Origin of the sequence: uncultured Porphyromonas sp. (assembly GCF_938023125.1) — a bacterium.
GTDB lineage: Bacteria > Bacteroidota > Bacteroidia > Bacteroidales > Porphyromonadaceae > Porphyromonas.
Genome location: NZ_CALHDW010000017.1, coordinates 229,456 through 287,126, shown reverse-complemented (window position 1 = coordinate 287,126; position 57,671 = coordinate 229,456). Strand labels below are relative to the sequence as shown.

Sequence of the window (57,671 nt, the reverse complement as noted above, 5' to 3'; positions counted from 1 at the left end):
GCAAAACCCGCTACTATATCCCCTATGCCTCTTTTATGTGGGAGGTAGATCTCTTTCACGAGGAGCTCGAAGGGCTTGTTATGGCCGAGGTGGAGCTCCCGAGTAGAGAGGCTCAGCCCTTGCTCCCCTCTTGGGTGGGAGAAGAGGTGACCGGAGATGTTCGTTATTACAATAGTGCGCTGGCGCGAGTGGGGCAGTACCCTTTCCCTGCGGCCGACCAGAGCAAACAACCGTCCAATACTTAAGTAGCATAAACTTATGAACAAACGATTTTTTCTTTCCCTTTTGTTGGCTGTTGCCTGCACTACACTCGCCCACGCCGATGGGGGAATGTGGCTGATGCAGCAAATCAACGGGCAGGTAGCGCGGATGAAATCCCTCGGGATGCAACTCGAAGCTGCCGATATTTATAATCCCAACGGCACCTCGCTCTCCGATGCGGTAGTGTTGTTTGATGGTGGATGTACGGGTGTGTTGGTTTCGGATCAAGGCTTGCTCCTTACCAATCACCACTGCGGCTACGATCAGATACAGCAGCATAGTAGTGTACAGCACAATTACCTCAAGGATGGTTTCTGGAGCTATTCTTTTGCTGAAGAGCTTGTAAACCCCGGACTCGAAGTGGAGATCGTAGACGAGATAACAGATGTAACCGCAGCGGTAAAGAAGGCTCTCGAACGTATCAAGAACCCCACAGGGCTGGAGTTCCTCTCTCCAAGATACCTCTCCTCTCTTGCCCCCGAGATTGTGGGTAAGAAGGCTGCTTCGCGCCCTGGGTATCGCTACGAAATCAAGGCTTTCTATGGCGGCAATCGCTACTATATGTTTACCAAAAAGGTATTCCGCGATGTCCGTTTGGTAGGAGCTCCTCCCAGCTCTATTGGTAAGTTCGGTAGCGACACAGACAACTGGGCTTGGCCTCGCCATTCGGGGGACTTCTCTATCTTCCGTATTTATGCTGATAAGGATGGCAATCCTGTGGACTACTCAAAAGATAACGTCCCCTACCGCCCGAAGCGTTGGGTGAAGGTGAATGCTCAAGGCGTAAATGAGGGGGATTTTGCCCTCATCATGGGCTATCCCGGTACTACTTATAAGTTCTTTACGGCTGACGAAGTGACCGAGTGGAGCGAGATTGATAATAATATTCGCATAGAAATGCGAGGCATCCTCCAAGATGTGATGCTACGTGAGATGCTTGCCGATCCCAAGATTAATATCATGTATGCGGCTAAATATGCCTCTAGTCAGAATGGCTACAAGAGGGCACAAGGGGCTAACTGGGCTATCCGTCGCCGCTCTCTTCGTGAGATCAAGTTGGCTCAGCAACAAGAGGTGCTGGCTTGGGCAAAGCAAAAGGGTATTGCCACAACCGAAGAGGCCGTTCGGGCTATCAGCAAAGCGATAGCAGGGCGTCAGGATCTTCGGATGCGTCAGCGTTATCTCCTAGAGGGGGTTATAATGGGTATTGAGATGAGTAATGCGCCTATCGCCGATGTTGATATCGCACAGCATTGGAACGACCCTGCAAGGCGAGAAGCCAGCTTGCAATCGATTCGCAAGCAGTTCGAAGCCTTCTTTAATAAGGACTATAGCCCCGAAGTGGATAAGGCTTTGGCCATTGCTCTTCTAACTCGCTATGCCGAGCGCATTCCTGCTGAGAAGCAACCCCTTGCTGTCCGAGAAGGTATTGCTGAGTGCAGATCTGCCAAAGCCTATGTAGAGATGATTTTTGATAAATCTATCTATGCCTCTCGTGAGCGTTTCGAAGAGTTTATGAAGAACCCCGATCGAGATCGTCTCTTGCGCGATCCGATGAGTTGTTTTGCTGCATCTGTATCTTATGAGTATAAGAAACTGGCTAACGAAGTGGCTGCCTTTGATGCTCCGCTCGCTGCTGCGCAACGCGCCTATGTGGCCTCCGTGCTTGATATGAAGGGGCAACCCAATTTGGCTCCTGATGCCAACCTAACCCTCCGCTTTACTTATGGTGTAGTCAAGGGTTATCAACCACGTGATGTGGTGACCTATGGCGCCAAGAGTACACTAGAGGGGGTAATGGAAAAGGAGGATCCCAATAACTGGGAATACGTGGTAGATCCTAAGCTAAAGGCTCTCTACGAAGCTAAGGATTATGGCCGTTATGCCAATGCCGATGGCTCGATGCCGGTGAACTTCTGTGCCACAACTCACACAACGGGCGGTAACTCAGGTAGCCCCGTGATGAATGCTCGTGGAGAACTTATCGGGCTCAACTTCGACCGCAACTGGGAGGGCGTAGGTGGTGATATAGAATATCTCCCCAACTACCAAAGGAGTATCATCTTGGACATCCGTTACCTGCTCTTTGTTATAGATAAGTTTGCAGGTTGCCAGCGTCTGATTGATGAGATCCAACCGCAGTTCTAACCCAATATTGTTTTAAGTCAAAATAGAAGAGATGGTATTCCCTTTGCTGTAGAGCGTGGGCTGCCATCTCTTTTTCGTAAGTTATGGAGAATGAATTTCTGAAATTAGAGGAAGACATTGTGCGTATGCTTCGCACAGTCTACGACCCCGAGATACCCGTAAATGTTTACGACTTGGGGCTTATATATAATGTGGATATAAAGGAGGATGGGCTAGTAACCATAACGATGACCCTCACGGCTCCCAATTGCCCTGCGGCCGATTTCATTTTGGAAGATGTGCGCCTAAAGGCTGAGAGCGTGAAGGGAGTCTCTCGCTGCGACATCGAATTGACTTTCGAGCCGGAGTGGAATCGGGATATGATGAGCGAAGAGGCAAAATTGGAACTCGGCTTCCTCTAGGATAATTCTTACCTAAAAGTTGTCTCCTTTTCTGCCCAAAAATTTTTCCCTTTCTGCCTGATTTTTCTTGGAGTCTTGCCCTAGATTTTTTTACTTTCCACCCTGTATCGCTAGAAATTCTAGCCTTCTCGTAAAAATAGAATCGATACTCTGTGATTTACTTTACAAGCGATGCGCACTTAGGTTCGCACTATCACCCTGATGCTTCGGCTGTGGAGCGTAGGTTAGTGGCTTGGTTGGATGCAATAGCATCTGATGCCGAGGCCATCTACTTTTTGGGAGATATGTTCGATTATTGGTTTGAGTACCGTTATGTGGTACCCAAGGGCTATGTGCGTTTCCTGGGTAAGGTGGCCGAGTTGGCAGACAAAGGGGTAGAGATTTATTTCTTCCAAGGAAATCATGATGTGTGGATGCGCGATTACTTCGAAAAGGAGTTGGGCGCACACGTTGTAGATCATGCCATGGAGGTGCAGTTGGGCGGAGCTACTTTTCGTCTTTCACATGGGGATGAGGAGTATCGAAGGGAGCGTTGGATTAATGATACGATGTACAGGCTTTTCCGTGCAAAGTGGGCACAACGGCTTTACGCTGCCGTGCATCCGCGTTGGACGGTAGGGCTGGCTCTCGGGCTTAGCGAGCGGAGTAGGCGAAAGGGGCTGCAGAAGCAGTCTGCCACTTATGGGGGCGATAATCCCTATTTTCACCTTGAGGATGAATGGTTGGTGCGTTGGGTTAAGGCACGTCGTGAGCAGTTCGCCCACGTGCAATACTTCCTCTTTGGGCATCGTCACCTGCTGGTGGATCTAATGCTGGGAGAGGGGCAGCGGCTCCTTATCTTGGGGGATTGGCTTCGCTATAATAGCTATGCGGTATGGGATGGTCGGGAGCTTTCTCTCGAAACATTTGAGCCATCCGACCTCCCATTGAATAGCTGATTCTTTAGGGGACTCCCGGCTGCTGTTTTGGTCGGAATCGGTTGCTATATAGTGATAAATTACTATATTTGTCCCCGGTATATAGCGCAGGGTGTAGTGTGTTTCTCGTGGAGAATGCAAGTGAATTATGCCAATGTGCCGATAATGAAATGGTTAGCACTGAGTGTCGCCTTCTGCGAGGAGAGCCTCTCATCTCCCGCCCCGGGTGATCGTTGGTGCCCCTGAAAAGGGATCCATACTATGTGAGGATTACACCTTAGCCGCAAAAAAAGTGAGATAAAACAGCTGCTAGGAGAGGAAAGTAAAGGGAAAAGAAGAAATAGAATGCGCTAGAGAGCGGCAAGAATGATCAGACAATCGCCCCACTTTGTGTAGCGGTTGCCTTTTTTCGCTCCGAAGATACTCGCATTCACTCTGTGGCCTAGGGTGTAGACCCATCCACATCTGCTCTTCCCCTTTTTTTGATTTTAGAGAAATATAAAAGAAACAGATAATCAAATTAGTAACAAGGAAAAAGAAATGTCTATGAAAAGATTGGCACTATTCTTCCTTACCCTGATGATGGGGTTGGGTTGGGCTGTAGCCCAGAATAGAACAGTGACAGGTACCGTTACTTCGGCAGAAGACAACGAGCCTATCCCTGGCGCAAACATTGTAGTCGTAGGGCATACCAACATCGGTACTACGACCAACCTAGAAGGGAAGTTCCAGATTTCCGTTCCCAGCAATGCAAAGCAACTTCAGATCTCATTCGTGGGGATGAAGACGCAAGTTTTGGATGTAAAGAACGTGATGAATGTGGTACTCGCTTCGGACACAGAAGTGATGGAAACCGTTGTGGTTGTAGGTTATGGTTCCGGCCAGAAGCTTAGCACCGTATCGGGTTCTGTAGCTCGTGTATCTAGCGAAAAACTAGAGAACAAACCCGTTGCTAACGTAATGGACGGTCTCCAAGGTCAGGTTGCAGGTATGCAAGTACAGACCACCAGTGGGGATCCTAACGCTGCTGCTTCGGTGCAAATCCACGGTAATGCTTCTCTTGGAGCAGGGGGTTCACCTCTTTATATTATAGATGGTGTACAAACATCTGCTAGCGTGGTTATGGCCATGAACCCCAGCGACTTTGAGTCTATTACCGTACTTAAGGACGCTTCTTCTACCTCAATCTATGGTGCTCGTGCTGCCAATGGGGTTATCGTAATTACTACCAAGCGTGGTAAGCTCAACGAAGATGGTCGCATCTCTCTCAACGCTATGTATGGTATCTCTACCCTCATTAGCGATCGTCCTATGCGTCAGATGATGACCGGTCAAGAACTTATCGACTACGAACTCCGTCACTATGAGACTAAGGCGGATCGTAAGAAGTTCTTGGATGGTTTCCAAGGTACAGCATTCGACGGTACTATAGAACAAGATGCAAACGGTGACTACGTTGCAACTGTAGCTCGTGACTACGACTGGCTCTCTTTCTTCCTCGGAAAGAAGGCTCCTACGTTCCAAGCCGACATGTCTATCTCTGGTGGTACTGACAACGTTTCGTACTACATCTCCGGGGGGTACTTCTCTCAAGAAGGTATCTCTAACTCAATCTCTAGATATAACAAGATTAACCTCCGTAGCAACATCGATGCTCGTGTAAAATCTTGGCTCCGCGTTGGGGTTAATATTTCTGGAGGTCTTATCCAACAAGTATCTGCAGATGCTTTCAATAGTGCTTATGTTGATGGTGGTACGTTTGGTGCACTCACCATTCCTCGCTACTATAGCCCTTACACTCGTGATGCTGATGGTAACCTCACTACAACAAAAGCAGACTACCTTACTTTCCACCGTCTCTATCCTGCGATCACAGACGCTATCCTCTACAACCCCGAATACAAGGCTAAGTTTGTAAAGGAAGGTTCTAATAGCTACCGTTTTGGTACTTCTGCATACGCACAGCTTCGCCCCGTTGATGGTCTTATCCTCAAGAGCCAAGCCGGTATAGATATGGTCTTCAGCCGTGACGAATTGCTCATGTATCCTAAGCACCCCGAAGCGAGTGGTTATGGTATCAATAGACAGTCTTATGATGGTTCTTATGCTATTACCTGGACCAACACGGGTGAGTACAAGTGGAAGATGGATGATAACAACAACTTCACATTCCTCCTCGGTCAAGAATTTGTAGATAGCAAGAGCGAAGGTTTCTCTGCACGTGCTAGAGGTCTAACGAATGAGAAGTTTATGATGTTGAGCCACGGTATGAAGGGTAACTACCTAAGTCTCCCCAGCCAGTACCGCACAGCTTACGCTTACTTCTCTCTCTTCGGTCGTGTAAACTACCTCTTCAAGGATTATTTGGCGTTCGACGTTACACTCCGTAACGACCGCTCCTCTCGCTTCGGTTCTAAGCACCAAGCTGCTACCTTCTTCTCTGTTGGTGGTATGTATGACTTCCTCCGTTCAGGTCTAGTTTCTGATAAGGGTATTGTAAGCTCTCTCCGCCTCAAGGCCAACTATGGTACACAAGGTAACTCTTCAATCCCCCTCTATGCATCATATGCTCGCACTGGTACAATCAACTATACAGACGAACTCGCATTCGGTGTCACCTCTATTGGTAACGACAACCTCGCTTGGGAACGTCAGGGTATGTTGAGCGTGGGTGTTGACTATGGTATGTGGAATGACGCTCTTACTGTAGACCTCTCTTTCTATAACAGAAAGACTACCGACATGTTGATGAATGTACCTCTTCCTTACTCTACAGGTTATTCATCTCGTTGGGAAAACGTGGGCGCAATGACCAACCGTGGGGTTGACCTTACACTTAACTACAACTTCCTCCAAACTAAGGATTGGGACGCTTTCGTTTCTGCAACCCTCAACTACAACCAAGAACGTATCGATAAGCTCTTTAGCGAAAAGACCAACAAAGACGGTTACCACGTAGGTGAAATTCACTACGCAGTAGGCAAGCCTATGGTATTCTACCAAGCTTCATTTGCTGGTTTTGACTCTGCTACCGGTAAGCAATTGTGGTACAAACTTGATGGCAACGGCAACGTAACCAAAGAAACTACAGATGAGTATAGCGATGCCTTGAAGCACCGTATCGAAAAGGCTGTGCTTAGCGCTCCCTTCTCTGGTGGTCTTCAGATGGGTGTAACTTGGAAGAAGCAACTCTCTCTTACTATGGACTGGACCTTCCTCACCGGTGTTTATTCTATGAACAACGACCGTTACTTCCTCGAAAACAACGTGAGTGGTGGTTTCACGATGCTTAACCGTTCTAAGAAGCTTCTTAACGAGTGGACTAGCGATCTAACACCCGAAGAAAAGGCTAAGGTTACAGCTTCTAAGTTCGACGAACAAATGGTAATCGATGATCGTTTGTTGGAAAACGCTTCTTTCCTCCGACTCAAAAACATCCAATTGGCTTATACATTCCCCAAGAGCGTATTTGGCTCTCAAAAGATTATCACCGGAGCTAAGGTTTATGTTTCGGCTCGTAACCTCTTGACCATTACGTCTAAGGAATACAACGGTTTCGACCCTGAAACAAGTGCCGGTGGCCTTACGCTGAATAGATTCCCTAATACGCGCCAATTCGTTGGTGGTATCCAACTAATGTTCTAATAAAAGACCTATAATTCGTAATTAGACAGATGAAAAAAATAGCATTTTTCCTCAGCGCTATCCTCGCGTTCGCTACGATCTTTACATCGTGCAACGTAACGCGCTTGCCCGAAGGAACTCCTTTGCAGGAGCCTTTCCAGGACATCAAGATGGCAAAGCAGAACCGAGATGCCGTCTATGCGTTGCTTATTGGGGTGGAATCTCCCGACAATCTGAACACTGCAGATGTACAGACGGACCTTTACCACCTTACGTATCTTGATAACAACTCTCTCAAGGGTCTTTATACCTGGCAGGAGCAGTCTGTACTCGATCATGGTGATATTAATTCTTACTATGCAGCTTACTACCAAACCCTGATGCAGGCTAACTACTTCATCATGCGTGCGGAAGAACTTATTGCTAGCGCTGAGTATCAAACTACAGACGAAGAGAAGACTCTCCTCAAGCAGTACATCGGAGAAATCAAGATCATGCGTGCTCTTGCACACTGGCGTTTGATCCAACGTTTCTCTAAGCCTTGGGATGGTACTACTGATAACGATGAGCAATCAGGTATTATCTTGATGACTCAGTATGACCCCCTCAAGGGTGCTAAGTCTAAGAAGGCTACCCGTGCCGAAGTTTATCAATCCATGATTGAAGACCTCGACTACGCTATTGCAAACATCCCCGCTGATGCTAATATGGATGTAAAGCCTGCTATCTATCTCACTCGCGACTTCGCTTATGCTGTAAAGGCTCGTGTATGCCTTACAAAGCATGACTGGCAGGGGGCTGTAGATGCTTGTGATGCATTCATCAATAAGTATGCTATCAATGTTGATGGTGATGCTCCTTCTAAGACGAAGTCTCTCACCTCTATCTGGCAGACCGAAGATAGCCCCGAAATCCTTGTTCGTCTCCGTGCTACGGCTCAAGATGGCTTTGTTACAAGTTCTCTTCTTTCTGCTAGTCACAGAGAAGGTTACAAGAATAATAAAGACTATAAGGATAAGACCAGAGCTTGGTTTATCTACTACATGCCTTCTCTCGTATTGGAAAAGTGGGTCGTTGACCTCTATTCTGCAAACGATATCCGTAAGAAAGTATATGTTGATACAAAGGGATTCTATCGTGATGATCTTGGCGCAGAGTTCAATACTCTTACGAAGTACATCGGTAATCCTTCTCTTAATACTGATGCGAAAGTTCTTCAGTTCAAGTTTGGTGTTCACCTCTTCAACGTAGCCGAAGCATACCTTATCAAGGCTGAAGCTCTTGCTGAACTTGGTAGAACTGCAGACGCTGCCGAAACTATCGTTAAGCTCGAAAAGTCTCGTCTCACCTCCGGATATCCCGATCCTCTAGACTTTGGTACAAAGGATGAAGTGATCAAAGAAATCCGCAATGAGCGTGTACGCGAGCTTGTAGGTGAAGGATTCCGTACCAACGACCTTGTACGTTGGGGAATGGGCTTCAAGCGTGGCGAACCTCAAGTTGGTGGTCTTACCGCTGCCGGACAGATCTTCGGTACATCAAGCGCTGTACAAGAAGTGGGTCGCAACCTCGAAAAGCAAGCTGGTGATAAGATGTTCATTTGGGAATTCCCTCTCCGCGACCGCGAGAACAATGAGAATCTCCAGAACTTCCGTAACTGGCGTTAAGATACTCTCTCAGAGGAGTTGAAAAAGCCTCCGACACCCTGCTAGGGAACGGATTTTAGCTCCTCTCCGAGGTCCTGTAAAAGGCTCTCCCTCTCTTTCGTAGAGAGGGGGAGTTTTTGCTTTATAGAGCTAAGGTGTTGGAGCCTCTAGAGAGAATCTTTATCGTAATAGAGGAAAAATGGGAGAGAATTGGGAGAGTGTGGGGAGTGTAAATACAGAAGGGAAAGGATGTTTTTTTGTTGTATCTTTGCCTAAGTTATGCAGAAGAGATACTTCGTTCACCCTATACTTGTGGGCCTACTCGCCGTTGTTTGGATGGCGCTCCCTCATTCGTCGCTTCGGGCGCAGTCTTTGGAGGAGCTGGTCGCAGCTTTGCCCGAGGGTACAATCCCCTTTTTGGATCTCGAGGCTCGCGATTCTCTACTAAAGGCCAAGCCCAGGCAGGAGGTGGAGGCACAGGGTTTGGGATCCCTTTTCGTGCTCAAGGTGGAGGAGCGCACCAAGCGTTTTCTCTCTTTCGGTACGGGAGCACTCTCTTTTGAGATGGTTGCCTTGCCTCATAGAGGTGGAGATATTCTATGTTACATTACGACTATAAAGGAGCCATTTACCTACTCAAGCATTTCCTTTTTTAATAAGCGAGGCGAAGTACTTTCGCCCGAGAGTCTGCTGTCGGATTGCCCCATAACCAATTTGCTCCTGCCCGAAGCTAGTGACCAAGATCGGGCGAATGTTTTTTCGCTAGCACGCTATATTACCTACTCTTCTAGGGAAGAGGTTTTGACCGTGTCGCTCGTGCCGGAGAGTGCCTCTACGGAAGAAGAAAAAGCACATTGGCGAGCCTTGCTGCGTCCGGATCCCCTTCGCCTAAAGTGGAAGCGTAAGTCTTTTCAACTTCAATAACTCGGATTTCGTTGGGATAGATAGCCCATTAGTTTTATATGCAAGCCCTCACGTCTAAGCAAAAGAAACTCCTTATTGTAGCAGCTTTTGTCGCTGTTGTTTTTCTCTTGGGGTTGTTATTCTTCTCGCTTCTCTCTAGGGAACGTCACCATTTGGAACAAGAGAAAAAAGAACTTGTGGCGATGGAGCGTTCCAAAATGCAGGAGGAGCTCTCAGCTCTTCAGGAGGAATTTGGGATTCAAGCGCAGAAGATTCGAGGTGCTTCCGGCTACGGGGAGAATCGTTTGCACATAGCTTCCGACTCTATTCTCGATCAATTGAGTGAGGCTCAAGCCAAGGTCGATAGGCTTACGGCAGAGCTGCGTGCGGTAAAAGACAACGATGCCAAGCGCATCAATGAGCTGTCGCAGGAGATTACGTCGCTTCGCAAGGTTTTACGTTCCTATGTGGCGCAGATCGATTCTCTTCAGCGAATCAATACGGAGCTACGGGCAGAAAATCAGAAAATGAGCGACCATATAGAGGCTACTGAGGCAGAGACGCGCAAATTGGCAGGGGAGAAAAGTTCTCTCACGGCCCAAGTGGCTCGTGCCGCTCGGCTCGATGCTCAAGGGCTTCGGACTGCCTCTCTTGATAAGCGGGGACGTGCCACCCAACGTATTGATAAGATCCGAACGATAAAGGTTGAGGGGACTATTGCTCGCAATGTTACGGCACAGCCGGGTCGCAGAGTCCTCTATTTGCGCATCCTGAATCCTAACGATCAACCTCTTGCGGGGGATGGGGTGGCTTTCTCTTACGAGGGGAGCACGTTGCACTCTACGGCCTCCAAAGAGATAGAATACGGAGGGGAAGACCTGCCCTTTGTACTCTACTGGAATGTGGCGGAGACCCTGCTTGTAGGCACTTATCGTGTGGAGTTGTTTGCCGATGGATCGCTAATCGGACGCACCTCTTTCTCCCTTCGCGATTAGTCTTAGGCTCCAGGGCGAGAATGCCTGTCACCGAGGGCTCCCTTCGGAGTAATCCATACATCTTGATTTATCCTATACCCTCTCAGCAAAAAAAAAGGTACTTTTGTACGCTAAGACAGCAGTGTATGCCAACGCAGTATGAGTACAGAGCACTTTGTGTGGAGTAATAGGATAACTGCCTTTTTGCTACTCTTCTTCCTAATCTTGGGGGGAGGGTGTACGATGCGTCGTCCTTCCGTTTTTACTACGCCGGTTGTCTTACCCTCTGATACTCTGAGAGAAACGCCTGCTTCTCTACCCGATACAACCCTCACTTCTGAGCCTCCCTTGTCGGATCTGGCAAGTCTGAAAAGCGAAGCTCCGGCACTCGGATTAGACTCATTTCCCCCGGATTCTCTCGGGCGCCCCACGGCATTAGCCGATTCCCTCCCCACTACGACCCGCCCAGATAGTTTGGCTGCAGAAACGGACGAGCCGGATTCTCTTTTTTCCTCTCCCGAGGGGCAAGAAAAACCCATCGTACTAGAGAGTGTGATCGAATTCGCTGCAGAAGACTCCATTGTGATGCTAGGGCAAAACCGGGTTTACTTCTTTGGTAAGGGCAAGGTGGACTATCAGTCGATGAACATACAGTCCAACTTCATGCATATCAATACGGATAGCTCGGAGGTGTATGCGCAGTATGTTTTAGACCACGAGGGGCATCCTACGGCTTATCCCACCTTTACGGATGGGAAGCAAACGTTTGAGAGCGAGACCATGCGCTACAACTTCCGCACGGAGAAGGGCTACATCACGGGTATCCTCACCCAGCAGGGAGAGGGATTTTTGATGAGTGATGAGGCAAAGCGTATGCCCGACAATACCATGTATATACAAGGCGGGCGTTACACTACGTGCGACAATCACCTCAACCCTCACTTCTATCTCCAACTCACCAGAGCCAAGGTCGTACCCGACAAAAACATAGTAGCGGGCCCTGCTTATATGGTGATGGGGGGCGTTCCTCTCTATCTTATTGGGTTGCCTTTTGGCTTTTTCCCTTTCAATGAGCAGCGCACCTCGGGGCTTATCATGCCCTCCTATGGAGAGGAAGCCGATCGAGGGTTCTACTTGCGTGGCTTGGGATTGTACTACGCTATCAACGACTATGTGGATCTGACGGCACGTGCCGATCTCTATACCAAAGGCTCTTGGGGGCTCTCGCTTGAGTCTAACTACCGGAGGCGTTATAAGTATTCGGGGCATGTTACTGCAGGCTATGTCTCCACGTCTCGGGGGGATAAGCAGATCCCGGGCGACTATTCCAAAACCAAGGATTTTACGTTCAATTGGTCGCATACGCAGGATCCAAAGGTAGACCCCTTGCGCACCTTCTCGGCGAGTGTCAACTTCTCTACGAGTAGCTACAACCACAATTCGTTAGAGACAATGTACGACCCCGATCGTAGGGCCGAGAATACAAAAGGATCTAGTGTGAGCTATTCTCGCCGCTTTACGAGCATCCCTCTCTCTCTAACGGCCGCACTCAATATCGACCAGCGGTCGCGAGACTCCACCCTGTCGGTGTCGCTGCCTAACCTTTCGATTTCGCTCAGTACTATTTACCCATTTAAGAGGAAAAAGCGAGTGGGGAAGGAGCTGTGGTATGAGAAAATCTCGATGAGCTATTCGGGTTCCTTCCGCAATAGCATCACTACCAAAGAGAATCTTATCTTACAGAGTAGCCTAGTGCGTGATTGGCGCAATGGGATGCAGCATAGTATCCCTATCTCTGCCTCCTTCACCCTATTCGACTATATTCGCATCACCCCCTCGCTAAACTACAATGCCAGGTGGTACACGAGCCGTACTACGATGCGCTATGATAGCACTAAAGAACGCCTCGTGGATGCCGATACAACCTATGGGTTCTATCATGTCAATGACTTCAGTCTCTCGCTCTCTGCCTCCACTACGCTATACGGATTCTATAAGCCGTGGAAGATCTTTGGAGACAAAGTGCAGATGATTCGCCACCGCATTACCCCCTCTGTGTCGTTGGGGTATAGTCCCGATTTTGGTGATCCATTTTGGGGTTACTACCGCACTGTGCAGTATACAACCCCCGATGGGCAGTTGCACGAAGAGCCTTATAGCCTCTATCGCAATGGTATCTTTGGGGCACCTAGCCGTGGTAAGTCCGGGGCCATTTCGTTTAGTTTCTCCAACAACTTGGAGATGAAGATCCGTGCGCCTCAGAGCGATACTACGGACAACGAAGAGGCCTTCAAGAAGATTAGTTTGATCGACCAACTCGATTGGAGAGCAAGCTACAACATGATGGCAGACTCCATGCGTTGGAGCAATATCTCCGCTTCTATTTCCTTCCGTTTCTCGTCTCGTTTTTCGCTGCGTCTGAGCGGGGATTTTGATACGTACCTCTACGATTATCAGCTCGATGCCAACGGCAACCCCAGACCCTATCGGGTGAATAAACTTCGTGTGCTCAATGGAAAGGGCCTTGGCCGATTGATTGGCACCGGTACCGGCTTCAGCTATCAGTTCAATAACCAGAGCTGGGGTAAATTGGTCGACTGGTACCGAAAAACCTTTAAGAAAAAGGCGAGTGAGGTCACAGAAGATCAGATGGCGGACAATACTTCTGCTCCGCAAGATGATGATATCCCCTCGCAGGGCGATCCTATGAGCCTTGATGGGGCGGCGGGTGTTGTGTCGCGCCAGCGATCGTCTCAAGATATCCTGGGAGCGCATGATGCCGATGGCTATGTGTCGTGGAATTTCCCTTGGAACTTCTCCTTTAACTATAGCATGAACTTGGGGTATGATTATGCAAAGTTTGATACGGAGAGCCGGGAATATCGCTATAAACTGACCCACAACCTCAGTTTCCGTGGCGATTTTAAGCCCACAAAGAACTGGTCGTTTATGTTCGATGCCAACTACAACTTCGACCTCAAACGCATTACCAATATGACTCTTTCTATCGCACGAGATCTCCATTGTTGGCAGCTCTCGGCGAGCATCATCCCCATTGGCCCCTACAAGAGCTATACGGTTACTATTGGCGTCAAGTCACAACTTCTCAAAGATATCAAGTATCAGCAAGCCAATCTCACCACGGGCAACAGTGTCTCTTGGTACTGATCTCCCGTCTATTTTATCCGCTACACTATGAACGTTTACGAATACCTCAAGCAGAGAGTCCCACCGGTTACCCTCAATCTTATCCTGATCAATTTGCTGATTTGGTTGGCGCAGATCGTTTTTCTTCGCCTTGGGTTTGACCTCTCTCAGGTGCTGGGGCTCAAGTACTATGCGGCGAGCTCCTTCTATCCCTTCCAGCTTTTTACTTATGCCTTTTTGCACGATACGAGTAGTTTTTCTCACATCTTCTTCAATATGTTCTCGCTCTTCATGTTTGGAGGAGCCGTAGAGCAGCGGATGGGGGCGTGGCGATACCTATTCTTCTATGTCACTTGTGCGCTTGTGGCCGGGCTTTCTCAAGAGATCTTCTGGTTTACGGAGTTGCACGAGGTAGCCTCCTCAGGGGCAGAGATGATTAACCTTAACGGCGTACAGACGCTTCCCCTACAGAGTTTCCTAAACCTCTTTGTAACCGTTGGGGCCTCGGGAGCAGTCTTTGGCTTGCTCCTTGCTTTTGGGATGCTTTTCCCAAATGTTCCCATGTATATTTTCTTTATTCCTATTCCCATCAAGGCAAAGTATGTGGTGATTGGTTACGGCCTTGTGGAGCTTTTCTTGGGTATCTCCAGCTATGGCGATGGCGTTGCGCATTATGCCCACTTGGGCGGCATGCTAGGCGGTCTCGTGCTCTTGCTCATTTGGAGAAAGAAAGGAGTGGTACGATGAGTCGCCCGGGGCATGTCACCTCTTTGCGTGCATTTTGGCAGCAATCCTCGCCGGTCCTTCGTCTTATTAGCATAACGGTAGGTTGGACGCTGCTCCTTTGGCTTCTCAAAGTGGTGCTCCAGCTCTCGTCCGTCCCCTCTTCGTGGATCGATGTACAGCTTGCACTCCCGGGGAGTCTCTACACCCTCGGCTCCAGACCTTGGACGCTTTTTACCTACATGTGGTACCACAACGACCTCGGTCATCTTGTGGTAAATATGCTCCTTCTGTACATCTTTGGGCGCCTTTTCTTGACCTACCTTACACCCCGACAGTTCTATATTGTCTATGTCTTGGGAGGCGTCTTGGGGGGATTCCTTTACCCGCTGCTTTTTTCCGTTCTCGATGCGATGGGGATTTTTTATATCCATCTGCCCCTCTATGGTTCCTCGGCCGCAATTCTTTCTTTGATTGTTTCGATTGGAGGCTACTGTCCGAAAGAGAAAATCAGATTCCTCTGGATCGGCTCCCTCTCACTATACGTTGTGGCTCTTATTTTCGTTATAACCTCGTTGCTGTTCAACCTGAATAGGAATGTGGGCGGCTCTATTGCCCATATTGGCGGGGCCATTTGGGGGTTGGTTTTTGCACGATCTCTAAGGAGTGGAGTAGATATAACACGTCCGATAGCTCGCTTGTGTGATCGGATAGCATCGCTTCTAAAGGGGCGAAAAACAACCTCCCGGGCGGCTGCCTCTCGGCGGTATCGCCGGGACAATACCTCTTCCTCTTCATCCTCTTTTGAGGGGAGAGCTACTGCTTCTGCCCCCTCTTCGGCAGCCGACTCTTCGCCTAAGGCTTCGGATGGCCCCACCCTAGAGGAGGTGCTAGATAAGGTAAAACGCTCAGGCTATAGCGCCCTCTCCGACGAGGAGCGAAGCCTACTTTTCGATAGGTCTTCTCGGCAAGACGCCCCAAAAGTCTAATTATTTTGCTAGCTTTGTACTACCTCCAGACAAACTCCGGAAGAGGGCTTTACTAGGATGTAAGGCACAAGACTACATGACGCAACGATCCGACATCACACCTCAAGAGCAGACGGCTCGCCACTCTCTCAAGCAGCTTTCGAGACCTCGTAAGAACGCCCCAAAAGCCTCTTCGTCTCGTGTCTCTCGCTATCGTGATTTCTTCTACAATCTTTTCCATTCGGTTTCTTGGCTTATCAACCTCTTTTTGGTGGCCTTGCCCTACTTGTTGGCTCTCTTGGGGCAGTATCTTTCGCCTCGCTTTTTCCTCTTCCCGGCCTATTTGGGTTTAGCCTTCCCCTTCTTGCTTTCGTTGGTCATCATCTTCTTCTTGTTTCGTCTTGTGCGGAGGCAATGGCGGGGTTTCTTCTTTAATTTTCTCTTGTTGGCCCTCTCGTGGTGGAGCATTCGCACGTATATTCCCTTGCACGCCACCCCTTCGGTAGTGCCCCCTCATGCCGTTAAGGTTTTGTCGCTCAACTGCCAGGCCTTTGCTTATGAGAAGCACACGGAGGAGCATCCCAACCCTACACTCCAATACATCAAGGATAGTCATGCGGATATTGTTTGCCTGCAGGAGGCGGCAACGATGCGCGATGACACTCCCTACGTCTCTTCTAAAAAGATTGAGGAGTATCTGCCCGAGTACCCCTATGTGGTAACACGCTATGCCCAGGGAGATCGTGGTACAAGTTTGATGCTTCTCTCCAAATTTCCGGTGCGCAATACCCGTATGTTGCCTCTTGAGTCTACGTTTAATGGAGGGATTGCCTATACGTTGGATGTGGCAGGCCGGGAGCTTACGGTTTTCAATTTGCACTTAGAGTCTTTCCGCCTTAGCAAAGAAGATGGTTCCCGCTACGAGCGCCTAGCCCGGGAGGTAGAGCCAGTTGCACTCAAAGAGCAGATGGAGCAAAAGTTGGGCCCTGCCTTTGTCCTGCGTGCCAAGCAGGCCGATCGAATACATGTAGAGATTATTCATGAGAAGACGCCCTATGTGCTTGTCTGTGGAGATTTCAACGATACGCCCATCTCCTATGCCCACCAACGGATTGCTTCTAACCTTGTTGATGCCTACGCCTCTACGGGATGTGGGGTTGGTTATAGCTTTACCTTCAAGCGTCTAGGCTTCCGTATCGATCATATTTTACACAGTCATCGGGTTAAGTCTTATAATTGTAAGGTGGATAAGTCGGCGACCATAAGCGACCATAAACCCGTATCCTGTTTTATCTCTCTCGAGTAATTAGATCCTCGTATCCCTTACTATGGATCCTACACCCCAACATAAATTACGCGGATTGCTGATTGCCGGTACCTCTTCGGTATCCTTCGGTTTTATCCCTCTTTTTACGCTACCCTTGATGGCTATCGGGTTGCGCACCCCCTCTATTCTTACCTATCGTTTTTTGTTTGCAGCCCTTGCCATGTTCCCTCTTTTGCTCTACAAGAAGATAGATCTTAGGCTCACTGTGCGAGAGATTGGGGTTCTGATCTCTTTGGGGCTCGTCTATATTGCCTCGGCTATGGGACTGCAATTGGGGTATCACTATATGCCCAGTGGGGTAGCCACTGTGGTCCATTTTACCTATCCGGTCTACGTTATCCTGCTCATGCTTATCTTCTACAAACAGAGGCCTACGAGGGTTATGGTGCTTGCCATTCTCCTTGCTTTCTTAGGGGTGCTTTGCCTCTCGGGCTTGGGGTTGGAGATGGTGGATAGTCGCTTTTTGATAGGGATGCTCATCGTGGCTCCTACGGGGTTGGCCTATGCTTCTTATATGGTTATTGTCAATAAGAGTGTGGTGCGTACGATGAACAATATCAAGCTTAGCTTTTACGCCTTGTTGGCTTGTGGTACCGGATTCCTGGTGATTGCCCTGTTTTGGGGCGGTCTGCAAGAGATCCCCTCTCTTGAGGCTTGGGGGTTGACAATTGCTCTTGCGATTATCCCCACAGTAGTTGCCAACATTGCGTTGGTAGAGGGGGTGAAGCAGATCGGCTCTACCATGAGTGCGATATTGGGAGCCTTGGAGCCGCTAACCGCTGTGGTGATTGGATTCCTGGTCTTCGATGAGGTGCTAACGCCTCTGCGCATTGTGGGGGTTTTTCTTATCATCCTCTCGGTGCTCCTTATTGCCCTCTCGGTGCGTATCGCCTACTTCCTCAAGGTTTGGCGTCTTCGCAAGAGGCATCGCTAGCCCTTCTGCTTTTTTGGGGGCGATAGAGCCCGAAGAGAAAACAAAGAGACTTGCCTCGCTTTTGTAAAAGAGTGGGGCGAGTCTTTTTTTTGCCTGTCGGCACAAACTTTTTAGGCTGGAATGTAGTCGCCTTTCTGCCCAAAACTTTTTTATTTCTTAGGTGAAAGTGGAGAGACATTCTGGGCAGGAGCGGAAATTTTTTCACCCTGATTTCTCTCCGTTTTTACACCTCTTCTTATGTGGAGTAGAGGAGGTTGCGAGGGAATCTGCAAGGAAACTTATTTATATTTTAGAATTATCATACCTTTGTGCTAGATTATGAAATAAAAACAACACAGAATGAAAGATGAAAGCAAAAATTACTATCCTCTCTTGGAGTATTGCGGCATTAGGAGCTGTTGTACTCACTAGCTGCAACTCCCAGCCTAAAAGAGATCTTTCTCCTCAAACTCATAATTCACCAACCCTCGTAGAGCAACAAATTGCCAATTTGTACCAATCTATCTTCAATGAGCTACCTCAGGGAGGACTTCGTGCCGCCTCCAATGAGAAAGTAGGTAATGGAGAAACTTATATTACTAATTTTGCTAGTGGAGGCTTTATGCTCTACAATGTGGATTCATTGGGTGAAGTGATACTGCTTGGCATCTCAGAGAGAGGATCTCTTTCCACTCAGGACACTATCCATCAACCGATGCTTCGGAATATCCTAAATCAGGCAGCAATACTCGGAGAAGAAGTAGCTCCGAAGATACACAAAGATCTAGAAGAAAGCAATCATGGGGATCCCTCAAGGCCTCCCCTTCCATGGATTCGAGAACATTTTGGGTTCCCTAGATGCACTTTAGACACAGAAAATTTTGAGAGCAAAAAGCCCATGAAACCCTCAACCCTAGAGTTTGGACAATATGCTCCATTTTTCAACTACCTACCTAAGAACAAAGAGACCAAACACGACTTGTTGGGCTGCGCCAATACAGCTCTTGCCGCCTTCTTTTCATTCTATAAACTTCCCAAAGCAATAGTATGCAACAACAAGACCACAAAAATGGATTGGGAAGAATTGTGGGACTTGAATAGACGTGTATATAAACCTGACGAGGGAGATGGATGGAAAGATCTGCTAGAGAAAAATTCTATTTTATCAGACCAGATAGCTCTCATGTGCATGTACATCTATTACGAAACTGGGCATATTTGGTCAGGCAGCTCTGGCACTGCAGTAGAAAACTGGAGAGTAGAACGTTTTTTGAAAAAACATAATTTCAATCCGGATGTAGTTGATTACGATGAAAAGACCCTTTTGGCTTATCTCCAAAAATATAAGCGACCTGTACTAGCTTATGGAGAAGGGGATAACACATTCAATTCTTGGCACTACTGGGTTTTTGATGGATATATGGAGAATCGGGGTGATCTCATTTCTGTACGGCAAGATTACGAGGGAGGCCCTTGGGTAAAAGACAAGGTTATCAAGAAGAATGTAATCTCTCGTTTCTACCATTGCAATTGGGGATGGAATGGTTATAACAATGGATACTTTCGCAGCCATTTACTGAGACCATTTTACCGCTATGGTATCGTTTCTCCAACTACAGAACTAAGAACCGATCTGCCGGACAGTGAAGAGAATTATGCTCGCCATGGCAAACTGTTTCTAACCTATCCTAAGGATTTGGCAGAGTCTTGGACTGTAAAATAGAGTGGGAAGAATATGAATAGATATAAGAAAGCATTGGCATTGGGGAGCGTATTACTCCTCTTCCTTATCGGGATTTCGGGCTGTTTCGAAAAACCCAAGTATTACCCTCACTATCTTACGGGCTTTGTGGAGCCGGATACCTTTCAGCTGTCGGAAAGATATCTCTACGATCGCCTTTACGACTATTCCGTCGTTTGTAGGCTTAAGGTGTTCAATAAGAATCAAAAAAAAGTCTCACACTATGGCTATGACGGAAGAGATCCCAAAATCAAAAACTTTCTCTCTCTTATCGGGGATACTCATTACCCGAGCAGAAGTAGAGAGGGGCGTCTTGGAGATCACAGAACAGGTGTGATAACGTCCCCTAAAAGTATTGCTGTCACGTGCGACCACGACTATAACGAAACGCTCAAAGCCGGGATGCTACTGAATGAAATTACTGCCATATCATTCATCGACCAGCTAAGCCACATCCGGAGCGGCTATCAACTAGGCTCCAATGTGGCAATCATCGATCTGAAAAACGAAGCAAATCTCAAACGATTATTGGCCTCATCTCCCTTTTGGCATCTCCTGATAGAGAGAGTCCCCGAAGCATGGAATGGTGAGACCGTCCGCTTTACAGTCACCATGGTACTCCCCACGGATAAGGGAGACAAATCCATTACCGACAGCATTGATGTGAAGTTCCCAACTCCGAGCAACAAATAGGTTTATACAAGAGCCCATATGAGAGTAAAAGGGCTTCTCTCTTTTTATTTTCTCTGTATTTCTATTGTAGAGGCAAGAGAGAGGGAGATAAAGGAGGTCGTACGCCCAGCCCCATGGTGGTTTTTGTTTATCTAAGCGTCGTACTTACAACTGGGAAGTACAACCGAATGAAGTTCTAGCACTACTTTCGCCATGCCGTTGCACTTGGTACCGGAAGCTGCATCTTTGGAAAAATAGCCGAGACTATTGCAGAATCAAAAATTATTTGTACCTTTGTCACCGCAATTTGGAATAGGGGTCTGGAACCTTGCGGATGACGCTCTACTCAATTGCTTAGGGTTATGGCCCTTTCGTCTATCGGTTAGGACGCAAGGTTTTCATCCTTGAAAGAGGGGTTCGATTCCCCTAGGGGCTACAAACGAGGGTAAAGGTGCCTCTCAACGTTGAGTTGAGGGGCACTTTTCTTTTGTCATCTCTTGTGGTTTGTTGTATATTTGTGGAGCAGATCTATAAGTTTGTAGTTCTTTCTTTTCATTTGAGTATAGAAGAAGCCCTTTTGTTTTCTCTCAGAGAGGCTTTACTTCTTTTTCTCTCTCCGTTTTAAAGGAGATGAAAGTATGTAGCATTCACTTATTGTGTGGGTTGTATGAATACAAATAGAGTAGCTTTATCCGGATTCCTTCCGTCCACTAGACGCTCTTTCCCCTTACTTCTATTAGGGTTGTTGGTGTTCTTTATTTCTAGTTGTAGTCCCTCAGGGAGTGGCTCCGAGACTTTGCCTCTTTTTTTGCTCTCCGATACGCTTGTGCAGATGGAGGTGGGAACGGACTTTATCCTCAAAGTAAATGTCCCTATCGGGGAGATCGAAAGTGAAGTAAAAGACCCCAATATCGTTTCGATTGATCAGAGGTTGTGCATTAAGGCTCTAGCAGAGGGGAGTACAGAGATCCTTCTCAAATACAAGGGTTCTCGCCAAGTAGTGCATGTCTCTGTGGTTGCTCCGACGTTTGATCAGGAGCGTTTCCCAATGCTTCCTTGGCTCAAAATGGGGGCAACAGAGGAAGAAGTGAAAGCTTGGGAAGCGGAGCATGGCGGCGAAGTTTTTCTTAGTGGAAAGGTGCCTGATAGCGAGGATGAAACTTATATAACCTTCCGGATTAACGAAAATACTTATCCCTTTAGGGAATACTTTTTTGAGAGAGGAACCTTGGCTGAGAGCCGTGTATGTGTAGATGATTACGAGGAGTACTGGACGCTTGACGAAGGGGGAAAGCCCACCCCTAAAGCCCAAGATCTCGTCTCTCAATGGGGCTTCCGCTTCTACGGCTACAACAACGAGAATGTATATCCTACCGCCGTGGGGTGGAGTGCAGCTCTCCGCATGATGTGCTATTATGGGCCTAGGATCATGGCGGGCAAGACCTTTATGATGTTCGATTTCTTCGAAAGTGACGAGCCCTCTGTAGAGCCTGAAGAACCTGGGGAGGCCACTTTCCTCTTGACTCCAACCCCCGGAGGTACATCTTCTCTCTTTATTATGATTGAGTCTCCGGAGGTTTTTACAATAGATTGGGGCGATGGAACAAACAAAGAGTACTCGGCAGGCAACTACGAGCTTGAGAAGACGATTAAAGGCACTATCCTAGGTACGACCCTGCGTGTAGTGGCTCCCAAGGCTACCTCTTTTGGCGTGTTTGGTGCGAAATTAGATGCCATTGCTATAGGCGATGCCTCTAAACTCGAAGAGCTTCGTCTTATTGGGAGCAATCTACAGCAGTTAGACTTGAGCAAGTGTCCTGCCTTGCGCTTCCTCTCTGTTGGTAATAATAAACTGAAGTCTCTTGATCTCCATCGTAACCCTCGTTTGGAGGAATTGCACTGCTATAAAAACGAGATTTCCCATCTAAACTTATTGTCGTGTCCCAAGCTCAATCTCCTCTATGCGCAAAAAAATCAATTGCAAGAGGTGGATCTCGCAGCTAACCTTGCCCTTCGCAACTTGGCCTTGTCCACAAATCCGTTGCGTAGTATAGATGTGAGTAAACATGCTCTTTTAGAAGAACTAACGCTCTCTGATACACAGCTAAAGACCTTGGGAGCACTTCCTCCCCTCTCCCATCTCCTTACCTTACAGCTCGCTCGGGTAGGGCTGACAACCGAAGAGTTGAACGCCATATATACTGCATTGCCCGATGTAAGGGGTATCCCCATCGCAGATGATGAGAAGCCTTGGAAGTGTGTACTCAATCTGCGAGAGGTCCCCAATGCCGCCAAGAGTTCTCTCCAGATCGCTAGAGACAAGGGTTGGAATATCCAGCAATAGACACAAATAGTCATACTCTATAAAACATTTTTCATGATGAAAAAGCAAGTACTCTTATCACTTATCTTCGGGCTATTTGCCCTTGGATGTATCTCAAAAAGTTGGGCACAATACCCCGAGGCCCCTTTGGCTATCATTCTCACCACAGAGAATAAAACGGACGAACTGACCTTGACGATGCAAACGATCAAGCCCATTAAGATCAAATGGGGCGAAGTACAAAAAGACTACACCCCGGAGCAAGTGGCCGAAGCCGGAGGCGAGCTATCGGGTACAACCTCCACGGGGCGCATTGTGATTTATTATTTCGACAAAGATGCCATCACCTCGCTATCCGTTGCAGGGTTGTCGCTTACACGCATAGAATTCGCAGGTATAAGTGACATTTCCGAATTCTCTGCTCCCGACAACAAGCTCTCGTGGATTGCGCTTGAACAATGCCCCAATTTGACCTATCTAAATCTCTCTCGTAATAAGCTCGAAGATATGTATGGAACGTACTTCAAGAAATTGGAAGATCTTCGTCTGGATGGCTGTGGACTGAAATCCTTTAGTCTACAACACTGTCCTAATCTCCGCAATTTTAGTATCAGAGATAATGAATTTACGACGCTAGATCTCTCCAAATTGGAGGATTTGGAAAGCCTAGAATGCAGTAAAAACAGCCTTGCGGGGAGCATTGACTTCTCTGTTTGCCCCAAACTCAAGACGATAAAGGCAAAGGGAAACCAGCTGACCAACATTAATATTTCGGGTCTTTCTTCCCTCGTTAAACTAGAGGTTGATGGGAATGAATTGCTCGAAGTAAAAGCAAAGGACAACTCGTCATTGGCCATTGTAGACCTCACAAACAACAAGATGGATGCGTGTGCTCTTGATGATCTCTACCGAGCCCTCCCCAAAAAGGCGCAGAAAATCACTGTTGGAAAAGATCTTCTTGTAAAGAACAACCCCGGTGCCAAGACTGCCAAAAGTAGCCTCGCAGAAGAAAACAATTGGGTAATAGACCAGAAGGGGGATGCTACCGGATGTGAGAAAGCGTTGGAAGAAACCACCTCGTCTAGCACCCCATATGCTTTTACCTATGAGGGGAAAATATGGGTTGTTACCCCCGCTAGTGGTTATGCGGCAACTCTCTATACTCTTGAGGGAAAGCGCTTGTCCACTCAATCTTTGCCCTATGGTACGGTTTCTCTCTCGGCTGCACTTGCCTCGGGTAATTACCTCGTGGTTGTAGAGGCTGAGGGCAAAGAACCTGTGACCATAAAGGTGACTTTGTAATACCTTTGGACTTAGGATTTATAGCATAGGTGGCCCGTGCATCCCAAGAGGAGCAGAGCGGCCTATGCTTTTATGTGCCTTGATGGAGTGTATGGCCCGATGGATTAAAAGATTGTTGTACCCCTCATGGGGGCTGTCCTCTTCCTTGTTGCAAAGGAGGTTTGCTCAGCGCATTGTAGTGGTAACGGGGGCTTCGAGAGGGATCGGAGCGGCCCTTGTTCGTCTGCTGCAATCCTATCGGGGGCATTTCGTTTTGGTGGCTCGCTCGGAGTCCGAATTGCTGCAACTTGCTCAGGAGGTGGAGGCTTTGGGAGCATCAGCGGAGTGCTACGCTGTAGACCTTCGAGAGCGAGAGGCTCTTGCTGCTCTCTGCCGTACTCTTGCGGAGCGTTACCCTCGAGTGGATTATTTCTTCGCCAATGCCGGAAAGTCGATTTGCCGCTCTTTGGAAGACTCTCAAGATCGGTTACACGACTTTGATCGTACGATTGATCTAAACTACCGTGCCATGGTCTACCTAGCGCAGGCTCTCTATCCGGCCCTCGCAGCGGCTCGGGGAGTAGTCGTTTATACCTCCTCGGTAAGTCTATTGTACCCTCCTGCTCCCCATTGGGCAGCCTATCATGCCTCAAAGGGGGCTGCGGATATTTGGTTGCGTACAGCTCGTGAGGAGTGGGCTTTGCGTGGAGTGCGCGTACGCATTGCCTACATGCCCCTTGTACATACCTCCATGGCCGACGTTAATCCTCGCTACGTCCATCTCCCCGGCTACACCGCGGAGGAGGCGGCTACTCGGCTTATCCGCTTGGCCGTTGGACGGAGATCTTCTTATGCTCCTTGGTGGGCTCGACTCTCTTCTCCTTTGTCTTCCCTCTTTCGTGGGCTCGTAACCTATGTCTACCGACGCATGTCTCACTGATATCTCTTCTATCCCTATATGCACCAACCAACCTATTCCCTCTCTGCGGCTCTCCGTCAATTGCATTTTATTACCCCTCGGGGGATTATTGCATGGGTGCGGGCTTTTTGGCGAGATGGGGTCTCCCTTATGACGCTCCTCGGGTATGCTGCTACCATTTATCCTCAGCGAGAAGCACTCCTCTACGAGGGGGGGGCTCTGACCTATAGGCAACTCTACCAAGAGTCTCTGCGTCTGGCTCGTCGTTTTCAAGAGAAGGGGTATTGCAAGCGAGGGGGGCGAGTCGCTCTTCTCTGTCGCAATCACCTAGAGTTGGCTCTTCTTTTACCGGCTCTCTCCCGCTTGGGGATTGGAGCCTATCTACTCAATACCGATATGAGTGAAGAGCAGTTGGAGCGCTTCCTAGAGGGGCGGAAGTATGATCTTTTGATCCTGGATGAGGAGTTTCGTCAGCGTTATTTTTCTGGCAAAGAAGCGCCCATGCCCCTCCTTACCACGGAAGAGCTGGGTAGAGTGCGCTCGGAAGATAACGGAAAGTCTCACCGCTCTTTACCCCGTATTGGCCGAGGCGCCGAACTCTCTGTGCTTACGGGCGGATCAAGTGGTAGTTACAAATCTGCCGATCGTCGCCCTTCTGCGGTCAATTTCTTACCGCCTTTGCTTGCCCTCATTCGGTCGATTGGGATTCATCGGGGGAGTACAACCTACCTTGCTTTACCCCTATTTCATGGCTTTGGTTTGGCCACCTTGTTCGTCGCTTGGGTGATGGGAAAACGGGTCTGGCTCACCCGCCGTTTTCGTGCTGAGGAGGCGTTGGAGGGGATTGAACGCTACGGAGTGGATGTTTTGCCAATAGTGCCTGTGATGCTGGCTCGTATGATGCTTTTGCCTCAGGCAGCAAGTAAGATGAAGAGTCTGCGTTGTGTTATTTCTGGAGGGGATCGTCTCGACCGCAAGCTTGTAGAGCGAGTGCATCGGGAGGTTGCTCCCATCATTTATAATCTCTATGGCACCTCAGAAGCCGGATTCTTTCTTCTCGCAACTCCTCAGGCTCTGGATGCCTATCCCGAGGAGACAACCTTGGGATTCCCTATCCGTGGGGTAAGATGTAGGGTGCACAACTCGGATGCAGATGGAGTAGGGGAGCTGTGGGTTTCGTCGCGCTGGGCCATGCAGGCTAGGCGCAACAGCTGGCAGGCAACCGGAGATCGGGTGTGGTGCAGTAAGGAGGGATCCTATTTCCACCGGGGGCGAGTCGATAGGATGGCCGTCTGTGGCGGAGAAAATGTTTATCCGGAGGTAGTGGAGCGTGTGATAGAGAGTCATCCCGAGGTAATTGCTGCCCAAGTGTATACGACCCCGCACCCCGAGTTTGGTAGCGTGCTGGCCGCACGTGTAGAGCTTTCTACGGATTCTCATCTCACGGCTGAGGCGCTTTCTGCATGGATCAAGCCCAGGCTCTCTCGAGCGGAGCAACCCCACAAAATTGAGTTCGCAGCTCTAAGTATGCTCTCTACGGGTAAGAGGTCCTCTCTTTAGAGGCGAGTCTACTTCCGTAATTTCTTTGTTTTTGGGAGAGAGATAGGCTTTGTTTAGTGTGAGTTGCTTATCTTTGTAGGGAATAGCGGAGGGCTTGTGACGAAAGAGTTTTCCTTCGGAGAGAAAATATAATGTGGTTGCTAACGACGATAGTACTAGGTTTCTTAATCGGGGTTCTGGTCTCTGCACCTATGGGTCCCGTGGGGGTGCTCTGTGTGCGTCGTACGCTACATCGTGGGCGTAGAGAGGGGTTGATCACGGGCGTAGGAGCCATGATTAGCGATTTGCTCTATGCTGCCGCTTCCTACAAAGGGATCACGATGGTACTCGATTTTATCTACCGATACGAGTTCTTTTTGCAGATTCTCGGAAGCCTTGTGGTGCTCGCTTTTGGTATTCATATGTATTTCTCTCTCCCGAGTTACGATGTGGTGGACGATGGAAAGAGTAAAAGTGCCTGGAAGTTGATGACTTCGTCCTTTTTCTTTGCCTTGGGCAACCCGCTTATTGCTTTCGTGTATATGGCCTTTTATAGCCGCTACAATTTTGTGCCCGATACGCCTACTTTGGGATGGCACTTTGTGGTGGCAATGCTCTCAATAGCGCTGGGTGCGATCTCTTGGTGGTTTGTAATTACCTACCTTGTATTGCGCCTCAAAGAGAATGTGTCGGTGGGAGGCCTGAGGATCTTCAATAAGATATTGGCCCTTGTTTTTATCGGAATCTCTTTTGTTGGGCTAGCTATGTGCTTGATTAAGTTCACTTAATTCCTCTCTGACGATGCAACGTAATTGGCATTATTACCTTGGGGTTTTGCTGACGATTGCATTAGCTGCAATTGCCGTTTGCCTTGCTAAGATCCCTTTTATTACCACACTACACCTATCTCCTTTGATCATTGGTATTGTGCTTGGTCTTATCCTAGCCAATACGATACGGAGCCGTCTGCCCGAGGGGATGACTCCCGGATTAAAATTCGTAGGGAAGCGCATCTTACGCCTTGCGATTGTCTTTTATGGTTTCCGACTTACGCTCTCGGATGTGTGGGCAGCAGGCTGGGCTACGCTCTTAGTCGATACAATCGTGGTTTCTTCTACCCTATTGCTAGGGGCAATGGTGGGGCGTTGGCTCCGTCTAGATAGGGAGACTTCTATGCTAACCTCTGCGGGGAGTGCCGTCTGTGGGGCTGCAGCTGTACTGGCTAGTGAGCCGGTTGTGGGTGCCAATTCTGCCAAAACGGTGGTAGCAGTTTCTACGGTGGTTTTGTTTGGAACGCTCTCGATGTTTCTATATCCCGTCCTCTATCAATTAGGAGTTTACGATATGACCGATGCCCAAGTTGCGGTATATACCGGGTCTACTCTGCACGAGGTCGCTCATGTAGCGGGTGCGGGAGCTGCTATGCAGGCAACTAGTGTGGCAAGTGCCTTTGACATTGCCGGTACGGCCACCATTGCCAAAATGATACGAGTAATACTCCTGGCCCCCGTGCTTATTGTGCTGGGGATGTTCTTCCAAAAGGGAAACAAAGGAGAGACTCGGGCTACAAAACGCATTGCTATCCCTTGGTTTGCCGTTTGGTTCCTTATCATTATTGGGCTCAATACACTCCTCCTATCCTGGGCCGCTAGCTACGGATTAGAAGATACCTATGCTTCTGTGCGCAGCATTATTCGCGGGGTAGACGACTTTATGCTCACTATGGCCATGGCGGCTATTGGTACAGATGCCGTATTTGCTCGCTTCCGTGAGGCGGGATTTAAGCCCTTTGCTCTCGCTGCCGTACTCTATGTTTGGCTTACGGTAGGTGGTTATTTTTTGGTAAAACTTATTGTCTAGATAATCCTAAAGTATATGGAATCAAGTCCTCAAGAAGGCTTCAAAGGTCTTAGTCCTTCTGCCAATCGATCCGTTTTTATGTGGGCAATCTTGTTGCCTATCCTATTGCTTACGCTTATTTTTGGACGAGAGGCCCTGCCCTACTTGAGTGGATTCTTAGGGGCTATTACGCTGTTTTCAGCCTTGCGAGGGCAGATGAGATTCCTCACTAAGAAGTGGCATTTCCCTCGTGGATTAGCTGCCTTTATTCTTATTCTCGAGACGCTTTTCCTTTTCCTGCTCCCGCTTGCCGGTATTGCGTCTATGCTGATAGACCTCTTTACACACACTGAGATCGATCTGAATCAATGGTACCATCAAGCGGTACAATGGGTAGATGAGGCCAAAGACTGGGTTGGTGTGGACTTTATAAAACGGGACGGATTCTTTGTCGATCAGGTGCTCCCGGCCCTTACTAAGATGGGGCAAGCCTTTACAACAAAGATTGTTGTCGGGGTCTATTCTCTCGTGGTCAATAGCGTTGTACTGCTCTTTGTGCTCTACTATATGCTCTACGAGCGAGAGTATTTCGAGACGGCCATCCGAGAGCTACTCCCCTTTACAGAAGAAAATAAACGCATCTTGGTGTCTGAGACTCAGCGCATCATTGCAGCCAACGCTGTGGGTATTCCCCTGCTCGCTATCGTGCAAGGCGGATTTGCCTATCTCGGCTATCTCTTCTTTGGTATAGAGGGAGCGTTGTTCTACGCTGTGCTCACCGCCTTCGCTACCATCATCCCCATGGTGGGTACTATGGTCGTTTACGTACCTCTCGCTCTTGCTCTAGGCTTTGCGGGGAGTTGGGGCTCTTGTGTAGGACTTCTGATTTATGGATTTTTTGTCATCGGGGGGATTGATAATGTAATTCGCTTCCTGCTGCAGAAGTCACTTGCGGATATTCATCCCCTTGTGACTGTCTTTGGGGTTATTTTTGGGGTAAGTATCTTCGGGTTCTGGGGTGTGATTTTTGGCCCCCTTCTTCTCTCGCTTCTGATTCTGCTACTCAACATATTCCGCCACGACTACGTGCCCGGCTCGGCCGCTCGCTCTCATTCAACCCGAGAGGGGAGGAGCGGTCTCTTGCCTAAGTGGCTAAAGAGGAAAAAGAAGTAGTCTCTTTTTGTCGTCTTCTTGGCTGATTTTCTCTCCTTTTTGGGGCGGGAGGGGAGGTGAGAACCAGCTTCGACTCCTAAAGATTCTAGTGTGTACTCCGTTTAAGATTGATCTATTGCTGAGGAGAGATCCCCTCTTAGAGAAAGTGGCAGGAGCGCTACTTTATCTAAGAAAAAAACTACCTTTGTAGCCGAAGATTGTATGCCGTATCCCAAGTCTTGTGGTCGGTTCGTTTTGATGAATATAAAGGAATGAAGAGATTAGATATACTATCCGTTGTACTGCTGTTGCTCTTGACAGCCTCTTGTCGCTCGGCAAAGAATGTACTTTATCTACAAGATCTCGATAGCATTGAGAGTGCCGCTTATACTCGCCTGGAGCCTACAATACAACCCGGTGACCTGCTATCTATTACTGTAAATTCAAAGAATCCGGAGTTATCCGCCCCCTTCAATTTGCCGATGGTGAGCTATACCTCGTCGGTAGGTCGTGGTATAGGGGTACAATACTTGCAGGGCCATTTGGTGGGCACTGATGGTACGATTACCTTCCCTCTTCTGGGGAAAGTAAATGCTTCCGGGCTTACAAAACAGCAACTTATTGATAAGATCTCGCGAGAGCTTGTCGCCGGAAACTATATCAAAGAGCCTATCGTGACCATTAGTTTTCAGAACTTTAAGATAACCGTTTTGGGAGAAGTGGCTCGCCCCGGTAGCTATACAATCGACAATGAGCGAGTTACCCTTTTTGATGCTATTGGGATGGCCGGGGATATGACAATCTATGGCCGGCGAGACAACGTAATAGTGGTGCGTGAAGCCAATGGCAAGCGAGAGATCTATACGCACGACTTGCGGTCTAAAGAGGTCTTCCGATCCCCTTGTTTCTATCTGGCACAAAATGATGTGGTATTTGTGAATCCCAACAATACCAAAATACAGATGAGTGAGATAAACCAAAATAATAACGTTGGGGTATGGCTTAGCCTTGTGGGAAGTGTCACCTCCGTCTCAACCCTCGTTATGACTGTGGTACGCAACTCAAAATCTTCTAAGTAACATCCCCCCACACACACATATCTGCACAACGAACCATGGAGTATAGAGAATCCGAAACAAAATCTATGGACCAAGAGCTCAAACGCTCTTCTCTCGCAGAAGCTGCATCATTTATTACCATTTCGGATATAGGGCTTATCTTACGTTCCAATTGGTATTGGTTTGCAATAACTCTATGCCTTGCTCTGGGAGGTGCCTCCATCTACCTCTTGCGGACTCCCAACGTCTATAAGCGCGAAGCCAGCATATTGGTCAAAGATAAGATGGATGCCTCGAATGTGCTCAGCGAGCTCTTCGAGTCTTCTGCCCTAACCTCTCTGGGAGGGAAGAGCGCCGTGGAAAACGAACTCTTTATCCTAAGGACGGACTTTCTTGTAGACCAAGTAATAGAGCGTCTTAACTTGGATGTATCCTACTCGAGACGTAAGGGGATCGGTAAGCGCATGCTTTATAAAGATGCGCCTATTCAGGTGCGTTTCCTAGATAATAGCGTTGATCTCTCTTGTAAATTGGAGGTCTCTTCGATTGATGCTAACCATGTTTCCCTCCATTGTGAGGAGTCTTCTATCGAAGCGGCTAAGGGTACAACTACTCAGGTGCAACTGGGCGTTCCCCAAAATACGCCTGTGGGGCGAGTGTTGGTTACGGCTACCGAGCATTTCCCCTCGTCCGGGAACTCCATCTCCCTCGAGGTAGATAAGAATACAAGAGAGAGAAGCATCCGCTCGTATTCTCATCTCTTCAACGTCTCGGCTGCAAGCAAACAAGGGAGCATTATCACCTTGACAATGCAGCATCAAAACCCTGAAGTTGCAGAGGATTTCCTCAATACCCTCGTGCAGATCTATAATGAGAACTCTCGTATGGAAAAGGTGCGGATCGCCCAGAAAACTGAGCAGTTTATCGATGGACGTCTCGCAATTATCGGAGGGGAGCTAGGTAGCGTTGATACAGAAATAGAGCAATTCAAACAGAATAATCGTATTGCCGATATCCAGCAGGAGGCTCGAAGCTACATTACGGGTACTGCCGAAATTGCACGGCAGATGGCCGAAGTGAATAATAAGCTTGCGGTGGCCAACTACCTAAGGGATTACTTAAAGTCTCCTAGCTCGAAGAACGAACTTATCCCTGCCAATGTAGGGCTTAATGATATCTCTGCGGATAATTTGATCCGAGAATACAACTCCCTTCTTTTGCGTCGTGACCAATTGATCGCTAATGCCGAAACGCAAAACCCCGTGGTAGAGAGCCTAGAGAAGCAACTGGCCTCCATGCACGTGGCTGTAGTTAAGTCGGTAGACAATCTGATCAAATCTTTGTCGGTGCAGGCCGCAAGTATCAATAGACAGGCCGGACTTAACGAGGATCGTATCTCCTCAGTTCCGATGCAAGAGAAAGTGGTAGGCTCGATCTATCGAAACCAAAAAATTAAGGAGGAACTTTACTTGTTCCTACTCAATGCGAGAGAAAAGAACTCTCTTACTATAGAAGCAGCTGACTCTGAGATTCGTTTGATACAGCCAGCGATGGGGTCTTCCATCCCTATTGCTCCTCGTAAGGGCATGATTCTTTTGGTCGCTTTCTTACTAGGACTTATTTTCCCGGCAGGGGTGCTCTACCTCCGTTTCATCATCAATAATAAGGTGAGGGGACGCAAAGACATTGAGTCGTACACCTCATTGCCATTCTTGGGGGAGATTCCTCGTTACGAAACGCAGTCTTTGCACCACAGAATTATCCCTAAGATTTTCCGTACGAAGGAGAGTGAAAGACGTTTGCGTCAGAAGGAGAGACACAAGAATATCCTGGTGTTTAACGCCAACGAACGTGTGGTTATTAGTGAATCCTTCATGGTGGTTCGTACAAATCTTGCCTATATGCTTCATGGGATAAAGAGCAAGGGAAAGGTGATTATGACCACAAGTGCCATCCCAGAGTCTGGTAAGACATTTATCTCGGCCAACTTCTCTTCTTGCCTTGCTTCCCTAGAGGGGCATAGAGTGCTTCTCATTGATGCGGATATTCGTAAGGCGAGTCTTAGTGATGCTCTGGCCTCTTATATGACCCAACGTAGCAAGGGAGGGCTTTCTTCTTATCTACTTGGAAGCAGTACCGATCTGTCGGATCTGATTGTTCGGATAGATGCAAGTTCGCCATTTGACTTCCTTCCCGCAGGTGTGGTCCCGCCCAATCCTACAGAGTTGCTTTTAGGAGATCGATTCGCTGAACTCATTGATAAGGTGCGCGAAATGTACGATTATATCCTTATTGATAGTGTTCCCTTTGTGAATGTAGCAGATGCTCTTATTACGAATCGAGTAGCGGATATGACTATGGTAATAGTACGCGAAGGTCACTTGCCACGACCCTTATTGTTGGAAATCGAGGCTTTATATAGGTCTAAGAAACTGATCAATCCTGCAATTGTACTCAATGATGCAGGGGCCATGAGTGGTACTACAGGTAGCAGCTATGGTAGCTACGGAGCATATGGATCTTATGGTGGGTATGGATCGTACGGCTCCTATGGTAGCTAGGATGTTGCGCTTTGTAGCAGGGTGATGCGATGTTTTTTCTAAAGCGACGTGAGTTAAATATTGTTCGAGAGGGATGGCTCAAGGGTATGGTTGATGTGCATTGTCATCTCCTGCCCGGGGTAGATGATGGCGCTCGTTCCATGGATGAGTCTCGAGCTCTGTTGCAAGCTCTAGGGGCAGTTGGGGTAGAGAACTTTATCTTCACTCCGCATATTTATCATCGCTATCCCCAGAATAATTCCATCTCCTTACGCGAGCATTTCGATGCTTTCTTAGAAGAGCTTTCGATGCCCGAGGTGTCGATTCGTCTGGCGGCTGAGTACATGATCGACGATCAGTTTGAGGCACATCTTGATGAGCCTTTGCTCACATTAGGAGACTCTCGTTACCTCCTTTTTGAGTTTTCCTTTGCCGGAGCACCGATGGATTATCCCAATTCCATTCGTTCCATCCGCTCTTCAGGGGCAAAGCCTCTCCTTGCACATCCGGAGCGTTATCTCTATTTTTCTACTAAGGAGTACGAAGATCTCAAAGATTTGGGCGCCTCACTCCAGCTCAATCTTTTCTCTCTTACGGGTATGTATGGGGAGGCAGTGCAGAAGCGTGCTCGGCAGTTGTTGCTTGACGATTTCTATGATTTTGTGGGGACGGATACGCATCGGAAGGAGAAGTTCGACCGGGTAACCGAGCAGCCATTGTTGCCCGGACGCTTTGAGTCTCGCCTCGCCGCCTTAATGGACAACAACAGGACCCTCCTAGCCCCTAAGGCCTAGTCCTCCATCCCTTTACGAGTAGGCATATCGCCTTCTCCTTGAGAACTTTCGAGAAAACCCCTGCCGAGTAATCTCAAAATTGCTCGGCATTTTTGTTTGTTCGGGGCATCGCCTCCTAATCTCTTGATGACTTGTCCCTAGAAATGTCGCTGATTTTCTTTCGGTTGCAGGGCAGAATCCGATCCCTTTTTGCCTAAAGAAATATTCTCTCTAGGGCAGGATTTTTCTTAAAATAGGGCAGAGTAAAATACGGACTCGCTGAGAGTTGTTCGTCCTTCTTATCCTTACAATTATCTATCTTTGTGGACAATGAAAGAGCTAATGCACCGTATTTGGATAGGTCTACTTCTCCTTTGCCTTACGGCGGGAGGGGCGTGGTCGCAGCAACGTATCAAGGTATATGGATACGTAATAGACCGTGAGGATAAACCCATAGAGCTAGCTTCTGTAAAGGTGGCAGGCAAGGCAATAGGTACTGCGACCAATCTCAAGGGAGCCTATTCGCTCGCACTTTCGTCCACAACGGACTCTATAGCATTGGAGTTTAGCTGTATGGGTTATCGCTCGGTAACCAAGACGTTCCCAAAAGGCATCACTCAAGACCTTCGGCTCAATGTGACATTGCCCGACGCCTCTACCGAGCTAACCACAGTAGTGGTGGCAGCTCCCTCCAAGAAGCAACAGAATATGACGACCATAGCTGCGGAAAACATCCGTGTAGCGGTAGGCCCCTCTTCGGGTGTTGAGTCCCTTGTTGGAACTTATGCCGGAGTGACGCAAAATAACGAACTGAGTGCGCAATACTCGGTGCGTGGGGGGAATTACGACGAAAACATGGTCTATGTAAATGGCATAGAAATTCCACGTCCCCTGCTTGTTCGCACGGCTCAGCAAGAGGGTTTGAGCTTTGTTCACCCCGATATGACCCAGTCGGTCAATTTCTCTGCAGGAGGATTCACGGCGGAGTATGGGGATAAAATGTCTTCGGTGCTCGATATTCGTTACAAAACCCCGAAGGAATTCGAGGGCTCGGTGGAGGCCGGCTTGCAGGGCGATCAGGTATATATTGGTTCGCATGGGAAGAGATTGAGTCAGATTACAGGCTTAAGATTCAAAGATGGACGCACTCTGCTGGGTTCTCTTGATACGAAGGGAGAATACGAACCTCTCTACTTCGATGCCCAAAGTTATATTGTGGGGCGCTTGAGTGATCGCTGGTCGCTCAGTTTCTTGGGGAATGTTTCCCTCACACATTATCAGTTTAAGCCTCAGACCAGAGAGACGAGTTTTGGTACCCTATCCGACATAAAGAAACTAAAGATCTACTTCGAGGGGCAAGAGCGCGACCGCTTTGTCTCTCTCTTTGGAGCCTTCAGTGCCACTTATACTCCCTCATCGGAGCAGCGCCATGTAGTGAGTGTGCATTTCTACAATAGTCGGGAAATGGAAACCTACGACATAGATGGCTCCTATTTCCTCGATAATGCCAAGGAGGGAGGTGGGGAGCAGCCCAACGTAAGTGACAACTTGAGTGCCCTGGCAACGGGCACCAATATGGAGCATGCTCGCAATCGCTTGCGCTACACGCTGGCTACACTCTCTTATAGTAACCTGCTACAACTGAAACAGGGGCACCTGCTCAAGGGAGGCTTGAGTGCCCGACTTGAGGATGTAAACGACTTTATCAGCGAGTGGACGAGACGCGACTCCGCCGGATACAACGTACCCCACCATAGCGACCGGATAGAGATGTTGCACAACCTCTACTCCCAAAATCACCTCCGTAGCTACCGGCTATCCGCTTATCTTGTAGATCAATTTTCACTCGAACTGCCTCAGGGCGAGCTGTCTCTCTACCCTGGGATTCGTGCCTCTTTTTGGGGATTTAACAAGGAGTTTATCGCGAGTCCGCGCTTTGTTGCTGCCTTTACCCCGACTCGTCAGAAGGCTCTTACCCTGCGATTTGCTACTGGTTTGTACTATCAAGCCCCTTTCTATAAAGAGATTCGCACCTCACAGCGAGACCAAGAGAATAATAATATTGTTGTACTGAATAAGCAAATCCGATCACAGGGCTCCCTGCATGTGCTCTTGGGAGGAGACTACAACTTCCGATTCGATGGGCGCAACTTCCGCTTTACTACCGAACTATATTATAAGTATCTGTACCACCTCAATCCCTACCGAGTGGACAATGTAAAGGTACGCTACCTAGGTACTAACACGGGATCGGGGTATGTGGCTGGGATTGATCTGAAGCTCTTTGGACAATTTGTTCCCGATGTAGACTCGTGGCTCACAGCCTCTCTACTGACGAGTAAGCAGCGTATACCCGGTATCGGAGAGATGCCTCTACCCAATGCACCTAGCTACAACGTATCCCTGTTTTTCCAAGATTATTTCCCAGGCTACAAGCGCATCCGTTTGAGTTTGCGTGGGGTGCTCTCAGGCGGATTGCCTCAGTTCCGCCCCACGGAGGAGTTCCTGCCCCCAGCTTTTATCGGCTCCTCCTACAAACGTGTAGACCTCGGGCTTATATATAGGTTCTTTGATCGCTCAACAGATACAGCGCGAGCCAAGAGCTCTTTTTGGAAGCTTTTCTCGGCAGTAGACCTCAGTCTTGAGTGCTTCAACCTCCTCGATAATACCAACGTAAGTGGCTTCTATTGGGTTACGGATGCCTTTCATCAGCAATTTGCCGTGCCCAATTACCTCACACGCAGGCAGCTCAATGCTCGCCTCCGTATCGACTTCTGAACTTCTATTTAATGAAAGAATTTATACTTACCGAGACCTCTTCTGAGCGTGCCGTGCTCGTGGGGCTTATTACACCGAAAGTAACCGAGCGTCAGGTACAAGACTACCTGGATGAGCTTGCCTTCCTCTCCACCACGGCTGGGATCTCTCCAGTCAAAAGTTTTGTACAACGGCTAGATATGCCTCACTCCGCCACCTTTGTAGGAAAGGGAAAGCTCGAAGAAATAGCCTCCTACATACAAGAAAACGAAATCGGCCTGGCCATCTTCGACGACGAGCTAAGCCCCAAGCAGCTCCGCTGTATAGAAGAGGTTCTGCGAGTGCGCATCCTGGATCGTACCAGCCTTATCCTCGATATTTTTGCCACAAGGGCACAAACGGCACATGCTAAAACGCAGGTGGAACTCGCTCAATACCGCTATATGCTCCCTCGTCTTACGCGTCTTTGGACACACCTCGAGCGGCAGCGTGGAGGCGTTGGGATGCGCGGCCCCGGGGAGACACAGCTGGAGACCGACAAGCGCATCATCTTAGATAAGATCAGTCGCCTCAAAGAAGAACTCGTGCGTATAGACAAACAGAAAAGCGTACAGCGTAAGAATCGAGGAAAAATGGTACGAGTAGCTCTAGTGGGCTACACCAATGTGGGGAAGTCAACACTAATGAACGTCCTCTCCAAAAGCGAGGTGTTTGCCGAGAATAAGCTCTTTGCCACACTCGACACCACAGTACGAAAGGTAATCCTGCACAACCTCCCCTTCTTGATGAGTGACACGGTTGGGTTTATCCGCAAGCTCCCCACGGAACTGATTGAGAGCTTCAAAAGTACGTTGGACGAGGTGCGAGAGGCCGATCTACTGCTTCATGTTGTGGATTTGTCGCATCCCGACTTTGAGTCGCAAATCGCTGTGGTAGAGGCTACTTTGCGAGATATTTTGGGCAACGAGAATAAGCCAACCCTTCTCATTTTCAACAAGATTGATGCCTTCACGTTCACCCCGAAAGATGAGGACGACCTCACCCCCAAGAGTAGAGAAAACTATAGCCGAGAGGAGCTGGAGCGCTCTTGGATGGCAAAGTTGGGGCAGAACTGTTTGTTCGTCTCTGCCCACACGGGAGATGGTATTGAGGGGCTACGAGCTCTCCTTTATGATAAGGTGCGAGAGATCCATATCAAGCGTTATCCCTACAACGACTTCCTATTCCAAGATTATAACGAGGCCTTCTCGGAAGATGGATTGGTGGAGGATTAGTTTCTTAATCTCCTAGAATACAGTTTTATATGCATGTGTGTAGGGCTGGTTGGAGGCAGACTGGAAGAAGTTTTTGTAGAAGTTTTTTGCCCAAGGTGTTGTTTATTTCAAAACTATTCGTACCTTTGTGACCGGTTTCAGGGAGAGCATGCCCTTTGAGAGAGAGGGTTCTTCCTAAAAGACTGATGGTGCCATAGCTCAGTTGGTAGAGCAAAGGACTGAAAATCCTTGTGTCCCCGGTTCGATTCCTGGTGGCACCACTCATGTAAGTTTCATTTCCCCTATGCTTTCGTAGAAGGTGTAGGGGTTTTCTTTTTTTACTCATCTGCAACTTCTGCTACACTATCTCGGAAGCCCTCTCTTTTCTTGGGGGCAATTGTCGGCAAGATGTGCAGGGGGGGGGTACACCTCTGAGCCCTCTTTTGTTTGTACCTTTGCCATCGGTATGCAGGGAATGCTTTTTTGGTCCGGGCAGATTGTAGGCGATGTTGCCTTTTCGGTACTTACTTTAGGTCTTCTACTTATGGGAGTGGTGGCCTATCGAGTGCCCGGATTGATGCGCATGGTTGTGGAGGCTTTTATTTACCAGCGCGAGCAACTTTTTTTTGTTCAGATGCATCGGAATATCCCCAGCTGGCTCTTTCGGGTATCGGGCCGTATGCTCTCTGCGATGCTTTTGGCTCTAACTTCTTTTATTTACCTCGATAGAGAGGGTTTTTGGATAGACAAAGCTCCCCACTACATGGTGATGGGCTATTTGGGTCTCTTGGGGGCACTTCTTCTCTTCTTTTGGGTCCGCCGCATTCTCTATCGCTTCCTAGGGTGGGTCTATCTTCAGCCACGAGTTTACGAAGAGTGGGCTAGTGGTTATGCTCTTTTGGAGTGGATTTGGTCTTTTCCGCTGTATGTTGCTATAATATTGGAGCTTCGAGAGGATACCTTTATGATCGGAGCCTGGCTTTCTCTAGGGGCTTTTTTGCTTTGGAGACTGCTGTTATTACGTCGTACTTTACCGCTGCTACGTGCGCAAGGTGTTTCTTATATGCTACTTTCTTTGTACCTTTGTGCCCACGAAATAGTGCCCTTCGTACTATTGTTTTGGGCACTGTTGCGAGGATAGTATTCACTATACGAATAGACACAAGCGAGATGGCTGCACCAACAAAAAAGATCTTGATTTCGCAACCTATGCCCGTCTCTGGGCACTCTCCTTATTTTTCAATCGCAGAGAAGTACGGCTACGAAGTAGAGTTTCGTCAGCTCATCAAGGTAGTACCCGTGGAGGCGGCAGAGTTTCGTCGCCAGCGCGTGGATATTTTGGGGCATAGCGCAATTATCTTTACTTCGAAGAGCGCAATAGATAATTTTTTTGCACTGACTAAGGAACTTCGGCTCACCATACCCGAGGGGATGAAATACTTTTGCCAGAGTGAGGCCGTTGCCCTCTACCTCCAAAAGTATATCGTGTATCGCAAACGCAAGGTATTCTATGCTCCCAATAGTTTCTCCCTAGCTGATATGCTCACGGTGATAGGGAAGCATGCCAAAGAGACCTACTTTGTACCGGTGGCAGAGGACCATGGTCAAGAGCTTTTTGATAAGCTTACCGAGAAGAAAATAACTTTCCATAGTGCAGTAATGTATCGTACGGTCACTCGAGACTTCGAGGAGCCTCTCCCTATAGATCACGATATAATACTCTTTTTCAGCCCTTACGGGATTCGCTCTGTGAAGGAGCTCTATCCCGATTTTGAGCAGGGGAATACGGTAATTGGCTCCTTTGGTAGCCTCACCACAGAGGCCCTAAAGGAGCGTGGGATGCGTGTCGACTTTACCGCTCCCACCCCAGAGTGCCCTAGCATGGTCGTTGCTCTAGAGAAGTATCTCAGCGAGCATGCCGAGTAAGGCGTTGGGCTTGACCAAACCCGAGCGGCTCTACCTTCGCGACGATATCCGTTGTCTTTTTGAGAAAAGTTCGGGATCCTTTATCGCTTATCCGCTACGGGTTGTGTACCGTATTGGGTCCAGGGGAGAGGGGGGCAAGCCGGCTCTATCTGTCTTGATCAGTGTTGCCAAGAAGCGTTTTAAGCACGCTGTCGACCGCAATAGGGTAAAGCGTCTGATCCGAGAGGCCTATCGTCTACAAAAATCCCCACTCTATAATGAGATAGAAGCCAAGGGGCTTACCATACATTTTGCTTTGCTAATGCTGGATAAAGAGCTCCCTTCATTCTCTCAAGTGACGGCTGCCATGCAAAAGACATTGCGCCGCTTAGAGCGAGAGGTGGCACGTTATGAGCAGTAAAAAAAGAAACCAAAAGAGACTCAGGCATTGGGTCGTAGTGCTTCTCTCTGCCCCCATTCACTTCTACAGAGGGGCGATCTCTCCCTTGTTCCCTCCCTCCTGCCGATTTACTCCCACTTGCTCGCAGTATGCCTTGGAGGCACTCCGTAAGCATGGCCCGATTAAGGGCGTGTGGTTGACGATTTGGCGCATCTTGAGGTGCAATCCGTGGGGCGGAAGTGGGTACGATCCGGTACCTTAAATAGGGTTCTCTACCACTATGGAACATTCTTCAGCCTTAATACAACCAAATTCTTCGATGGATTTCTGGGATTTTCATTCCCATCAAAGGAGGCGTTTTTCCCTCTGTAGCTGCGACCTCTTGCGAGAAGAGGTGCCCTCTAAGGCCGATTGTCCCTATCTCTCTGTGGGGCTACACCCTTGGTCGTTGCCTCGGGAAGTTTCTTCTCCCACTGTAAAAATCGCATTAGATCAGTTGAATAAGTTAGCCCGGGAGGGCCGGATTGTAGCCGTGGGAGAGGCAGGATGGGATGCCCACTCCCTAGCCGCGATGGATTACCAGCAGCAGCTCGTAGAGGCTCAGTGGCAGATTGCCGAAGAGAATCGGCTACCTATGGTTTTGCATGTCGTGAAGCGTTGGCAAGAGCTAGAGTATTTTATTCGCAGATCACGCCCTACGGTTCCTCTTATTGTACATGGATTTCGAGGAAAAGCTCTCCTAGCACAACGATTGCTTCAGCTAGGTGTCTGGCTCTCTTTTGGCCGCTACTATAACAGAGAATCCCTATGTGAGGCCTGGAAGGCGGGTCGATTGCTTCTCGAGACCGACGATTCTTCTCTCCCTATTGAGACTATTTATCAAGCCGTTTCGGAGGATTTGGGGATCGACCTCAGTTTGTTACGCGATAGACTTTCGGGTATTGCCCATCAGCTTTTTAGAGCCGGAAGTCTTTCCTAAGTACGTGTCTTCGGGACAGATTTAGAGTGCCTTGCAGAGTTTTGGTGGGGAATGTCCTAATAAATCTTCGTGCAAGCGGACTTGAGTTGTGCAATAAGGGTTATCTTTGTGCTACATAAAATAGACAAAGTAAGTTGCGATGAACAGCAAATTCTATTGCGTTATTATGGGCGGCGGTATAGGGAGCCGCTTTTGGCCCGTTAGCCGTGAAAACAAACCAAAGCAATTCCTCGATTTTTTTGGAACGGGCGAGTCTCTCTTGCAGCAGACCTTTCGACGGATGAGTCAATTCGTCCCAAAAGAGAATATCCTGATAGTCACAAACGAGGTATATATAGAGGAGACGCTTAGGCAGTTGCCGGAGCTTCTCCCCGATCAGATCTTAGCAGAACCCATACGGCGTAATACGGCACCTTGTATTGCCTACGCCGCCTATCACATCCGCTCGAAATGCCCGGATGCTTCTATTTTTGTCACCCCCTCCGATCATATAATACTGCAAGAGGCACGCTTTGCGGAGTTCGCAACAAAGGCCTTGGAGTACGTAGCCGACCATGATAGCTTGGTGACGTTGGGCATTATGGCCACCCGTCCCGAAACCGGATACGGTTACATCCAGATGGATCCGGAGAAGAGTGGCGACCTAAGTGGTGGCTTCTTGCGTGTGAAGGTCTTTACTGAAAAGCCCGATCGTGAGATGGCAGAACTCTTTGTCAAGAGCGGGGATTTCTTGTGGAATAGTGGTATGTTCGCTTGGAATGTCTCGGCTATCCTCTCGGCAATTGAGGAGCATGCCGGCGAAGTGGCAGAGGTGCTAGGCGCCGGGGCAGAGGTCTATGGTACGAGTGGAGAGTCTGCTTTTATCCGAGAGGCATTCCCTTGTTGCCCTAGTATCTCAATAGACTATGCCGTAATGGAAAAGGCGCAAAATGTACTCGTTTTGCCTAGTGACTTTGGATGGGCCGACTTAGGGACTTGGGGGGCCGTTTATGAGCATGCCGAGAAGGATGAGGCCGGCAATGCAGCCTTGGGTACTCGCTGCATATTCCAGGAGGCCTCGGGCAATGTGGTTAGCCTCTCCGACCCTTCTCGCATCGTGGTGATGCGGAGCGTCTCAGATTGCATTGTGGCAGAGCATGACAATGTGCTCCTCATCTGCAAGCGAAGTGAAGAGCAACGTGTAAAGGGCATGATGGCTGAGGCCGAATTGCAATTTGGCAAAGAATACATCTAAATCTTTCCCTCTTTTTCTTACCGAATATGGCGGGTGGTAAAGGCGATGGTGGCGAGGTTGTACTGCAAACTGCTTGGCTAAGGCGTTTTTACCACTCGTTGCATTTTTATCATATAGAGCCGAGCGAGTCTGATTCTTCTCGTGCCATAGAGGTACTTTACCCCGGGGAGATCAATTGGGATGGTGGCCCCGATTTCTTCAATGCTAGGTTGCGTATAGGCTCCATTGTGTGGGCGGGCAATGTAGAGGTGCACCGAAAGGCCTCGGAATGGCTCAAGCATAAACATCATCTAGACCCCGCCTACGATAGCACCATCCTGCACGTTGTTGTGGAGAATGACCTTCCTATCTATAGCCGACTAACGGGTGCTCCCCTCTTTACCTGCGTGATGGATCTTCGCCCGATAGACCTAGAGCGTGCAACGGATTATCTGCAACACGAGGGGGCTTTGCCTTGCAGTGAGCGCGACTTAGACCCTCTTCCCATCTCGTGGCACTCTTGGAGCCAATCTCTTTTTGCCAAGAGGATTATTGCCAAAGCCCAGCGATTTATTTCCCTCTACGAAACGTCCGGTAGCGACCTGGGCACTGTGTTGCATCTTCTCCTATTGCGCTACTTGGGGAGCCGCGTTAATAATGAGGCCTTTGAGCAGGTAGCTCGATCTCTCCCTTTGAGGGTTATTCGAAAGCATACAGACCGGCTACCCATGTTGGAGGCGCTCTATTTGGGTCAAGCTGCCTTGCTAGAGGGGGCTCCCATGGATAGTTATCAGGAGGATCTCGCTGAGCGTTATCGCTTCCTTCGCACTAAGTACCAATTAACCCCCATCCCCCGAGGGGAGGTGCGTTTGCTCCGTCTTCGTCCCTCCGCTTTCCCCCATAGGCGATTGGCCTATATGGCGGCACTTCGTCATCGCTACCCCCTATTAGAGAGCGAATTGATGAGGATTACTAATACCCGTGAATTGCAGCATCTTTTGGATGTTCCCCCCTCGGATTACTGGCAACTCCACTATACTTTTGGAGCCGAAGCGGAGAAAGCCCTCGCGTCTCTATCTGCAAGTACGATAGACTCCCTCTTTCTCAATGTGCTTATTCCCTTTCCTCTTCTTGATGCCTACGCCCATGGAGTCGAGCCCTCTGCCGAAGCCCTCGAAGAGGCTTGGGCGAGAGCCTCACAACTAAAGCCCGAGAAAAATAGTATTACCAATAGAATTGCCGCTATCAATCTGCCGCAGGAGCACGCTGCTCATAGCCAAGCCGCTTTGGAGCTCTGGGAGAGCCTCTGTTCGCATCGCTCCTGTTACCTCTGCCCCCTAGGGCGAAAGTTATTCTCTCACTCCACTACATTATGACCGCAAACGATACTCTCTATATGCAACGCTGCCTCGATTTGGCAGCTCTAGCTACGGGTTACACCTCTCCCAATCCCCTTGTGGGGGCGGTTCTTGTGCATCAAGATCGGATTATAGGAGAGGGGTATCACCACAGAGCCGGAGAGCCTCATGCCGAGGTCAATTGCTTTGCATCGGTACGCCCCGAAGATGAGAAATGGATTGCCCAAAGCACCCTGTACGTTAGTCTTGAGCCTTGCTCGCACTATGGGAAAACACCCCCTTGCGCCGAACTCGTCTTGCAGAAGAGGGTACCTCGCGTAGTGGTGGCTATGCAAGATCCGTTCCCAGAGGTGGCAGGTCGGGGCATTGCCCTCCTTCGCAGCAAGGGTGTGGAGGTAGAAGTGGGTGTGCTGGAAGAGAAGGCACGGAGGCTCAATCGCTTTTTCCTCACAGCTGTAGAAAAAAATAGACCTTGGGTCACGCTCAAATGGGCGCAGAGCCGTGATGGCTTTATCGATAGGGTACGAGAGGATGCTTCCCAACTCCCCGAGGTCTTTAGCTCACCCACTAGGCTGCGTTATGTCCACTATTTGCGTCATTGCCACGATGCTATTTTGGTAGGGCGGCGCACCGTAGAGCTAGACAATCCCTCCCTGACTAATCGTTTTTGGTGGGGTACCTCTCCCCAGCCCGTTGTACTAGATAGTGAGGGTGTGCTGTGCCATCAAGCCTATAAAATCAATCAAAATAGTACCTCTAAGCCCTGGTTTATCGTCTCTCCCTCAGCGTTTCGCTCTCAGCCTCTGCCCGAGAATTGCATTGCCATAGAGCGCAACGAGCATTTTGTTGCCCGTCTGTTGGAGATGCTCGCCTCTCGCAAGATCCAATCCCTTCTTGTGGAGGGGGGAGCTCAAACGCTACAAGCGTTCCTCAATAGTGGTCTCTACGATGCTGTGGAGCGAGAGGTCAGCCCTCGTTTGCTGCATGAGGGCGTGGCGGCTCCTATTTACTCGGGAGATGCGAAATGTTCTCTCCTAGACTAGACTTAGAATTCCCCTCTGAATAGAGCGCAATAGGCGAGCAAATACTCTTGATGCTGGTAAAAGTGAAGGGGTATTTGGAGCGGCTCTTCGCCCGATGGATGGTAAGAAATGACGGGTCGATGGGGGTAATGAGAGAGGATGTAGTGCCGGCGAAAGTCCACTGAGGCGTTGGGGATGGCTTTGTAGACCGCCTCACGAGCACACCAAGCCGCCAGCGCATAGCGCGATTGCTCACGAGGGGGGAGTGTGGAGAGCAGCGAGAGTTCTTCTTGGGATAAGAAGCGAGCGGCGAGACGGAGAGGGCGTGAGAAATCGGTTTCTAGGTCAACGCCCACACGCCATCGAGGGGGAGCTGTGAGGAGAGCTAGGTAATCTCCCGAGTGACTAAGAGAGAGTTGAATCTGACTCCCTTGGAGCAGTGGGGCACCTTCTGCCGAATGTGCGAGGGGGCTATGGGGGTAGAGTAGCTGGAGAAGATGTTGAGATGCTTGGCGTTGTTGCTCACGACTAAAGCGTGATGGCACGGAGGATAGCCCTAGAAGCCTACTAATATGTACAACGAGAGGTTGTATCATGAGGCGGAGGCGGTAGCGGGCGGAATCACACGCATTTGCATGATTCGATGCTTTTCTACCTTGGTGATTTCAAAGCGATAGCCCCGATAGGTAACAAAGGCTCCCACACGGGGCAACTCCTGTTTCAGCTCCAAAAAGATACCGCCTAGGGTATCAATCTCTTGGGTTAAGGGCTCGAAAAGAGAGTCTTCTAGGGATAGGTAGCGGCAGAAGTCGTTAATCTGAGTTTTACCCTCAAATAAAAAGGATCCATCGGCTAGGCGAGTGTAGGGTAGTTCGTCTTCGTCGTACTCGTCGGTGATCTCTCCTACAATTTCTTCCAAAATATCCTCAAGAGTAATTAATCCTGAGGTGCCTCCATATTCGTCTACGACAATGGAGATATGCCGATGCTCGGAGCGGAACTCCTCAAGCAGATCGTCTATCTTTTTATTTTCGGGTACAAAGTTGGCAGGGCGTATCAGGGTGTGCCAATCGAAGTCGGCCCCGGCTGTGGTGTAGGGTAGGCAGTCTTTGATGTAAAGGATCCCTTTGATCACATCTTGCGTTCCCAAGAAAACGGGGATTCGAGAGTAGCCGGCATCCAGCACAAAGCGTAGTGTGGTCGCAAAATCCCATTGATAGTCAATCATTACCATGTCTACACGCGGCACCATAATCTCGTCCGCCGTCTTGTCGTGGAACTTAATAATCTCGCCAATGAGTTTGCTTTGCGTCTCATTTTTCCCCTCGGTCAGTTCTACCGCTCGTGAGAGATCGTCTACGGATAGCCCATAGTGTTTTTTTCCTCTCCGCTCGAGTATAGAAGAGGTCTTTACAAGAGGTATGGTAAATGGGGAGAGCACCTTCACTAGAGGTTGCATAATGTGCGCCGAAAAGCGACTGAACGAGAGTGGATGCTGCTGGGCATATACCTTGGGGATAATCTCGCAGAAGAGCAGTAGTACAAAGGTGAGTACGATAGTCTGAAGTACAAAGCTAAGTACGCTGTTGATGCCAAAATCAAAGAGAAGGTGTACGAGATAGTTCGACGAAAGTACAATGCCGATGTTGACAATGTTGTTGCCAATTAGGATAGTGGCAAGGAGTTTTTCTGAGTTCTCAAGCAGAGCGAGAAGTTTTTGGTCGTGGGGCGCTTTCGACTCGCGGATGAGGTGAATATCTTGCGGCGATAGCGAGAAAAACGAAACTTCGGAAGAAGACATGTACCCCGATAGGACGATGAGGAGTAGGATAATCCCCAAGGTGATGGCGGCCTGCCAGCCAAAGGGATAAACGATAATACCGGAGAAAAGGCTATCCATCTTGAGCTAGAGAATAAAGGGGCTACTTGGGAGCTTGGGAATATTCGCGCGGTGGATTCCCCACAAAGTGGAGACGCTCCGCTACAATCTCTGTGATGGAGTGCATGGTACCCTGCTTATCGGTATAGTTGCGGTAACTGATCCTACCCTCCACGGCAAGGAGAGAGCCTTTGCGTACCCATTGCTCTGCAAAGGCGGCCTGCTCCCCAAAGGCTACAATGCGATGCCACTCGGTTTGCTCCTCGCGCGCGCCTCCGGTGGCTGTTTTGCCCACGGTGTGTGTGGTAGCTAAGGAGAAGTTGGCTACGGAGAAACGCTCTTTGAGGTAGCGAATCTCGGGGTCTTTGCCTACATAACCAACGAGTATTACTTTGTTTATCGACATTGTCTATATCGGAGTTTCTAGGTAACAAAGGTAGCAGTTTATCCTGACCTCTGCCCTCTTTTGGTGGCTTTTCACTCCCTTTTGCATTGCGTTTGCCCTTTCTAGAGGGCAAGGGAGAAGGCAAAAATAGGGGGAATCGCCCCCACAAAATGGCAAGCCCCTCAAGAGTTCGGCAGACGAACTCTCAAGGGGCTTATGTGTGAAATTTCACCCCATCAAGGGAGGGATGGGGCGGTTAGGATGCCGGAAAGGGCGGGATTTTGATCGCGTTTGAGGTGGAGAGGCTCTTCCCTTCTTTGAATTTGACCCTTACCGAGAAGGTAACCTCTTGCCCTATCAATGATTGAAAAGGCATATCCGTGGTATAAAAATCCCAATCGGGATAGGAGGCTAAAGCCCTTGCTATCTCTTCGGGGATATGGGCACGAGCGAGGGAGCGTTTCTGGTAAAAATCCCAGTTGTAGCCACTTTTGATAAACGAGAGATTATCGAGGAATTGGAAAATAAAGATCCTATTCAACTCGTCTCCTGCCTTAAAATGCTCATTAAAATCGTGATCACATGTAATCGAGATCTCCTCTGGAGTATTAATTTGCCCCACTACATTTCTAGGGGTTGTATCTCCTCGCGATATGGGACACTTCACGTCTCCTATTTTTGCTAAGAAGATGCGGTTTTTCTCTATTCCATCGTCGAAGTCCGTAAAGCGCGTTGTGCTATCTCGCAAGACGAGAGCAAAAATTCCGGGACTTTCCATCTTCAATCCGAGCGAAGAAGCCTCCTGAGACTGCAAATCAGAGTGAGTTGTAGTCAACATGCATGTATCTGCATCTACGAAGTCGGAGATGTAATGATTGTACTTAAGCCGATAGTCACAGCTGCTAAAAGTAACTATGCACCCCAGACACAAGGCGCAACAGCTCAATAAAAAATGTCCTTTTCTCATGTTGGTTCGAACTAATAGGTGTGTTGTTTTATTTCTAATTCTTTTACAAAGATAGGGATGCTGGCTGACTTTTCCAACCTATTTTGTCTTTGTCTAAAGGGGGGGGGAGGCTTGCTACTATGGTTCCGCTGCGAGATAGGGACACAGAGGGGAGGGCGTTGTATTAGGTGAGAAATGCGGAGAAAACGCTGCCTAGAAAAAATTCCGCCGTAGGCTGAAAATAAAAAGTTTCTCGGGCAGGAACGAAAAGTTTTTAGGCTGGTTTTGTAGGGGGAAACCAGCTGCAAAAGAAAAGAGAATTACCCGGAGCTCCCAAGAGGCTCTAGCCCATTGCTTACGCCCGATGCTCCTTGTGGATTTTGTTGCGCGTGAGAATTAGAAAAAGAAATATGTACCTTTGCTCTAGGAAATAGTACGGAAAGAGCGTATTGTGCAATAGACCCTTTGCTCCCTATGGATCGCCCCAATAGCACCTATCAACCGCTAGCAGAGCGCATGAGACCTACTACTCTAGAGGAGTATGTGGGGCAGCGTCATATTGTGGCAGAGACGGCACCTCTGGGGCGCATGATCCGATCGGGCAAGGTGCCCTCTCTTATTTTGTGGGGGCCTCCGGGGGTGGGCAAAACAACCCTTGCGGAGCTGATAGCCCAGAGTGTGGAGGCGCCTTTTTACAAATTGAGTGCGGTAGGATCGGGCGTGGGCGATGTGCGCCGCGTCTTGGAGGAGGCAGAGCGTAGTACCCAGGGCTTTTTTGCTGCCAAGAGTCGCCCTCTCCTCTTTATCGATGAAATTCATCGATTTTCCAAAAGTCAGCAAGACTCGTTGCTGGCTGCCGTAGAGCGCGGTATTGTCACACTCATTGGAGCTACGACAGAAAACCCTTCGTTTGAGGTGATTCGTCCGCTTCTTTCGCGTTGTCAGGTCTTTGTGTTGCAGAGCCTGGAGCCGGAAGATTTGCGACAATTGCTCGAGAGGGCCATCTCTACAGATATTTATTTGGTGCCCCGTAAGGTGAAGATAGAGAGTGACAAGCAGCTCCTTGCCTATGCCGGGGGCGACGCTCGCAAGCTCCTCAATCTACTAGAGATTTTGGCAGGGGCCACCTCGGCTACTCCTCTCGTTATTACAGATGAATTGGTGCGCGAGAGCATGATGCGCCAGCCCATGGCTTTTGACAAAGGGGGCGAGATGCACTACGACATTGCTTCGGCTTTTATCAAAAGTATCCGAGGCAGTGACCCCGATGCGGCGCTCTACTGGATGGCTCGCCTTATTGAGGGCGGAGAAAATCCCCGTTTCGTGGCTCGTCGGATTGTGATTTCTGCTGCCGAAGATATTGGGCTAGCCAACCCCAATGCCCTGATGATAGCCAATGCGGCGGCTCAAGCTGTGGAACTGATAGGTTGGCCGGAGGGGCGTATCCCACTCGCCGAGGCGGTGGTTTATTTGGCAGCATCGCCCAAGAGTAACTCCGCCTACCTTGCCATAGATTCCGCCCTTGCCTATGTGCGCAACTCGGGCAACCTACCCGTACCGCTCCACCTCCGCAATGCGCCTACTCAACTGATGGGGGACTTGGGGTATGGAGTCGGTTATAAATATCCTCATGATTACGACAAGCACTATGTGCCACAAGAGTACCTCCCCTCGGAGGCGCATGGGCAGCACTTTTATACCCCCCAGGTTACCGGGGCGGCGGAGAGAAGGCTCGTGGAGTATCTGGAGTTTATCCATGAGGAGAAAAAAGAATCAGACAAAAACAATCAAAAACAATAAACAACACTATGAACTTACATCAGCGAGCTTTTTCGCTTCGACTTCTCTTATCCCTGGCGTTTCCCCTGCTTTGGGTGGCTTGCGGTACAGTGCCCATCTCGGGGAGAAAGTCGCTTAATCTTGTTCCGGAATCCCAAATCATAGCACAGAGTGCCGCCCAATACACCGAGTATGTGCGGCAGATGCCCCACAGCGACGACCCTAAACAGGTGGAGCGAGTGAGGGTGGTGTGTCAGCGCGTTGCCGATGCTGCCACCAGCTACCTCCGCAAGAATAACCTTAACGACCTTGCCCAGCAGATGAAGTGGGAGTTTACGGTAATTGCAGACAGACGCGTCAATGCTTTCTGTATGCCGGGCGGGAAGATTGTTATCTATACCGGTATTTTGCCCCTATGTGCTACCGATGACGAACTTGCCACGGTCGTATCGCACGAGGTAAGTCACGCTATTGCTCGCCATAGCAATGAGCGACTCAGCACCGAGATCCTGCGTCAGATGGGAGGTCGAGTGCTTGTCTCTGCCGTTGGTTCTACCTCCGCTATCACCAATACCGTGATACAGCAGGCTTACGGCTTGGGTTCGCAAGTACTTGTTTCGCTACCCTATAGTCGTAAGCAGGAGCACGAAGCCGACCAAATAGGGCTTGTATTTATGGCCATGGCGGGCTATAACCCCGAACAGGCAATCAGCTTTTGGAAGAAAATGGCGCAGCAGGGCGGAGGCTCTACTTCGGAGCTATTGAGCACGCACCCCAGCGATGCTAATCGTATCAAGGCTATCGGGGAGTACCTGCCCAAGGCTCTGCCCTACTATCAGGAGTACCTGGCCCAGCATAAGCCGGCCCAGCCCCAAAAGCCCTCTACTCCCACCGAGAGTAAAAAGCCTACGACCTCAAAAACGACCAATAAGAAGTCGAATAAGAAAAACTCTAAAAAGTAAATTTTCGCCCTTTTATCCCCCTGATCTCTCATGAACTCATACCAATTGATAGCGCAACTTTTGCCCGAGCTAGAGGCGTACGGAGCCATCTGTCCCGAAGGAGAAGAGACCGATCTCGCCTCCTTTGCTGCCTTCCTAAGTGAGCGAGTACGCTACCGAGCCGATAACCTTCCTGAGGGACAAGAATTCCCCCGGACTGAGCAAGATGAGGTGCTCCTCGAGGCGGCCATGGCTCGTGAGATTAGTCACCTATACCGCTATATGCGAGGCTATTTTAGGAAGGCCTTACGCTCCAATAAGTCGGTTATTACGATGGAGGATTATACCTATTTGGTGTGCCTTCTGAGGATACCCATGATGACCAAGACCGAGCTAAACAACCTCAATGTGATGGAAAAAACAAGCGGTACGGAGGTGATCAACCGTCTCTTGCGGAGCGGCCTTATAGAGCAGCATGTAAATGAGGAGGACCATAGAAGTTTCTACGTCTCCATCACGGATAAGGGGCGTGGTGAGGTGATGAGGTTATTCCCCGAGCTCAAAAAGATTGTTACGGTATTCTTCTCGGCGATCTCCCTGCCGCAGAAGATTGTACTCCATCAGCTGCATCAGAGGCTTGCGGATCGTAATCAGGTGTTCTTTTTGGAGCATCGAGATGAGAATATCGAGGAACTTTACCGCCGAGTCAATGAGAAGGTGGCAGGGGAGACTTCTCCCGGAATAGAAGGGTAAGGCTACTTCTACTGAGCGCGTCGCCAAGGGGCTAAGAGATACTCCGCGCAGTCGGTAAGCACAAAAAGTAGGAAGCCCGTAGCTCCCAAGAAGGCGATGCCGGCATACATATCGAGGTAGTCTACTCGCATCCAAGCATTAACTATATAGTACCCCATACCCCGCGAGGTGCCGTATGTCTCCGTAACAAAGAGCACAGAGACAGCGGTGCCTATAGCTATGCGCAGAGCCGAAAGCAGGGCAGGTACAAGAGCCGGTAGTAAAAGATGGCGCAGCATGGCCGGCGTCGAAGCCCCGAGTGAATGCATCACAATGTAGTTGTCTTTGGGGATGGCAGCAAGGGCATCGCGTAGAGAAACTATGAGCTGGAAGAGTACGATTAGGAGGATCATGATAATTTTTGTACTCTCTCCAAGTCCCCCCAAGAGCATGACAATAGGAAGCAACGCGAGCTTGGGAATGGGGTAGGAAAAGTAGATAAAGGCATCGAAGACCTTGCCAAAGTGCCGGTAGCGGTGCATCGCAAGAGCAATAAGGAGCGCCATAAGGAGGGCGAGTGCTAGGCCCACGACAATGCGGCCAAGGCTAGCCATGAGGTGCCCGGCCATACCCTCTTGCCAAGCCGTAGGCATGTGGGCATACACAGCCCAAGGGGAGGGGAGGAGTGCCTTTTGCATGACAAGGGAAAGGGTAGCCCAAAGAAGGTGAAGCAAGAGTGCCCCCAAGAGGATGTATCCTAAGCGTACAAAAAGAGACTGATTGGGCATGAGGGTTAGGCTAACTGGGTCAATAGGGTACGGATCTCCTGCTCTGTGGGGGCATGTAGGTCGGCAATGATTTTTCCCGGCTTCCCCCCTATGAGTAGAACGTGATGGGCCAGCAGTGCTGCCTCTCTGGGGTTATGTGTTACAAAGAGGCAAGTAGTAGGGAACTCCGCGAGCAGACTGAGAAATAGAGCATAGCTGCGCTCTGCCGTTGCCATGTCGAGGGCGGAGAAGGGCTCATCGAGGAGCAGAAGATCGGGCTTCATTACAAAGGCTCTTGCCAAGGCAACCCTCTGTCGCTCTCCTCCACTAAGGGTCTGAGGGTAACGCCTTAGGAGGGTGTTTAGCCCCAGCACGTGCACAATTTCCTCGAAAAAGTCGGGGTCTACAATGTCGTGCCCAAGGTGCGCCGGTAGTAGGATATTCTCCCGCACTCGCTTCCAAGCTAGGAGGCCATAGTTCTGAGGAACAAATGCCAAACGATGGCGCTTGGGGTTGGGGACCTCTCCAAAAATCTGTACAACTCCTTGGGTTGGGGGCATTAGTCCTGCGAAAATACGCATCAGAGAAGACTTACCGCTCCCCGAAGATCCTGCCAAAGCACAGATCTCCCCCCGAGGGATGCTGAGGTTTATATCCTCTACAGCCAAGGCATTGTTGGCACCATGTCCGTAGGAGAGGGAGAGGTGCCGGGCAGTGAGAGCCTCCATACAGGGATGGGGATTGGGGATTATGGAAGGAGCTGTTGGGTGGAGTAGCCCTCGTCCACAAGTTTTTTACTCTTGAGCCATCGGTTCATCTCCTCTAGCTCTTGAGGGGTGGGGGTCGCTACGGGAGTGAAGTCGGGTAGCTCCATGGCTAGCGCTGCCGTCTCGGAGATGCCAAGCTCGCTGATGAGTACCTTTACCCACTCTTCTCTAGGGTGTTGTTGCATGTATTGTACCCCTAGGTTGTATCCTTGATGCAGCAAGTTTACTGCCTCCTTGCGTTCGCTAGCCTCGCGTGTGAGGGCAATTCCCGTAAGGTTAATGCCCAATTCTTTTGTAGAAATAAGGGAGGTGAGCCCGCTCTCTAGCGCCATGGTGGCAAAAGGCTCGGGCAAAACGGCTGCGTCTACCTCTCCATTGCGGAGCATCTCTAGGCGGAGGGGGATTTTTACGATCTCTACTTTCTCCACCTCTTCTGGTGCAATCCCAGCCTGAGCCAGCAGCATGTCGGTTGTGTATTCAATCACCGTGTTGCTGCTAAGTGCCAGCTTCTTGCCTTTGAGATCTTGCAGGGTGGCGATCGACTTGCCCTGCCCAATGATGAGGCGGAAGGCTCCGTCGCATTTCATGTCCAGCACAATGGGCAGTTGGGCGGCATTGAGGAGAGCGGCCGAGGTATAGTCTGTAACGGCGCCGTCTAGTACCCCGCCTTGTAGCGCTGCATCGCGCTCTACGGGAGAGAAAAAGTGCTCAAGCCGGAGGTCGAGCCCCAGAGAGTCGTATATGCCTTTGTCTAGCGCCACCGCAAAGGGTAGGTAATCGACCGAAGCCATTACCCCGAGGGCGAACTCTTGCCGGTCGGGATTCCCATCATTTCCCTTCGAGTTTTTTTTGCCACAACCAAAGAGGAGGGCAAGGGAGAGAAGGGCGAGAGAGATACTGCCGGAGAGGAGTTTGAGTCGCTTCATGTAGGGAGTTTTATGGGTTTGTGGTGAGTTTGTTTTTCTGTGCATAGCGGCACCAAGGGGCAATGCCGCAAGAAGTGCATTTTGGCGAGCGGGCTAAACAGACATAGCGCCCGTGTAAGATGAGCCAATGGTGCGCCTTGGGGATGAGCTCGGCGGGGATATAACGCACGAGGGTTAGCTCCGTATCGAGGGGCGTTTTGGCACGGGTGGTTAGACCAATGCGCTCCGAGACCCTGAACACATGGGTGTCAACGGCCATCGTGGGTTGGTCGTAAAGAACGGCAAGGATCACGTTGGCGGTTTTGCGTCCTACCCCGGGGAGGGTCATTAGCTCCTCACGAGTGGCCGGGATGGAGCCGCCGAATGTTTGCACTACTCTTTGAGCCATTTTGCTTAGGTGCTCCGCTTTGCTATTGGGGTAGCTGATGCTTTTGATAAGAGCGAGTATCTCCTCTTGGCTCGCTTGCGCCATCGCCTCTACGGTGGGCAGGGCGGCGAAGAGAGCGGGAGTAACCATATTCACTCGCTTATCGGTGCACTGTGCAGAGAGCATTACAGCTACCAGCAGTTCGTAAGGCGACCGGTAGTGTAGCTCTGTCTCCGCCACAGGCATATTCTCTCCGAACCACGCCAATATCCCCTCAAAACGCTCTTTCTTGGTCATATCTCTTCTTTCATCCGTTGTACCATCTGGCGTACCGCTACGGGGTAGTATAGGTGCTCGAGGTGATGAATGCGCTCGGCCAGCGAGTCGGGGGTATCTACCGAGGGATAGACGGGGCAGGTCGCTTGGCATAGCGTACTCCCATGGTCGTATTCAGCATCCACGTAATGAATAGTAATGCCCGAGACCACTTCTCCTGCTGCCAGTACGGCCTCGTGCACGAAGTGCCCATACATTCCTTTTCCCCCAAAGCGAGGCAAAAGGGCCGGGTGTATGTTGATAATGCGAGAGGGATAGTGCTCTACAATATTTTGGGGTATGCGAGAGAGGAAACCTGCCAGCACAATGGCATCAATTTTCTCATCTTGCAATAGTTGCAATACGGCACTACCTTCGCGGAAGTCGGCACGGCTGAAAACGTGAGTCGCTACTCCCAATCTTTCGGCTCTTTGGAGCACTCCGGCCTGTGCATTGTCCGTAATAATTAGGGGGTATTGGAGCAGTTCGGAGGGTTGTTGTAGGATCAGATTTTCTGCATTCGAGCCATTACCGCTAGCGAGTATTGCTATTCGTATCATTCTTTTTTAGTCAAAAATCCGCACAAACTGTATTGTGTTGTGCAGAAACATTGTATATTTGCCCTCGCAAAGAGGATCGAGTTCCTAGGTAGTAATACCTATCTTTGCTGCAAAGATAGTGCGAAACGCGCGATTTTTGCACCCAAAATAAATAGTATAAACCCTCTAATAGAGTAAGACAATGAACGAAATTGAAGCAAAAGTAATCGAACTCATCGTAGACAAACTTGGTGTAGATGCTAGTGAAGTAACCCGTGAGGCAAGTTTCGCCAACGACCTTGGTGCAGACTCTCTCGATACTGTAGAACTCATGATGGGCTTCGAAAAGGAATTCGATATGACGATCCCCGACGAAGAAGCTCAGACTATCAAGACTGTAGGCGACGCTATCAACTACATCGAAAGTCACAAGGCATAATCTCGCCATGGAGTTTAAGAGAGTTGTTGTCACGGGTCTTGGAGCACTTACCCCTGTGGGTAATAGTGTGTCTGAGACGTGGGAAAGTCTCCTCCAGGGGAAGAGCGGTGCCGGTCCTATCACCCTCTTCGATGCGTCTCAGTTTAAGACGCAGTTTGCCTGCGAAGTGAAGGGATTTAATCCCAACGATCACTTCGATCGCAAAGAAGCTCGCCGCTACGACCGCTACACACAGTTCGCTTTGGTTGCTGCCAAAGAGGCTCTCGAAGATTCTGGTCTCGACCTCGAGAAGACAGATCTTGAGCGTGTAGGGGTAATCATCTCAGCCGGTATCGGAGGTCTCGAGACCTTTGAGCAGGAGGTGATGGACTATAGCCCTGAGAAGGGACCGCGCTTCAATCCGTTTTTCATCCCCAAGATGATCTCGGATATTGCTGCGGGGCTTGTTTCTATTCAATACGGCTTTAATGGCCCCAACTACTCGGTAGCTTCGGCTTGTGCCTCGTCTACCAATGCTATCATCGATGCCGCTATCATGATTCGTCTTGGTAAGGCAGATGTAATGGTAGCCGGGGGTAGTGAAGCGGCTGTTACTGTTGCCGGTATTGGTGGATTCAACGCTATGAATGCCCTCTCTACGCGCAACGATAGCCCTGAGACAGCGAGCCGTCCCTTTAGTAAGAGCCGCGATGGCTTTGTACTAGGGGAGGGGAGTAGTATCTTGATCCTCGAAGAGCTAGAGCATGCTTTGGCTCGTGGAGCTAAGATCTATGCAGAGTTTGGCGGTTTTGGACTCTCTGCCGATGCGCATCACCTCACAGCGAGCCACCCCGAGGGGCTTGGCGCAAAGCTCGTGATGCAGCGCACGCTAGAGGATGCCAACCTCAAGCCCGGTGATGTAGATTACATCAACGTGCACGGAACGAGCACGCCCGTAGGAGATATTAGCGAAGTGAAGGCCATCACGGCTGTGTTTGGTGATGAAGCTAAAAAGCTCAACATCAGCTCTACAAAGTCGATGACCGGCCACCTCTTAGGAGCCACGGGAGCTCTCGAAGCCCTTGTTGCTGTGAAGTCGGTTTGCGAGGATGTTATTCCTCCCACGATCAACCATCAGCCGGACGACGAGGACCCGGAATTCCCTGCGCTCAACTATACATTCGACAAGCCTTGCCACCGCACCGTGCGTGCTGCCATGTCTAATACATTTGGCTTTGGTGGTCACAATGCTTGCGTTCTTTTCAAGAAATACGCTGGTAAATAACTTCCGATTTCTTACTAAAAAGAAGCGCACAATGTCGTAATATCACATTAGAGAGAGGGATACTCGGAGGCTTTGACCATCTTAGTTAGTGGCTCAAGTCCCTTAGGGTATCCCTCTTGTTTTGTGGTATTCCCATCTACTTTTCTCAGCATCAACCACACTCTCTACATCAACCTCCTAACAAGGAATACGTAGCCGATTTTCACTGTCTACACATGCTTTTTTCAGCCCTCCTCTCACGAATCCTTCCTCCACTGACGAAGAAGAAAAAGAGGCTTGAGCCGGATTGGAAGACGCTGGAGCAAATCCTAGGGTTTGCTATCCGCGACAAAGAATACTACCGGTTGGCTCTCATAGACCCTTCTACCACGGCTTCTGGTAATGGCGGTAAGCGTGCTGCTGGGCGGAGCAAAACAACCAATACCGACAACAACGATCGTCTAGAATTCCTAGGAGACAGCATTATTGGCGCCGTGGTTTCCGAGACTCTCTATCGCTCTTATCCCGATAGTCCTGTGGGGGCTTTGTCGGAGCAAAAGGCGAGGATTGTCTCTCGCAAAATAGGGGATACCATCGCCAAACGTATGGGCATAGACGGATTGATACAGCACTCGAATGAAAATTTCCTGGCAAAGGATGCTCCGGGGAATGCGCTCGAGGCCATTGTGGGCGCCATATATTTAGATCGAGGATTCGACTACGCCCATCAGTTTGTCAATCACAAAATGCTCGGGATTTATCGAGAAATCAGTGAGACGCAGCCCGATCTCGGGACCAATTTCAAGAATAAACTCATCGAGTGGGGTCTCAGGAATAAGTGCACGGTAGAGTTCCGTCTTATCGCTCACGCACCGGGGCCTCGCGGTTATTTCGTCTCACAAGTATTCTTAGACAATCAGCCTATGGGCCACAGCAAAGGCTCCACAAAAAAGGGTTCGGAGCAGGGAGC

50 protein-coding genes and 2 tRNA genes (2 of these 52 only partly in view) are annotated in these 57,671 nt (G+C 49.4%); 43 read left to right on the top strand and 9 right to left on the bottom strand.

Annotated features, from left to right (window positions below; genetic code table 11):
- The 37 genes from Q0090_RS05955 to ribD all read left to right on the top strand — a co-directional run.
- On the top strand, window positions 1-245 hold the 3' end of the coding sequence (locus Q0090_RS05955; RefSeq protein ID WP_297948671.1) for a CYTH domain-containing protein. It extends 265 nt beyond the left edge of the window; the window shows 245 of its 510 coding nt (coding positions 266-510); its start codon lies off the left edge, out of view; its stop codon occupies window positions 243-245.
- Between the two features lie 13 nt (window positions 246-258).
- Entirely contained in the window at window positions 259-2,409 is a 2,151-nt protein-coding gene (locus Q0090_RS05950; RefSeq protein ID WP_297948669.1) for a S46 family peptidase, read from the top strand.
- 83 nt (window positions 2,410-2,492) lie between these two features.
- On the top strand, window positions 2,493-2,810 hold the full coding sequence (locus tag Q0090_RS05945; protein ID WP_297948664.1) for an iron-sulfur cluster assembly protein: 318 nt from the start codon (window positions 2,493-2,495) through the stop codon (window positions 2,808-2,810).
- Between the two features lie 152 nt (window positions 2,811-2,962).
- Window positions 2,963-3,748, top strand: a complete 786-nt coding sequence (locus tag Q0090_RS05940) for a UDP-2,3-diacylglucosamine diphosphatase (protein ID WP_297948662.1) — start codon at window positions 2,963-2,965, stop codon at window positions 3,746-3,748.
- Between the two features lie 525 nt (window positions 3,749-4,273).
- Window positions 4,274-7,372, top strand: a complete 3,099-nt coding sequence (locus tag Q0090_RS05935) for a SusC/RagA family TonB-linked outer membrane protein (RefSeq protein WP_297948660.1) — start codon at window positions 4,274-4,276, stop codon at window positions 7,370-7,372.
- A gap of 29 nt (window positions 7,373-7,401) precedes the next feature.
- Window positions 7,402-9,018: a RagB/SusD family nutrient uptake outer membrane protein gene (locus Q0090_RS05930; protein ID WP_297948658.1), complete on the top strand. Its 1,617-nt coding sequence runs from the start codon at window positions 7,402-7,404 to the stop codon at window positions 9,016-9,018.
- 258 nt (window positions 9,019-9,276) lie between these two features.
- Complete coding sequence (locus Q0090_RS05925; protein WP_297948656.1) at window positions 9,277-9,921, top strand: DUF3256 family protein; 645 nt, start codon at window positions 9,277-9,279, stop codon at window positions 9,919-9,921.
- A 38-nt stretch (window positions 9,922-9,959) separates the two neighbouring features.
- Complete coding sequence (locus tag Q0090_RS05920) at window positions 9,960-10,895, top strand: hypothetical protein (RefSeq protein WP_297948654.1); 936 nt, start codon at window positions 9,960-9,962, stop codon at window positions 10,893-10,895.
- Window positions 10,896-11,033: 138 nt separating this feature from the next.
- Window positions 11,034-14,042 (top strand): putative LPS assembly protein LptD, encoded by a 3,009-nt coding sequence (locus tag Q0090_RS05915; RefSeq protein WP_297948652.1) that lies wholly within the window; start codon window positions 11,034-11,036, stop codon window positions 14,040-14,042.
- 27 nt (window positions 14,043-14,069) lie between these two features.
- The gene (locus Q0090_RS05910) at window positions 14,070-14,768 is read left to right on the top strand and encodes a rhomboid family intramembrane serine protease (protein ID WP_297948650.1); all 699 of its coding nucleotides are present in this window, start codon (window positions 14,070-14,072) and stop codon (window positions 14,766-14,768) included.
- Window positions 14,765-15,733 (top strand): rhomboid family intramembrane serine protease, encoded by a 969-nt coding sequence (locus Q0090_RS05905; RefSeq protein ID WP_297948647.1) that lies wholly within the window; start codon window positions 14,765-14,767, stop codon window positions 15,731-15,733. The genes Q0090_RS05910 and Q0090_RS05905 overlap by 4 nt, the downstream gene beginning before the upstream one ends.
- A gap of 76 nt (window positions 15,734-15,809) precedes the next feature.
- Entirely contained in the window at window positions 15,810-17,018 is a 1,209-nt protein-coding gene (locus Q0090_RS05900) for an endonuclease/exonuclease/phosphatase family protein (protein ID WP_297948646.1), read from the top strand.
- Between the two features lie 22 nt (window positions 17,019-17,040).
- A complete protein-coding gene (locus Q0090_RS05895) occupies window positions 17,041-17,973 on the top strand; it encodes an EamA family transporter (protein ID WP_297948644.1) in 933 nt (310 codons plus the stop codon).
- A gap of 346 nt (window positions 17,974-18,319) precedes the next feature.
- The gene (locus Q0090_RS05890) at window positions 18,320-19,675 is read left to right on the top strand and encodes a C10 family peptidase (protein ID WP_297948642.1); all 1,356 of its coding nucleotides are present in this window, start codon (window positions 18,320-18,322) and stop codon (window positions 19,673-19,675) included.
- Between the two features lie 12 nt (window positions 19,676-19,687).
- A complete protein-coding gene (locus Q0090_RS05885) occupies window positions 19,688-20,386 on the top strand; it encodes a hypothetical protein (protein ID WP_297948641.1) in 699 nt (232 codons plus the stop codon).
- 343 nt (window positions 20,387-20,729) lie between these two features.
- Window positions 20,730-20,801 (top strand) — tRNA-Glu (locus Q0090_RS05880).
- 231 nt (window positions 20,802-21,032) lie between these two features.
- Window positions 21,033-22,709: a hypothetical protein gene (locus Q0090_RS05875; protein ID WP_297948639.1), complete on the top strand. Its 1,677-nt coding sequence runs from the start codon at window positions 21,033-21,035 to the stop codon at window positions 22,707-22,709.
- 33 nt (window positions 22,710-22,742) lie between these two features.
- On the top strand, window positions 22,743-23,990 hold the full coding sequence (locus Q0090_RS05870; protein ID WP_297948637.1) for a hypothetical protein: 1,248 nt from the start codon (window positions 22,743-22,745) through the stop codon (window positions 23,988-23,990).
- A gap of 148 nt (window positions 23,991-24,138) precedes the next feature.
- Window positions 24,139-24,909 (top strand): SDR family NAD(P)-dependent oxidoreductase, encoded by a 771-nt coding sequence (locus tag Q0090_RS05865; RefSeq protein ID WP_366136454.1) that lies wholly within the window; start codon window positions 24,139-24,141, stop codon window positions 24,907-24,909.
- A gap of 18 nt (window positions 24,910-24,927) precedes the next feature.
- Window positions 24,928-26,448 carry an AMP-binding protein gene (locus Q0090_RS05860; RefSeq protein ID WP_297948633.1) on the top strand — a complete coding sequence of 507 codons (1,521 nt, stop codon included), beginning with the start codon at window positions 24,928-24,930 and terminating at the stop codon, window positions 26,446-26,448.
- Window positions 26,449-26,579: 131 nt separating this feature from the next.
- Window positions 26,580-27,215 (top strand): LysE family transporter, encoded by a 636-nt coding sequence (locus Q0090_RS05855; protein WP_297948631.1) that lies wholly within the window; start codon window positions 26,580-26,582, stop codon window positions 27,213-27,215.
- Between the two features lie 13 nt (window positions 27,216-27,228).
- Window positions 27,229-28,287 carry a YeiH family protein gene (locus Q0090_RS05850; protein ID WP_297948629.1) on the top strand — a complete coding sequence of 353 codons (1,059 nt, stop codon included), beginning with the start codon at window positions 27,229-27,231 and terminating at the stop codon, window positions 28,285-28,287.
- 15 nt (window positions 28,288-28,302) lie between these two features.
- On the top strand, window positions 28,303-29,439 hold the full coding sequence (locus tag Q0090_RS05845; protein ID WP_297948622.1) for an AI-2E family transporter: 1,137 nt from the start codon (window positions 28,303-28,305) through the stop codon (window positions 29,437-29,439).
- Window positions 29,440-29,690: 251 nt separating this feature from the next.
- Complete coding sequence (locus tag Q0090_RS05840) at window positions 29,691-30,497, top strand: polysaccharide biosynthesis/export family protein (RefSeq protein WP_297948614.1); 807 nt, start codon at window positions 29,691-29,693, stop codon at window positions 30,495-30,497.
- A gap of 65 nt (window positions 30,498-30,562) precedes the next feature.
- Window positions 30,563-33,037 (top strand): polysaccharide biosynthesis tyrosine autokinase, encoded by a 2,475-nt coding sequence (locus tag Q0090_RS05835; RefSeq protein WP_297948611.1) that lies wholly within the window; start codon window positions 30,563-30,565, stop codon window positions 33,035-33,037.
- 29 nt (window positions 33,038-33,066) lie between these two features.
- Window positions 33,067-33,810 (top strand): CpsB/CapC family capsule biosynthesis tyrosine phosphatase, encoded by a 744-nt coding sequence (locus tag Q0090_RS05830; RefSeq protein ID WP_297948607.1) that lies wholly within the window; start codon window positions 33,067-33,069, stop codon window positions 33,808-33,810.
- Window positions 33,811-34,119: 309 nt separating this feature from the next.
- Window positions 34,120-36,567: a carboxypeptidase-like regulatory domain-containing protein gene (locus Q0090_RS05825; RefSeq protein ID WP_297948604.1), complete on the top strand. Its 2,448-nt coding sequence runs from the start codon at window positions 34,120-34,122 to the stop codon at window positions 36,565-36,567.
- A gap of 11 nt (window positions 36,568-36,578) precedes the next feature.
- Window positions 36,579-37,820, top strand: a complete 1,242-nt coding sequence (hflX, locus tag Q0090_RS05820) for a GTPase HflX (RefSeq protein ID WP_297948602.1) — start codon at window positions 36,579-36,581, stop codon at window positions 37,818-37,820.
- A gap of 187 nt (window positions 37,821-38,007) precedes the next feature.
- A tRNA-Phe gene (locus tag Q0090_RS05815) sits at window positions 38,008-38,080 on the top strand.
- A 194-nt stretch (window positions 38,081-38,274) separates the two neighbouring features.
- On the top strand, window positions 38,275-38,940 hold the full coding sequence (locus Q0090_RS05810) for a DUF4271 domain-containing protein (protein WP_297948599.1): 666 nt from the start codon (window positions 38,275-38,277) through the stop codon (window positions 38,938-38,940).
- A gap of 29 nt (window positions 38,941-38,969) precedes the next feature.
- Complete coding sequence (locus Q0090_RS05805) at window positions 38,970-39,725, top strand: uroporphyrinogen-III synthase (RefSeq protein ID WP_297948596.1); 756 nt, start codon at window positions 38,970-38,972, stop codon at window positions 39,723-39,725.
- Window positions 39,715-40,125 (top strand): ribonuclease P protein component, encoded by a 411-nt coding sequence (locus tag Q0090_RS05800; RefSeq protein WP_297948593.1) that lies wholly within the window; start codon window positions 39,715-39,717, stop codon window positions 40,123-40,125. The genes Q0090_RS05805 and Q0090_RS05800 overlap by 11 nt, the downstream gene beginning before the upstream one ends.
- Complete coding sequence (gene yidD / locus Q0090_RS05795; RefSeq protein WP_297948590.1) at window positions 40,115-40,366, top strand: membrane protein insertion efficiency factor YidD; 252 nt, start codon at window positions 40,115-40,117, stop codon at window positions 40,364-40,366. The genes Q0090_RS05800 and yidD overlap by 11 nt, the downstream gene beginning before the upstream one ends.
- An 18-nt stretch (window positions 40,367-40,384) precedes the next feature.
- The gene (locus Q0090_RS05790) at window positions 40,385-41,083 is read left to right on the top strand and encodes a TatD family hydrolase (protein WP_297948587.1); all 699 of its coding nucleotides are present in this window, start codon (window positions 40,385-40,387) and stop codon (window positions 41,081-41,083) included.
- Between the two features lie 139 nt (window positions 41,084-41,222).
- Window positions 41,223-42,317, top strand: coding sequence for a mannose-1-phosphate guanylyltransferase (locus Q0090_RS05785; protein ID WP_297948584.1), 1,095 nt, complete (start codon window positions 41,223-41,225; stop codon window positions 42,315-42,317).
- A gap of 26 nt (window positions 42,318-42,343) precedes the next feature.
- Window positions 42,344-43,672 carry a DUF2851 family protein gene (locus Q0090_RS05780; protein WP_297948581.1) on the top strand — a complete coding sequence of 443 codons (1,329 nt, stop codon included), beginning with the start codon at window positions 42,344-42,346 and terminating at the stop codon, window positions 43,670-43,672.
- Complete coding sequence (gene ribD, locus Q0090_RS05775; RefSeq protein WP_297948579.1) at window positions 43,669-44,697, top strand: bifunctional diaminohydroxyphosphoribosylaminopyrimidine deaminase/5-amino-6-(5-phosphoribosylamino)uracil reductase RibD; 1,029 nt, start codon at window positions 43,669-43,671, stop codon at window positions 44,695-44,697. Before Q0090_RS05780 ends, ribD begins: the two co-directional genes overlap by 4 nt.
- 2 nt (window positions 44,698-44,699) lie before the next feature.
- Here the strand turns inward: ribD and Q0090_RS05770 are convergent, their stop codons facing one another.
- From Q0090_RS05770 to Q0090_RS05755, 4 genes are all read right to left on the bottom strand, one after another.
- Window positions 44,700-45,272 carry a 4'-phosphopantetheinyl transferase family protein gene (locus tag Q0090_RS05770; RefSeq protein WP_297948576.1) on the bottom strand — a complete coding sequence of 191 codons (573 nt, stop codon included), beginning with the start codon at window positions 45,270-45,272 and terminating at the stop codon, window positions 44,700-44,702.
- Window positions 45,269-46,576, bottom strand: coding sequence for a gliding motility-associated protein GldE (gene gldE, locus Q0090_RS05765; protein ID WP_297948573.1), 1,308 nt, complete (start codon window positions 46,574-46,576; stop codon window positions 45,269-45,271). The genes Q0090_RS05770 and gldE overlap by 4 nt, the downstream gene beginning before the upstream one ends.
- A 22-nt stretch (window positions 46,577-46,598) precedes the next feature.
- The gene (locus Q0090_RS05760) at window positions 46,599-46,961 is read right to left on the bottom strand and encodes a single-stranded DNA-binding protein (RefSeq protein ID WP_004332039.1); all 363 of its coding nucleotides are present in this window, start codon (window positions 46,959-46,961) and stop codon (window positions 46,599-46,601) included.
- Between the two features lie 235 nt (window positions 46,962-47,196).
- Window positions 47,197-47,778, bottom strand: a complete 582-nt coding sequence (locus tag Q0090_RS05755) for a hypothetical protein (RefSeq protein WP_297948568.1) — start codon at window positions 47,776-47,778, stop codon at window positions 47,197-47,199.
- 582 nt (window positions 47,779-48,360) lie between these two features.
- Between Q0090_RS05755 and Q0090_RS05750 the strand changes: the two genes are divergently transcribed.
- The 3 genes from Q0090_RS05750 to Q0090_RS05740 are packed head-to-tail and all read left to right on the top strand — an operon-like array spanning window position 48,361 to window position 51,359.
- A complete protein-coding gene (locus tag Q0090_RS05750; RefSeq protein ID WP_297948566.1) occupies window positions 48,361-49,686 on the top strand; it encodes a replication-associated recombination protein A in 1,326 nt (441 codons plus the stop codon).
- Window positions 49,687-49,694: 8 nt separating this feature from the next.
- Window positions 49,695-50,627, top strand: a complete 933-nt coding sequence (locus Q0090_RS05745) for a M48 family metallopeptidase (RefSeq protein WP_297948563.1) — start codon at window positions 49,695-49,697, stop codon at window positions 50,625-50,627.
- 30 nt (window positions 50,628-50,657) lie between these two features.
- Window positions 50,658-51,359 carry a winged helix DNA-binding protein gene (locus Q0090_RS05740; protein WP_297948560.1) on the top strand — a complete coding sequence of 234 codons (702 nt, stop codon included), beginning with the start codon at window positions 50,658-50,660 and terminating at the stop codon, window positions 51,357-51,359.
- An 8-nt stretch (window positions 51,360-51,367) separates the two neighbouring features.
- On the opposite strand, the gene Q0090_RS05735 is transcribed toward Q0090_RS05740, so the two are convergent.
- From Q0090_RS05735 to Q0090_RS05715, 5 genes are read right to left on the bottom strand one after another with little or no spacing between them, the layout of a single operon-like run.
- The gene (locus tag Q0090_RS05735) at window positions 51,368-52,126 is read right to left on the bottom strand and encodes an ABC transporter permease subunit (RefSeq protein ID WP_297948557.1); all 759 of its coding nucleotides are present in this window, start codon (window positions 52,124-52,126) and stop codon (window positions 51,368-51,370) included.
- Window positions 52,127-52,131: 5 nt separating this feature from the next.
- On the bottom strand, window positions 52,132-52,833 hold the full coding sequence (locus Q0090_RS05730) for an ATP-binding cassette domain-containing protein (RefSeq protein WP_297948554.1): 702 nt from the start codon (window positions 52,831-52,833) through the stop codon (window positions 52,132-52,134).
- A gap of 20 nt (window positions 52,834-52,853) precedes the next feature.
- A complete protein-coding gene (locus Q0090_RS05725) occupies window positions 52,854-53,798 on the bottom strand; it encodes a MetQ/NlpA family ABC transporter substrate-binding protein (protein WP_297948551.1) in 945 nt (314 codons plus the stop codon).
- Window positions 53,799-53,808: 10 nt separating this feature from the next.
- Window positions 53,809-54,462, bottom strand: coding sequence for an endonuclease III (nth, locus tag Q0090_RS05720; protein WP_297948548.1), 654 nt, complete (start codon window positions 54,460-54,462; stop codon window positions 53,809-53,811).
- The gene (locus Q0090_RS05715) at window positions 54,459-55,040 is read right to left on the bottom strand and encodes a phosphoribosylglycinamide formyltransferase (protein WP_297948545.1); all 582 of its coding nucleotides are present in this window, start codon (window positions 55,038-55,040) and stop codon (window positions 54,459-54,461) included. Before Q0090_RS05715 ends, nth begins: the two co-directional genes overlap by 4 nt.
- A 181-nt stretch (window positions 55,041-55,221) precedes the next feature.
- Here Q0090_RS05715 and Q0090_RS05710 point away from each other — a divergent pair, with 181 nt between their 5' ends.
- The 3 genes from Q0090_RS05710 to Q0090_RS05700 all read left to right on the top strand — a co-directional run.
- Window positions 55,222-55,458, top strand: a complete 237-nt coding sequence (locus Q0090_RS05710; RefSeq protein ID WP_004332124.1) for an acyl carrier protein — start codon at window positions 55,222-55,224, stop codon at window positions 55,456-55,458.
- A gap of 7 nt (window positions 55,459-55,465) precedes the next feature.
- Window positions 55,466-56,722, top strand: a complete 1,257-nt coding sequence (fabF, locus tag Q0090_RS05705; RefSeq protein WP_297948542.1) for a beta-ketoacyl-ACP synthase II — start codon at window positions 55,466-55,468, stop codon at window positions 56,720-56,722.
- Between the two features lie 215 nt (window positions 56,723-56,937).
- A protein-coding gene (locus Q0090_RS05700) for a ribonuclease III domain-containing protein (protein ID WP_297948541.1) crosses the window boundary here: on the top strand, window positions 56,938-57,671 show its 5' portion. 163 nt of this gene lie beyond the right edge of the window; 734 of the gene's 897 nt are visible here — the first part of the coding sequence; it begins with the start codon at window positions 56,938-56,940; its stop codon lies off the right edge, out of view.

Coding starts and splice junctions, on each gene's coding strand:
- Q0090_RS05950 (WP_297948669.1), top strand. CDS start 259: ATGAACAAACGATTTTTTCTTTCCCTTTTGTTGGCTGTTGCCTGCACT.
- Q0090_RS05945 (WP_297948664.1), top strand. CDS start 2,493: ATGGAGAATGAATTTCTGAAATTAGAGGAAGACATTGTGCGTATGCTT.
- Q0090_RS05935 (WP_297948660.1), top strand. CDS start 4,274: ATGAAAAGATTGGCACTATTCTTCCTTACCCTGATGATGGGGTTGGGT.
- Q0090_RS05930 (WP_297948658.1), top strand. CDS start 7,402: ATGAAAAAAATAGCATTTTTCCTCAGCGCTATCCTCGCGTTCGCTACG.
- Q0090_RS05925 (WP_297948656.1), top strand. CDS start 9,277: ATGCAGAAGAGATACTTCGTTCACCCTATACTTGTGGGCCTACTCGCC.
- Q0090_RS05920 (WP_297948654.1), top strand. CDS start 9,960: ATGCAAGCCCTCACGTCTAAGCAAAAGAAACTCCTTATTGTAGCAGCT.
- Q0090_RS05915 (WP_297948652.1), top strand. CDS start 11,034: ATGAGTACAGAGCACTTTGTGTGGAGTAATAGGATAACTGCCTTTTTG.
- Q0090_RS05910 (WP_297948650.1), top strand. CDS start 14,070: ATGAACGTTTACGAATACCTCAAGCAGAGAGTCCCACCGGTTACCCTC.
- Q0090_RS05905 (WP_297948647.1), top strand. CDS start 14,765: ATGAGTCGCCCGGGGCATGTCACCTCTTTGCGTGCATTTTGGCAGCAA.
- Q0090_RS05900 (WP_297948646.1), top strand. CDS start 15,810: ATGACGCAACGATCCGACATCACACCTCAAGAGCAGACGGCTCGCCAC.
- Q0090_RS05895 (WP_297948644.1), top strand. CDS start 17,041: ATGGATCCTACACCCCAACATAAATTACGCGGATTGCTGATTGCCGGT.
- Q0090_RS05890 (WP_297948642.1), top strand. CDS start 18,320: ATGAAAGCAAAAATTACTATCCTCTCTTGGAGTATTGCGGCATTAGGA.
- Q0090_RS05885 (WP_297948641.1), top strand. CDS start 19,688: ATGAATAGATATAAGAAAGCATTGGCATTGGGGAGCGTATTACTCCTC.
- Q0090_RS05875 (WP_297948639.1), top strand. CDS start 21,033: ATGAATACAAATAGAGTAGCTTTATCCGGATTCCTTCCGTCCACTAGA.
- Q0090_RS05870 (WP_297948637.1), top strand. CDS start 22,743: ATGATGAAAAAGCAAGTACTCTTATCACTTATCTTCGGGCTATTTGCC.
- Q0090_RS05860 (WP_297948633.1), top strand. CDS start 24,928: ATGCACCAACCAACCTATTCCCTCTCTGCGGCTCTCCGTCAATTGCAT.
- Q0090_RS05855 (WP_297948631.1), top strand. CDS start 26,580: ATGTGGTTGCTAACGACGATAGTACTAGGTTTCTTAATCGGGGTTCTG.
- Q0090_RS05850 (WP_297948629.1), top strand. CDS start 27,229: ATGCAACGTAATTGGCATTATTACCTTGGGGTTTTGCTGACGATTGCA.
- Q0090_RS05845 (WP_297948622.1), top strand. CDS start 28,303: ATGGAATCAAGTCCTCAAGAAGGCTTCAAAGGTCTTAGTCCTTCTGCC.
- Q0090_RS05840 (WP_297948614.1), top strand. CDS start 29,691: ATGAAGAGATTAGATATACTATCCGTTGTACTGCTGTTGCTCTTGACA.
- Q0090_RS05835 (WP_297948611.1), top strand. CDS start 30,563: ATGGACCAAGAGCTCAAACGCTCTTCTCTCGCAGAAGCTGCATCATTT.
- Q0090_RS05830 (WP_297948607.1), top strand. CDS start 33,067: ATGTTTTTTCTAAAGCGACGTGAGTTAAATATTGTTCGAGAGGGATGG.
- Q0090_RS05825 (WP_297948604.1), top strand. CDS start 34,120: ATGAAAGAGCTAATGCACCGTATTTGGATAGGTCTACTTCTCCTTTGC.
- hflX (WP_297948602.1), top strand. CDS start 36,579: ATGAAAGAATTTATACTTACCGAGACCTCTTCTGAGCGTGCCGTGCTC.
- Q0090_RS05810 (WP_297948599.1), top strand. CDS start 38,275: ATGCTTTTTTGGTCCGGGCAGATTGTAGGCGATGTTGCCTTTTCGGTA.
- Q0090_RS05805 (WP_297948596.1), top strand. CDS start 38,970: ATGGCTGCACCAACAAAAAAGATCTTGATTTCGCAACCTATGCCCGTC.
- Q0090_RS05800 (WP_297948593.1), top strand. CDS start 39,715: ATGCCGAGTAAGGCGTTGGGCTTGACCAAACCCGAGCGGCTCTACCTT.
- yidD (WP_297948590.1), top strand. CDS start 40,115: ATGAGCAGTAAAAAAAGAAACCAAAAGAGACTCAGGCATTGGGTCGTA.
- Q0090_RS05790 (WP_297948587.1), top strand. CDS start 40,385: ATGGAACATTCTTCAGCCTTAATACAACCAAATTCTTCGATGGATTTC.
- Q0090_RS05785 (WP_297948584.1), top strand. CDS start 41,223: ATGAACAGCAAATTCTATTGCGTTATTATGGGCGGCGGTATAGGGAGC.
- Q0090_RS05780 (WP_297948581.1), top strand. CDS start 42,344: ATGGCGGGTGGTAAAGGCGATGGTGGCGAGGTTGTACTGCAAACTGCT.
- ribD (WP_297948579.1), top strand. CDS start 43,669: ATGACCGCAAACGATACTCTCTATATGCAACGCTGCCTCGATTTGGCA.
- Q0090_RS05770 (WP_297948576.1), bottom strand. CDS start 45,272: ATGATACAACCTCTCGTTGTACATATTAGTAGGCTTCTAGGGCTATCC.
- gldE (WP_297948573.1), bottom strand. CDS start 46,576: ATGGATAGCCTTTTCTCCGGTATTATCGTTTATCCCTTTGGCTGGCAG.
- Q0090_RS05760 (WP_004332039.1), bottom strand. CDS start 46,961: ATGTCGATAAACAAAGTAATACTCGTTGGTTATGTAGGCAAAGACCCC.
- Q0090_RS05755 (WP_297948568.1), bottom strand. CDS start 47,778: ATGTTGACTACAACTCACTCTGATTTGCAGTCTCAGGAGGCTTCTTCG.
- Q0090_RS05750 (WP_297948566.1), top strand. CDS start 48,361: ATGGATCGCCCCAATAGCACCTATCAACCGCTAGCAGAGCGCATGAGA.
- Q0090_RS05745 (WP_297948563.1), top strand. CDS start 49,695: ATGAACTTACATCAGCGAGCTTTTTCGCTTCGACTTCTCTTATCCCTG.
- Q0090_RS05740 (WP_297948560.1), top strand. CDS start 50,658: ATGAACTCATACCAATTGATAGCGCAACTTTTGCCCGAGCTAGAGGCG.
- Q0090_RS05735 (WP_297948557.1), bottom strand. CDS start 52,126: ATGCCCAATCAGTCTCTTTTTGTACGCTTAGGATACATCCTCTTGGGG.
- Q0090_RS05730 (WP_297948554.1), bottom strand. CDS start 52,833: ATGGAGGCTCTCACTGCCCGGCACCTCTCCCTCTCCTACGGACATGGT.
- Q0090_RS05725 (WP_297948551.1), bottom strand. CDS start 53,798: ATGAAGCGACTCAAACTCCTCTCCGGCAGTATCTCTCTCGCCCTTCTC.
- nth (WP_297948548.1), bottom strand. CDS start 54,462: ATGACCAAGAAAGAGCGTTTTGAGGGGATATTGGCGTGGTTCGGAGAG.
- Q0090_RS05715 (WP_297948545.1), bottom strand. CDS start 55,040: ATGATACGAATAGCAATACTCGCTAGCGGTAATGGCTCGAATGCAGAA.
- Q0090_RS05710 (WP_004332124.1), top strand. CDS start 55,222: ATGAACGAAATTGAAGCAAAAGTAATCGAACTCATCGTAGACAAACTT.
- fabF (WP_297948542.1), top strand. CDS start 55,466: ATGGAGTTTAAGAGAGTTGTTGTCACGGGTCTTGGAGCACTTACCCCT.